The organism is Armatimonadia bacterium (assembly GCA_039679385.1).
Taxonomy (GTDB): Bacteria; Armatimonadota; Zipacnadia; order Zipacnadales; family JABUFB01; genus JAJFTQ01.
Window position 1 is genome coordinate 1 of sequence record JBDKVB010000045.1, and the last position, 49,188, is coordinate 49,188.

The window sequence follows — 49,188 nt, forward strand, 5'->3', positions numbered from 1 at the left end:
GCAGTTGGCCAAGACACTGTGTCATACCGGAGAGACCTCCCGAAAGGGCCTTCTGTTGGCGCAGAACCCCATTTCGACGTCTCTCCGGTTTCACTTCCTCAGTAACTCATGAATAATGCGGGCTAGCTCACCAGTCTCTGTGCCTCGCTCGGACGCGGCGGTGGGTCCCAGGGCCGCCGATCCCTAGGCCTAAGGACCTATTGCCGTGCCGTGAACCGGACCGTAGACTGTCAAGCGATTGTCCCGCCACTGGAAAACCCTTCCGGACGGCGAGAAGGCGGCGGGCTTCCTGGCCCCAGCCGCGGGCAGTACAGGCAGAATCCGGGAGAGCCGCATGGTCCAGAGGCGCGCATCTGTCCACACGGACACCACTGCACATCTCGCCAAAGGAGAGACCATGAAAACCCCACTGACACCCGTAGCGTTGCTCCTGATAGCGATGGGACTGCTCGTTTGCAGCGCGGCCACCGCCCAGAACGAGGACCAGTGGCGGTGGCAGGCCGGCTTCTACACCTGGATCGCGGAGATGAGTGGACACGCCACTATGGCTGGCAACGTGCTGCCTTTCGCGGTGGACTTGAACGACGTGCTGGACAATGGGACCGGGTACAACCTTCACGTGGAGGGCATGAAGGGGTCCCAGGGCTTCTACCTGGATGGCAGCTACCTCAAGTACAGCGACTCGGCCATGGTGACACCGGGAAGCGAGAGCGCCGCGGTTAGGGTCAGTGGCGAGCTCAAGGAACAGATCGTCGAGATCGGCTACATCCACGACCTGTGGCGCAAGCAACTCAAACCCGACAACCCGGCTGCGGCGCTGGACGTCAAGGGCTACATCGGGGCACGGTACACGGACATGACCGTCAGCGCGGCAGTACCGTCGATGAGCCTCGTCGACGAACGCAGCGATAGCTGGATCGATCCCCTCATCGGCTTCACGGCGAGCATGCCTGTCGCCATGAAGGTCGGTATCCGCCTCAGGGGTGAGTACGGGGGCTTTGGGATCGGCAACGCCTGCGACAGCACCTACAAGATCCGGGTCAGCGCCCTGTATCTCTTCAACCCGAAGATCATGGCAGAGCTAGGCTGGCAGTGGATGGGCGTCGACAACGACGAGCTCGGTACGACAGGCACCACCGAGCTTGACATCACCTCCAGTGGCCCGCTCTTCTCCCTGACCCACAACTTCTAGAAGTCCGTGTGGTCCTCAGGCCATACGCAGACACCAAGGGGTGCCGTCTGTTCCCGGGCGGCACCCCAGACCGACCCGTGTGTGACGAGTTCTGAAGTGCTTGTAGGAGACGCTCCGGTCTACGTCGAAGAAGTGATTGGGGGCCCAGACAGTTGTTGGTGCCGGGTGGTGGGGGTGATCAGGCGTGGAGCAGGCAGAGAGCACGGTGTTCGTCGTCGATGACGACGAGGCGGTCTGCCGTTCACTGAAGAGATTGCTGCGTGCCCTTGGCTGGAAGGTGGAGGCTTTCGCCTCGGCCGAGCAGTTCCTCACGGCACCGCGTCCCAGGTCTCCCGCATGTCTGGTCCTCGATCTTGAGTTGCCTGGCCGTACCGGTCTGGAGTTGCAGGAGGCCCTGCGCAGCAGCGCCATCGACCTTCCCGTCGTCTTCATCACCGGCCACGGTGACATCCCGATCGCGGTCAGGGCGATGCGGGCCGGCGCGATTAGCTTCCTCCTCAAGCCGCTCATTGAGCGGGATCTGCTGGATGCCATCGAGGAGGCCCTGGCGTCCAGTTCCGAGCGCGCCAATCGGGCCCAGGAGAGGGCGGAGGTCTGCCGGCGGATCGAGTGCCTCACCCCGCGGCAGCTCCAGGTCATGCGCCTCGTCATCCGTGGCATGCTCAACAAGCAGATTGCCGCAGCACTCCACATTGCCGAGAAGACGGTCAAGGTGCACCGCTCGCGTATGATGCAGGTGATGCAGGTCGACTCCGTGGCTGAGCTGGTCCGTCTGGCAGCCAAGGCCGAACCCGGTCTGGAGTCGTCTGTGGCCGTAGGCGCTGCGTGTCATAGCTGACCTTCTCCGGCGCCTCTTCCCACGCGAAAGAACTAGTCCCCTGCGGCTGCGCAGGGGACTGACTGGTTCTTGCGATAGAGAAGGAAGCCGGCCGATGCTACTGTCGTGCCAGGAGCATGTGAACGACCTGCTCGGGGTCGATCATGTGGGTGTAGCTATCGTCCCCAGCCTCAATCAGCACGCCCCTCAAGTCACCGTTGAAGGCATTGCCCCGTGAGCCACAGTCCTCGGAGATGGGCGAGCCGGCATCAACGCCTACGTCGCAGGTGTCGTCAGCGGAAAAGAGGACAGACTCGGTCACCGGCACAGCCCCTTCGCCGTCCTTCTTGTCATCTAGGTAGAGAGAGATCTTACCACCCTTGGCGGGACCGCCGCCCTCATAGGCGAACTCCATGCGCACCTTGTGTTCGCCCGGCGTCAGAACGGTGGCGCCCTCGGTGTAGAAGCGCTGGATGCCCAGCAGGTTGTAGCAGTACTTCAGCTTCCCGCCCTTGGCGTAGAAGGACCATCCGCCGCAGATGCCGCCCTGGGCGACGATCACGCCCTCAGCGCCGCCTTCGGGCACGACGATCTCAGCGGAGACATTGTGAGACTTGCACTTGATGTTGACGACGCAGCTCTCGCCGAGGCGTCCCATCCCGCGGAACAGAACCTGTGCGTTGCCCTTGATGAGCGTCGGGCGTCCTGCCCTGTCTGGGTCGGCGCGTTCCTCACCGCGGTCATCCAGCGGTAGCGCATTGTGGCGGGCCGCCTGGATCAGCCAGAGGCGCTGCAGCTCATGCAGCTTCTCCGGCATCTGCGCTGCGAGGTTCTTGGCCTGTGTCCAGTCCTTCGTGGTGTCGTACAGCTCCCATTGGGGGTCTGACACGGCCCACCGAAGGCGCTGGAGCACCCGAATCCCGCATCATCGATCAGGATGATCAGGATGTTCGGCGCGCCCTCGGGCGGGCGCAAAGGATCGATGGCCGGGTACCTGCTGTCCGGGTTGCTCGCGTCGAAGTGAACCACTTCGGTGTGAGGCCGATCGGGGATTGGCAAGACGACGCGACTCGCGTCCAGATGTGGCACCTCGCTCACCTCTCTCCACCGGATGTCTGAGCAGCGGCAGATCGCCGTCCCATCGCACGCCTCACTTCCCGGCCTCCTCCTGACCGCGGGCATGGTCGATGCGCAGGAAGGCCTTCTCGGCTTCCTCGACCGTCCCGAACACGTAGTCCTTGCCCAGTCGGTCGACGAAACCCGTGCGCACCAGCATCTCGAGGAACTTGCCCCTGGCCCGCGCGAGGGCCATTGTCTTCCCGGCGGCAACAAGGCTGCGCCGGACCTCCTCGAGGGCATCGCTCCCCGTCGTGTCAATCAGGGCCATGGCTTCGGCGTCCAGCACGAACCACTCCAGGTCATGGCTGCTGCTGATCACCTGGCGCACCCGCGAACTGAAGTAGGGCGCGTTGAAGTAGACCACCGAGGCATCGAATCGGTAGGCCAAGACCCCGGGGATGGTCACTGCCTGCGGGAACTCCGCAACATCGACATGACCGCGCAGGCCGGGGAGGGTACCTAGGATCGCGTCCGACGGCCGCGAAGCTCGGGCCAGCAACCCGATCAGTGAGAGGATGGCCGCCACCAGCACGCCGGGCGCCATCCCGACGGTGATGACCCCCAGTGTCGTGATCACCGTGAGCCGGAACTCGGGTCGCGAGACACGCCGGAACCAGGTGATGGTCTCCCACTCGAACAGGTGGATGACGGCCGTAATGACGATGGCGGCCAGGGCCGCAGTCGGCAGGTATGCCAGAGGGCCGGTCACGAAGAGCAGCACAAGGGCCACGCCGACGGCTCCGACCAGTTGGGCCACCTGAGTCTTGCCGCCGTTCGCATCGACCACTGCCGTGCGCGAATCCGCGCCACTAATGGCGAAGCCCTGAGACAGTCCGGCACCAAGGTTGGCCGCGCCGATGCTGATGAACTCCCGGTTCGCGTTGAGGGTGTAGCCGCCCCGGTTGGCGAAGCTGCGGGCTGTCAGGATGCCGCTGCTGAAGCTCATCAGGGCGACACCCAGGGCTCCTGCGGCGAGGACTGCCATCTGTTCGGGCGGCACCACAGGGAAGCCGAAGGGTGGAAGACCGGTGGGCACGGTGCCGGTTACGGCGACTCCAGCGGCCTGCAGATTCAGCAGACGGGACGCCACTATGCCCAACACCACCACGAGCAAGGGCATGGGGAAGCGGGGAATCAGCCGCCTGCCGGCCGCCAGTAGAAGAAGGGCTGCGACGCCCACGGCGAGGGTTGGCCAGTGTGTCTGGTCGAGCTTGCGGAGGAGGTCGTAGGCCAATCGGAAAAAGCCGCCGCCGGAGGCGGTATAGCCGAGAACCTTGCCCAACTGCCCGGTGACGATGGTGATAGCGACACCGTTGAGGTAGCCGACGAGTACGGGTTTGGCGAGGAAGTCGGCGACGAAGCCGACGCGGGCGACACCGGCGGCGATGCTGATGGCCCCGACCATGAGCGACAACATAGCCACCAGCGGGATCCGCTGTTGAGGGTCACTCGCCAGGGGAGCGACGACGGCCCCAACCAGCGCAGCCGTTGCGGAGTCGGGTCCTACGACGAGCTGGCGCGACGACCCCAGGAAGGCGTACACCACCATCGGCAGGATCGTCGCCCAGAGGCCGACGACGGGCGGGACACCGGCGAGCTGGGAGTACGCCAGACCAATCGGCACCGCGACGGTCACAAGTGCCAACCCGGCTCCGATGTCGCCGCGCAGCCAGGACTTCTCGTAGCGGCGCAGCACCGCCAGTAAGGGCATCCACGACTCCAGCCGGCCAAGAGGTCTGCGCTGCTCCCCGACCTCCTTCACTGGTGATGCCATCGCAGGGCCTCCCATGCCAGGCCGACTCTCGCCGCCGCAGAACGCTCCTGGGCAGTTTCAGCGCCCTGGGGTCTGTCCGTCACTACCCAGGTCCCGCCTCCAGCCACGCCGCCCACAGAATCAGCGCGCCATAGCTGAGAGCGCCGAGAGCGAAGTAGGTGAACCGGCCCTCGCCCTCCCGGGGGAACTCGTCTTTGATGCTGTTGATCACCACGCCACCTGCTACCAGACCGACAATGGTCGTCAGACAACTGATTGAGACCGGCGCGAGCCAGGCCACCAGCGCCCCTGCGAGGATAGAGCCGGCCATCAGCCACCGGCCGAACCGCTCAAAGCGCACGCCATAGTCGCTACGCATGCCCTCATCCGTGATCAGGATGTGCAGCGCCAGGGCCCCACAGTAGAGCGCCAGGGCAGCCAGACCCTTGGACCACTCCACGAGCAGATAGCCCATCATGAGGTTGTAGATGGCGAAGCCGCCCTCATGCACTGGGACCATCTGCCCCGCAGCGTCCTCGCCTTCGGCCTCTGCTGGGACCGTGCCCGGGCTCTTGCGGTGCCCCATGAGCTGCTCGAGGCCGTAGAAGATCGTGAAACCGAGCAGGGCTGCGACATAGACTCGGAACTGAGGAAAGGGCAGTCCCTTCCCCTCCATGGCCTCTACGAAGGCACGCTGCTTGTCACCCATCAGAGGCAGCAGATCCAGGAACACGTAGGCCACGGATACGCCCGCAGCCAGTGACAGCCACCTGCGACGGTGAGCGATGCCGCTCAGGTTCAGGTTACCACTCAGCACGTGCACGAGGGCCAGGGCCAGAGCCCCGACCAGGTAGGCGATACCCACTCCGTGCTCCTTCGCCGGAACAGAAGGGTCCGTCTGAGCCTGTGCCTACGTCAGAAGGGGCCGGTCTGCATCGCGATCCCCAGGAACACAAGGAGCCCCAGCAGGACGATGAAGAAGGCGACGATAAGGCTGGCTGAGATCGGGCGCTGGAGCGGGTGCAACCCCAACTCGTGGTAGGCCCTGACGTGCTGATAGATAGCCAGCACCATGCCCAGCGTGCCCATGATCGCCAGTGCCAGCCCAATGTTGCGTCCCGCGTGAGGCCTCTCGACCGGCCCGGGCAGCTTCTCCTGCATCTGCTGCAGGAACTTGGCGATCGTGAAGCCGAAACTGATCATGGACAGCGCGGTCCGCACCCAGGCATCCAGGGTCCTCTCGAGCGCCAGCCGGGTACGCATCACTGCCAGGTCGGTTCGCTCCTGGGCCAGTTGCGTGCCCACATCCTTCTGCGCCTCAGGCTGATCCGTCACTGCCATCATCTCCTGATGGAGCCAGAGGAGGCCCTTGTCGAGTGGCACGGATTGAGGGCAGCCGCGAGGCGATCCGGTTGGTGATGCCCCGGGCCAGCGAATACGGGATGGCCATGCAGACCACACCTACGATGATCGCAGCGCCGGGGTAGACCATGGCCAGGATCATGTACTGGATCACCGCGTCGAACACGGTGGCGAAGATCACTGCCTTCCCGATCCCGGCCCAGCCGCTGGCGGCCTGACGCTTCCGGTCTGTGGGCACCATGACGATGTCGAAGATGTACGGGGGCTGGCCCATCTTGGCGTCGTTCACGCCGTCCCTGACACCGTAGAGGACTGCGAGAATCGGCTGAAGGATGAACCGAAACGCTGCCGGGCCGGTCAGACGTAGTCCCATGTCGGCCCAGAACTGCGGTGAGAAGGGGTACACCGGCCTCACTCCTCTGCCCGGGTCTTCCCCGGGAGATGTCCTAGAACAGCAGCCCGACCAACCCCTGGAATATCTCCTGCGCAGGTACGAGCAGGAAAGCCACAGGCACAAAGGGCACCGCCGCGCCACCAAGCAGGACGAGCAAGTGCCTTCCCCGGAACACGGTCAGCCGCATCTCGTACACGAGCTGGGCGACCGAGTTGAGATCGGTGCGCGCGGAGAAGTCCGGTTCGGCCAGCGACTGGGCATCTCCCGCTCCCGGTACCAGCCAACGCGTCTCGAAGGCTTGGCCCTGCTGGCACACCAAAGCCCCATACCCGGCAATCCCCGCGACCTTCGCTCGCACCAGTGTCCGCGTGAAAAGAACCAGGGGGCCGGCGAAGATGATAAGGATACCGAGCACGCCGCCGAGGAACTGGAGCTGAAGGTCACTGATCCCGGCACCGGCTGCGAGAATGCGGGTCGCGAAGTGCCCGGACACGCTCGCCAGCATTCCCGCCGCCGCCACCGCGAATACCATCAGCGACAGGTTGAGAAAGCCCAGTCCGCCGGCGCCATCCGGATGTGACGGCACGATACGCAGACGCAGACGGCTGACCTTCCAGCAGAACCTCCACCACAAGACCATCCGCCAGAGCCAGCGCATCGACACCAGCGTTGACAGGGGCATCGCGATGCACACGGCCCACCAGCCCGGTCGAGAGAGCAGTCGGGTGCCTCCGTCGACGAAGGCCCACTGCATCGCGCCATGGGCGGCCGCCTCGTAGATCAGGAAGCTGGATTGGACAAGGGCCACCATCAGGATGGCGATCTCCGCGATGGTCGAACTCGCCAGCCGCGTCGTCGAGAGGACCAGTTGATCCAGACGCGGGTGCTCCTCGGCAGATACCAGACCCGTCGAGCAGAAGCAGTCGTCGACCCACGCCAGCAGGCGATCGAAGCGCGTCTGGGCGGCCAGAAGCAGCGGCATCCCAACCAGAAGACGGCCGGTGAGGCCCCAATCGGACAGCACCGTCGTCCCCGCCGCTGTCCCGTAGGCCTTGCCTTCCGCGAGCGACAGGAGCACGAGTGGAAGCCAGGCGACCGCCGTCACAACCAGCCAGAGCCTCGGGTGACCGGGGTTGTCAGGACCTGCGAGCCCAGCCCGGTGGGTTAGGTCAAACAGCGGCCCGCGATTGAACAGCGAGAAACGGTGGACCGGCGAACCGCGCACCACGCTCACCCTGGGTACTCAGCAATCGGGCCTTCCGCCGGGCCCTGCGTTGAGACTCTCTCTCAGACTGTCCGGCTCATTTGCCGGGCAGTGCGGCTCCGAGAGCGTAGACCTCATAGGCGGTCCCCATCGCGGCGCTGCCAAGCATCGGGACCGTGAACTTGGGCGTCTCACCGGGCGCCACCCTGTTGATCACTACCCGCCCAAAGGAAGCAATCCCCTCTGCCTCGGGGACTATCACGACCACCTCGACCCGCGCCGGCCAGCTCTGGTTGTTGCGGATCATCCCGGTCACCGTGGTCGCATCCTGCCACTGTGAGTAGAGCACCGGGAGATCAGCCACACCGGGCTGTCCCCAGGGCTCCCAGGGCTGCGCGACATACGCGGTGCACTTGGCGAAGCTACCCTTCAGCGGCACGCGCTTGATGAAGGTCCGCATCTCACCCGGTCGCAGGGCCACGATTCGGTGCGCCAGACCTAACGGGTCGCCGTCGAGATTGGTGCCCACGGGTTTCCCGTCCGGGCTCATTGCGTTCAGCACCACGGTCGCGTTCAGCAGGCCGGAGGCGGGATTGGGGTTGGCAAGCGTGACCGCTGTAAGGACGCCACCCTTACCGTCCGGCAGTGACTTCGTGCCCTTGATGATCAGGGGCCGGGGTATCTCGGGTCCCACCTGCGGCTCGACCTTCTGGTCGGTGTCGACGTAGGCCACAAACTCGGCGCCCTTGGGCAGGGAGATGTCCGTGCCGTCGATATCGAGGAGCGGGATCAGTGAGGGCGAGGCCGTCAACGAGGAGCGCTTGCTGCCCTCGAACTCCATAGCGGGCAGGATGCGCGCCAGCAGGCGCGTGCCATCGGCCGCGGACACGAAGCTCATCTTGAGCCCGAGGGAGGCCTTCCTGCGGATAAGACGTGGTGCCTCGGAGGCAGTGACGACCGCCTGGGCCGCGGATCCCGGTCCGATGAGCAGTCCACCGTCTGGCGTGAACTTGGCGTCTCGGACGATGAGCTTGACGGTCGTCCCGACAGGGGTGCTCCCCGCCGTAACGGGAGTGACGACCTGCAGGACCACGGGCGTACCGTCGAGCATGACCACCGGCTCTGCCCACACCCGGGCCCCACTCAGAACTGCGAACAGCATCGCCAGCACTACCGGGTAAGCTCTCATCTCGACCCCTCCCGCCCCAGCCGCGCAACTGCACGCTGATCTTCTGAAGGCAAAGCAAGATGCCCCGACTCACGCTGTAACAAGAGGCCAGGGACACTAGAGTCTACGGCTCTGCGAGTTGAGCCGCTATTGGACCTTGGGGCACTCCCGACCATCGGCCCAGCAACCGCGACCTTGCCCTAACGTCCCATAGACACCGCGACGGTCGGGGCCTACCCTCTTGCTGTCGGGCAGCGCCGTGCATTCCGACCGGCGCTGCGGTGCCAGGTCGTCATCCCCTCGCCAGGCCGGAATCGACCGGCAGACTTCCGAGGCAGACCCATGAGATCGCTGACACGCTGGTTGCTCCTCTTGCTCACTGCCTTCGTGCCGCTTGCCGGGCAGGCCGCACCCTCCGTCATCGCCGACGGGACCCCGATCGTCGTGATGCTCCCGAAAGCAATGACCTCAGGCGGGCCCAAGGTCGGATCGACCGTGCCCCTGATCGTCCGCGACACGATCTATGACGCCGATGGCCAGACCCTCGTCCAGAGCGGTGCCGAGGCTCAGGCGACGATCACCGCCTCCAGGGAGGCGAAGCGTCTCCTGCGACCCGGCTCACTGGACTTCGTCGTCGACTACGTGACTGCCGTCGACGGTACGAAGGTCATCGTTCGGGGAATGCACCGGAAAGCGGGGAAGAAAGTGGGGATCGCGGCCCGGATTGGCATCTCGCTGCTCTTCAGGCCGCTGATGCTGAGGAAGGGCAAGGACGTCTCCTATCCCGCGGGCATGCAGTTCGCCGTCTATGCCGATGGCGACCAGAAGGTCGCCGGGGTCTCTACGCCGGAGGCTCCTCGCCCGGTGGTAGTCAGCAGCCTCATGGCCCTCTGCGCGGACGCCGACACCGTGCTGTATACCTTCGCCCTGACCAATCCCAACCACCAGCACGGGCTGATGAAGGCTGCGGTCATTGCCACCGTCCAGAACGCCGAGGGCGATCCCATCGGCAGCAACACCGGCCCGAACCCCGGTGATCCGCAGCAACTGGTCGCTGCGCTTGGCCCCGGTCAGACTCGGACCTACATCAAGCAGGTCAACTTCGGCGGCGGCTATGCGAAGACCGACGTCTATGTGGCTCAGCCCTGGGAGATCTGGGACGAGGAGAGAAACCCCGAGAGAGAGCTGCGGATGCTCTACTCCGAGTGGAAGGACGAACGCACAGTCACCGGCATGGTTCGCAACGAGCAGACAACCCCGCTCAGGAGCATCGAGGTCCTCGTCACGGTACGTAAGGAGGGTGCGGTGAGCGCCTTTGGTGTGACGAGGTTCGAGAGCCTTGCCGCGAACGCCAACCAGCGTTTCGAGGTGCGGTTGACCGGTCCCACGACTCCCGGCACAGCCTATGACGTCTCGGCCTATGGCCGAGTCCCGCCGCCAGCGAAGTAGCCCGGAGTGGTGCTGAAGCGCAGTCGGCCTTCGGCCTTCCCTACTTCCCGACCAGTCGCACCCAGTCCAGCTCGATCTTGTCCCCGGCGCCTCCCATGTCCAGGCGGAGGATCTTCAGCGTCCCGGTCCACTTGCCCTCAGGATCCTGCGTGATCTGGTAAGTGTGCCATGCGCCGTCCGGTGCCAGCGGGAAGGTCATGCACTTGTCGGCCGTCATGTTCGGGTCGGCGGTGGTCGTGTAGAAGAGCTGACAGGTTGATACACCCTCGGGTACGCGCACCCGCATCGCCACACACGCCAGTTGCGCCACTCCGACTCCCACGTTGTCCACGATAAGCTGCGGGTCGTCTCCTGTCGCCTCGGTTGTCAGGACACCGTCGACGACGGCAAAGGGCTTGACCTGGTAGGCGATCCAGCCCTCGCTCCCACGATCGGCGAACTCCCAGGCCTTCAGCGTCGGCCCGGTGGGAAGGGACTGGTCGACCTGCCAGTTGACCTTCCGCGTGGACAAGGGCGGATCGGGGTAGGGCTGCTTCTCCATCTCGGCTGCCTTCGCCAGCTCCTCGCCGTGCAGCACACTGAAGGAAGCGATCTTGTCAGGGCTCGGCACGTAGTCGGTATGCGGTTCGGGAGCCTTGGTGTAGACGCCGCGGAGCGCATCGAGGAAGCCGAAGCCCCACTGCTTGTCGGGCTCCAGGAAGCTGCCCTCGCCCCACTCATTCCAGGCCTCGATGATCGCCATGTTGAGGCGCTTGTCGATGTAGTTGAGGCTGGCGCGGCACATCCGGGCAAACTTCTCCGGGCTCTTGTCGCGGATGACGGCCGCCCTCTCACTGTGCCGTGGGCGGCTGTCCCAGTTGGTGCCAATCGGAAGCAGGTAGGGCAAGCCGGGCCTGGCGGTGATTCCCTTCCAGGTGGTCTCGTAGTGCTTGACCGTGTCGTCGTAGGGGATGCTGTAGCCGCCGCGCCACTCGTACTGGGAGTCGTAGTCCGTTCCGTAGTAGCCGTAGCCGGTCATGCCGCTGAACCCGGCGGTCTCATTCTGTCTCGCGGTGCCCATGGCGATGAGGTAGAGGTCTTTCATCCCCTTCGCCCGCAGAGCCTGGTTCATGGCGTCGATGGCCCTGGCAAAGCCCTCGGGACCGCCGTTGGCCTGGAGGACGGCCGCCGTGTCCCAGATCACCAGGACCGGGCGTCCATCAACAGTGAGGTAGTTCGGACGGCTGAAGTACTTGTCCGCCATGTAGTTGATCATCTCGACCAGGGCGGGAGGCTGGAAGTCTGCGTCAGCCGGTCTGCCTCCCGGACGGCCCTGCCAGTCCAGCCCGTGGTTGCACCAGTGGATGCAGAACTTCATCAGGTTGCAGTAGCGGGACTTCAGGAAGCCCTCTTCCAGAGAACGCAGAAGCCGGTGCTCACCGGCGTTCCAGTACCAGTCGAAGCAGAAGAAGGACACACCGTGCTCAAGCGCCCACTTGATGTGCCAGTCGTTGACCTCGGGGAGGGAGTCATCGTAGAAGCCCAGGAGCGGGCGAGGTGCAGGCTTCCGGGCGACCGCACGCCACTCGCTGTCCTCGTCATGGGTGCGATACGGGTAGTCGCCTCTGCCGGTGTCGCGGTACCAGCCGGGGAAGATGTAGACGCCGAGGGTCACGTCGGTCTGCACCGACTTGGGCTCAGGGACACCGTCGCCTTGCCAGACGACAGGCTCGGAACACGGGGCCACGGTGCCGAGGGCGACCAGGGCCGGTATCCAGGCGACTCTCAGGTTGGCCGCAAACGGGCTGAGACGCAGCGACATGGGTGGCAGCTCCCTTGTGGGTGAGTTCCGTCCTCTCGCGATCAGGAGGACACCGAAGGCCCCTTCCGACAGCCCGCAAAGCGTGCCCTCGCGTCGACAGTCCGGGAGCGACGCCTGCCGGTGCCGCTGGTCCATGGGTACAGCGTGCAGTTCCTCTTTGAGCCACTCGATCCTCCCCACCTGCCACGGGAAGGTTGCTGCACGAAGGGCGCGGAAGAGGATGTCGCCTACCCAAGACTCCCACAAGGACCTGCTCTCCCCCATGAAGATCACCTGCGACTGGCACATCCACTCCCGCAACTCCTGCGACCAGGCCTCACTGCCGATAGCCGACCTGATCACCGGCGCGGCAGGCGCGGGCATCAAGGACTACGGTGTCACCGACCATATCCATACGCCCTACAACCTGGGGGACCTGGACGCCTCACGGGCGGAGTACCTGAGCTGCGAACCCTCCGGGCGTTTCCACTTCGGGGTCGAGGTGAGTAGCGTCTCGCGTTGGGAGCTCGAACGGGTCGCTGCGGGTGCCGAAGGAAACCTGACCTACGGACTGCGCAGCGGCGGCCCTTGTGGGGCCGAACCGGCGCTGGCCCTCACCGAAGAGGACATGGCTCGGCTCGGGATCGAGTACGTCGTCGGCGGCACCCACTGGCCGCTGTATGTCCCCTTCGAGCGCGACGCCATCATCGCCGACTACCACCGCCAGAACCTGTTCCTCGTGACGCATCCACTGGTCGATATCGTCGCCCACCCCTGGTGGTGGATGGGGCACTGGAAGGACGCCGACGGCCGGTACACCAGCGACCCGTGGCTCGACGACTTCCGCAAGATCCCGCAGTCGATGCACGAGGAGTTCGGCGCAGCAGCGGTCGAGTGCGGCACTGCGGTCGAGATCAACCTTGGCGCAACGATACTCAACCGGGGCTACCCAGACAGCTTCGCACCGCAGTATGTGGAGTACCTCGCCGGGCTCAAGGCGCAGGACGTGCAGTTCAGCGTAGGGTCGGACTGCCACTCAGCGACCTACGATCCGGATTTCGCGGCTGCGGCGGAGATCCTCAAACCCCTCGGACTGCGCGATGAGGACTTCTGGCGGCTGAGTCCACTTCCCGAGGGCCCCAGAGCCTAGGCCAGAACAACGATGGAGCCCCACCGTCAGACCGATGGGGCTCCAAGGGGTTGCTGCCCTGGCGATGGCGATCAGCCCTGCGTTCCGACGGGTGTGAAGCAGGGACGCGCAGAGCCTGAGCCACCGTCGTTGGTGGGGTCGTCGCCGAACCGCCTCGCGGAGCGGCACTCGTCGGCGTCACCCCAGCAGTAGCCACCTCGCTCCACGCGCTCAGTACCCTTCTCCGGTCCCGTGGGGTCTGCGCTGGGGGAGCTTGCGTAGTACGTCTCCGAGTACCAGTCTGCGCACCAGGTCGACAGATTCCCTGCCATGTCCAGCGCGCCGCACCAGCTGACCCCCTTCGGGTAGCTGCCAGCCGGGCAGGTGTAGCCGTCGGGCCCCACGTTGTCATCGTTGCAGCAGAGGTTCTTGTCCCACCAGTTGCCCCAGGGGTAGGTCCGACCTTCCGACCCTCGAGCCGCATACTCCCACTGTGCCTCGGTCGGCATGGCCAGCCCGTAGAACCGGCAGTACTTGCGCACGTCAACCCAGCTCAGGCCGTCCATCGGGTAGTCGTCGGTGGGTGACAGGATCTCCTCTTTGAGAGGCACGCCCGATTCGCGGCAGTACCGCTTCCATTGCCCGAGGGTCACCGCGGTCTTGCCAAGCCAGAAGCCCTTGCTGATTCGTACGCGGTGCGCTGGCTTCTCGTCTGCAGGGCCGTCGACGGAGCCCATGGTGAACTCCCGTGCCGGCACCCACACCATCTTGGCCCCGTTCGGCCCGACGATCTCCTCCCCGGCTCGCGTTCCCGGCGTCTGCCAGGGCTTGGTCGTCTGCGCTAGACCTTGTGTCACAGGGAGGAGAAGGGCAAGGACGGCGGCACACACTACCAGGCGGTTCATCACGTTCGGTCTCCAATCTTCGGTTGCGGCAGGCTATCGGCATGCTACTGGAGCGGCGACCCATGCGGTGCGGCCAGGAAGGGTTGCACTCTCTTGGCCGAACCGGGTATGCACTCGATGACCTCGCCCGTGCGGAGGTCCACGGTGTATGCCTTCATGTCGCCCTCCCCGCCACCCCAGAGGAGCGCAAAGCGCCCCAGCATCCGCGCCATCCCCTTGTACTCGAAGTTGCCGATCTTGGCAACGGGATCCTCCTGCCCTGTGAACCACAGCTCGACGATCTCCGTGACGGGCTTGTCCCCGTCCCTGGTCACCTCCGCACTGAGACTCTGGCTCTTGCTGAGGACCAGGGAGAAGGGATCAGGCGGCCAGTATGACCCGAGGTGCTCCCAGCCCGCGGCAGCGTTCCTGGGGTCGAACCGGTACCAGGCGTGCTTGTCGCCGATGTACAGATCGGAGTAGAAGCGCCCGTCCTCGACGATCAGGCGGCCGGGGCGAGCCAGTTCGGGCAGCTCATAGACCTGCGGCGTGGCCTTGGGGTCTGTCAGGCTCGTGGCCTGCAGAGTCCAGATGGCGCCGAGGCCCTGCCGGATGAACCCGTACCAGAGCTTGCTCTCGGGGCTGACGACCGCCGCGCCGAAGGCGAAGGCACTGGTGAGCTTCCGCTCCTTGCTCACCTGCCCCGGCGCGAGGTAGAGCAGATCGAAGCCCGAGCGCGAGGTGCGACGGTCAGCGATGATCGATCCGTCGGCCTGCGGGTAGAAGGAGCTGACATACGGGAGGAGCAGCGTAGGATTGGTGCCCGCCAGGGAGATCTGGTAAAGGTCCTGGTTCAGGTCCCCATCCGGCTGCGCCGGCTCCGCCAGGTACAGGGCTGATCCCTGCCAGGTGCTCACCGGCCCGCCATAGCTGATCTTGCGGCTGCTCGTGCAGTACAGGTACTTGCCGGACTTGGCCTCAACGATGACGCGCCAACCAGGCGTGAGTGCCTGAGCGTACATCTCGCCCGGACGCGGCAGACCGAGAGAAGCATCCCGCCAGACGGTGGGCTTGGCCTCGGCGACACTGATCCCCTCGACCGGCACCTTGAGGCGCTTGGCGAGGTCGCGGCAGCACTGCTTCGCAATGAGCGGCGTCTGGTCGGCTTTCTCGGCACTCGCCATGCAGGCGACGGCCAGGAGCAGGAGGCAGACTGTACCCGTGACCAGATTGGCGCGTAGTGTTCGCATCCTTCGTCACTTCCTAGAGCGTTGTTGGTGCGCGGTCCCGTCCTTCGGACGGCGTTCTGCCCAAGAGGGTTCCCTCCGAGAGCCGTGAGTCGCCAGCTTTCCCCGCAGGCACTCGAAAGGGCACCATCCTCAAGATACGCGGCAGCGGCAAGGCTTTGGCCTTGGTCTCTGGGGCCAAGGCCGAGTCCGCGACATGAGGGAGTGAGTCGAGGCGGGTCTGCTCTGTGGGCCGACACCTGCCTGGGCATCTCGGTTGGTGGGATGACCGGAAGGCCTAGTCGACGCTGCGGCGCCGTCGCCAGGCAAGAAGGGCGACGAGGCCCATTGCGCAGAAGGCAAGAGTCCCCGGCTCCGGCACCACGTTCACGTTGAAAGACGGGCCGGAAGTGACGTTGCCGTAGGGCGTACCTGCGCCGTTCGCAGCCTCAGAGCCCGAGAGCCCGATCTGGTATATGCCCAGAGCCGTGGTATCCGGAAACGCGAGCCTGAAGGCCACGATGGTCACGGTCCCCGTCACCTCTGCCCCGACCGGGTTGTAGGCAGTGCTGATGTGGAAATCCGGCGGCGAACCGGAGCCCCCATAGGTGCTGTTGACGATGCTTACCGGTGTCGTGGGGTCGGCCGGCACGCTGGTGTCCCATAGGGTGTCGTTCTCGTACCAGCCGTAGTTGCTGAGCTCATGCCACTGGAGCGTCCAGCCCTCCTGCGGCAGAACCACATCGAAGGCGATGCCGCCGACGTTGTCGGTGGTCAGCATCTGTACGAGGAAGTCCAGGCTGCCGCCCGGCTTCACTGTCGCACTCGTCTGGTGAGGCGTGCTCAGTGTGTAGAGGTTGAAGACCGTCGACGCGCAGCCTGTTGACGCGAGCCCGAGCACACCAATCATCGCCAGAACACACACCCACCGCCCGGTCGCAGCGTGGATGTGGGGATGCCGCCCGGGCATGTGGCGCCCGCTGGCCTGTACTCCGGTCTTATCTGACCCGAAGGGATACCGATGGGCTCTCATCAGCAACCTCCAGTCATCTGCCAACGCTGACGGTGATGACGCGACGCACCTGCTGGCCGTCTTCCTGCCTGGCAGTCAGGCACACCAGGTACCTGCCGGAGGGGACCCGGGTGCCGGAAGTGCTTCGACCATCCCAGCTCAGACGGCTCACACCCGCCGGACACGCTTGGTCGGTCACGAGCCTTCGCACCGGCCGTCCAGCGATGTTGACCACTTCGGCCGCAACCTCGGCCTCCGCACTCAGCGCGAACACGATCTCAGCGCCGCCGCCGCGAGTCGCAGTCGCCGCAAGACTCGTAACCGCCACCCCAGCCACGCGAGGCTTCACCTCTACCCGCAACTGGCGAGACGGTCCGGCGAAGGCGTAGGACATGGTCGTTCGCATGGACACGCGCGTCCCGGTGACCGGGTCAAGCAGCCAGGCCCCAAGATCTGTCGGCAACTCCGACAGGTCGGGCCAGGAGACCGTCACCGGAGCGTCGGCCTGAGCGCTCTGAACCATCACATCCCAGGTGAACTCATCCCCTGCGGGCCGCAAGTCAAGAGCCCTCCCGGGCGAGGCGCCGGCAGCATCCTCGGCGCAGACCCACAGGTCGACACCTGGGCCAACAGGTGGGTGCGGAGCCACTACTGCCTGGGGCCCGCTCTGCCGTCCAATCGTCGTGCAGGCATCGACGAAACCGCTCACCGAGGCCACGAGCCTGATGCGCCAGTCCTCCGCCGAGGGATGGCGTGGCTCCGCCCGAGCAAGGCTGCCCTGATCTGTCGCGGGACTGATCAGCAACCTCCCGGCGGCCGGCGCATAGACAAGGTATCCGCTCCAGGGCTCCAGGAGTGCATCCGCAGCATCAGCCTCCACCGGGACATAGTGATCGGCTGCATACCCATAGAGGGTTCCGCAGAGCCGGCCCTGGGTCACTGCCTCAGCCAGCGGCAACACGGTGCCGTCCCGCTCAACCTGCACGGTGGCGCTGTTCCACGGGACCGCCCGGCCGAAGGGACAGCCGATCGCACTCCAACCCTCAGGCAGGTCGAGCGCAAAGGACTCGCTGTTCGCCTGCGAGCCGACGCCCATGGCAAGGGCTCCTCCCCTGACGGCACGGACCCAGTAACCACGTCCGGCCTCCGGCTCGGCCAGGGAAGTGAGTAGCGAGGCCGTGAGCTTCCCCTTCACGAGATCGTACAGCGACCAGTCAGTGCCCGGTTCACCCAGAGCCAGCCATACATCGGCGGTTGCCCCTGTGGTTGGAACCGACAGCAGATGCCACCCGGGACCGACGCTGCGAGTGCTCACGGTCTGCGCAAGCGTGCTCGATCCGCCACTGCTCGGAGAAGGTGGCGCTGGAGCGCTGTTGCCCGAGTAGGCTCGCGCTGCCAGCAGGTCCAGCGTGTTCAGCGTGCCGCTGTTGTTGACATCGTAGCGTGCGTTGGCGGCCGTCACCGTCTCGTTCACATGGGTCCGGACCTGCATCAGGTCCAATGTGTTGACCGTACGCGTGCTGTTGACGTCGCCTTTGAGGCCGGTCAGCACGATGTCGCGGTCGCCGCCGAGGGCATTCCCCGCAAGGTCCTTGACCGTGTCGGCCACCGTCACCGTGTAGGTATCCTGGTCGGCCAACACCGGCGAGAGAGTGACGGATAGAACCGTGTTGCCGCTTTGCAGCGCCGCCGCACTCACACGACCTGACACGTTCCCACTCACCACGCCCTGGATGCCGACAGAGGAGGTGCTGACCGTGGCCGGGTCAAGGGCCTCCGAGAACGAGACCAGCAGCGATGCGAGCCCGCTGTTACGAGGTTCCACGTAGCCATCGGCAACAGTGCTGGTGATCGTCCCCGCGGTCCCATGGTCGGCGGCCACCGACCACGTGGCGATCTCTGGTGGCGTGGTGTCGCCGGACTGGACCGTGAACCCGCTCGATAGCTTCCCTGACTGACCGTCCGGATTGGTGACCACAATGTCCCACTGCCCGGCGCTGACGCCTGTCAGGTCCACCCGACAGGCTATCTGCGTGAAGCCCAAGACGTTGATACTGGTGGCGAGGATGTCCGGGGCCCCACTCTTGGACAGCTTCACCGTAGCACCGGATACGAACCCAAGGCCCTCCAGGTCAGTGATGTTGACTGCCCCGGTGTTCAGCGCTGTGTTCGGCGTGCTCGAGGTGACCCTGGGGCTGTCGACGTTGAGCATCGTCCGCGGGGTATCGCAGCTCGTGCGAACCTCCACGTTGCCCAGGACCTTCGTCTGGCCGAAGTAGGTCGCGGTGACGTTGTACAGGCCCGGCGCGATATTGGCGATCCGGTAGGTCCCATCCGAGCGCGAGGTCGCACCCGGCGACTTCCCGCCTCCTACCGGGGTGGCCTTGACGACCGCGTTCTGGACCGCGGTACCGTAGTACATGACCTGCCCGGTGATAGCCCCGACTGTGGAGGCACGGTTATCGGCCTCAAGCAGCGTCTGGTAGCAGTTGATGCGACCCCAGCCCCAGTAGGGATGCCAGCCCGGGACGCCTCCGGCATCGTCGCAACCTCTCTGAATGGCCTGGTAGATCTGCACAAGCCCGCCGGGAGTGCTCTGGGTGATGCCCTTCGAGGCGGCGTAGAGGCTGGCCAGGGCGGAGACGAAGGGGCAGGCCAGTGAGGTCCCCGTCTGGTACTGATACCGGAGAATGCCGTCGGGAATCCCCGCACTGTGCATGGGGACCGACTCGGTAGGCATCGTGGTCCAGCAGAGCCAGTATGCGAGCGTGTCCAGATCCACGTCGCCACCGGGGGCCGCGACGGAGACGTAGTCGCCGTAGTTCGAGTACGAGGCCGGAGCATCGAAGGGGTAGGTACTCGACGCCACACCGATGACCCCGGCACAGGAAGCCGGGTATGAGGGCCGGTTCATCGAGTCCCCCTCATTGCCTGCCGCTGCGATCACCAGGGACCCATGCTCCCAGGCGTAGGTGACCGCATCCTGCTCAAGCTGAGAGTAGTACACGTCACCCGCACTGATGTTGATGATCAGCGCGCCGTGGTCGACTGCCCAGATGATGGCGGCGGCCAGGTCGGCCTCCGTGCCGTAGCCGGTGTTGTCGAAAGTCTTGATGGGGAGTATCTGGCAGTGATAGGCGAGTCCTGCGATGCCTTCTCCACCGGCGCCACCACCATTGTTGGTCGCTGCGCCGATCACGCCGCTCACGGCGGTGCCGTGCCCGTAGTCGTCTGTGACGTCGTTCGGCGAGTACCCGGCGAGGACGTTGGTGGCATCTGCAAGGTCCACCTGCCCGCCCTGGGCAGCATCCGGACTGGACCCACCCACGTTGATGAAGTCCGGATGGGCAATGCCGTCCGTCCCGCCGATGTCGATCCCCGTGTCAACCACAGCCACCTTCGGCGGGTTCGTCGGCTTGCTGGCAGCGGTGTAGTACGTGTTGGGGTAGATGTTCCAGGCCTCGAGCGCGCAGACCTGATGCATGCCCCACTGGAACCAGATGGCATCGGCCGGGTCCCAGACGGCGTAGAGCGTATCCATGTTGTTGTAGGCGGGATCGTTCGGTGCGGCGAGGAGAACGCGGCGGGTGTAGTTGGGCTCGGCGAAGCGCACCTCGGGGTGCTTGCGAAGGTTGGCCAGCACGGAGGTCATTTGGTCGCGCGAGCGCAAACGCATGGCTCGGGCGCCAAGCTTGCGCAGGTGCTTGACCTCCTGCATCTGGTACCGGGCTCCCAGGCGTGCCACTGCGGAGTTGGGGACCCCGTCTCGCAGGCCCACGACGATCTGGTCCGGGACGAAGGGAGGACCGGGCACTCTCACCAGCCGGCGGCGCTGCGCATCTGCGGCGCCGCAAGACACGAGGAGAAGAACCACAGCTACAAGCGCGCCGGTGACGAAGCGAGACAGTCGCACCTGACCTCACCTCACCCTTATGGACAACGCTTCCCCAGTCTGGACCCACACAGCCTTTCTGGCGGAGACCACCCACAACCGAGCCTTGCTGCCCCAGGCACGAACGGAACCCGTGCGGTACAAAACCGGCGACCTGACAATGAACGCTCAACTCAGCAGACCTTGACTGCAGCCCTTGTGCGCAAATCCCTCCCAGGGAGCCGATCCTCAACGTGGACCCCACGGACCTCCTCTGCCCAGGCACGCCACGAAGGAATCCGAATCCCGATGAACCACGCGACTACTTGCTTTCCCTCTTCGTCATCCCCTATGCCTCCTCCTCCTCACAGCGCCTCTTTCCGCACATGTTGTTACTCTTGGTGTCTTGGTCTGCCGCTCTCGTTACTGCATCGCCCGTGCAAGAAGGAGAACCGCCCCGATGTGCTGAATGTTGCCTCCGGGGTCTCTGGGGAGCGGCGGAAGCCGGTTCGACCGGTCGCGAGGGTTTGCAGGGCCCGCGTCACGCCTGCCGGGGCACCTATTGTAGTCGGACGGTCGGCACCTATTCTGGGAGGGATCGGACACCTATGAAACTGGCCCTGAGTGTCGCGCTGATGGTTGTGGTACTGAGCACACTGGCCGTGGCCGAGGACCTGGAGCCCTACTCCGACTTCCGCTACATGTCCGGACTGCCCGGCGGCGGCTATGGGGTCACTAGCGGCGGGCATGTGGGGTTCGATGGCGCCTTGCAGATGAACATCCCGGTCGGCTACACGCCAGGTGCCGGGCAGTACTCCATCGCAGGTAGCACCAGCGCAACCAACGGCGGTATCCCAACCAGCATCAACGATGAGGATGCCAACAGTACCCTGACCCTCGGCTTCGGTATGACCATCGAGGACTACAGGCTCTGGGTCGCCGACATGGTTATCGGCGAGGGCTGGCAGGATGCGATCAACCTCCAGCTCCAGGTGGTGCCGGAGCACGAGTCCTGGCCGGCGATATCAGTCGGCGTGACCGACGTCATGAACGACTTCTATTCGCTTTACATCCACCGCGATCACCACGACTCACGCTCCTTCTTCGTCGCGGCCACCAAGCAGTTCGGCGACGCGGTGCACCCCTGGTGGGGAACTCTTGGCTTCGGCAACCGACGCTTCAACAGCAACCCCTTCCTCGGTGTGAGCTACCTGGTCATACCGCAGGTCAAGCTCACGGCTGAGTACGACGGCTGGAACCTCAACGCCGGCGCTGCCTATGATATCGCCGGCGGCTGGGGCGATGGTCAGTGGCACGCGGTGTTCTTGGCCGGTGTGACCGACATGGACCACGTCACCCTCAGCCTGGGCGTCACCTTCAGTGAGTAGGCCGGATCGCCCGGGCCCAACTGACTGCGAGGGAAGGCAGCGGGGCTCCACCTGACGGGCACGTCCCTCGAGCAGGAGTTTGCGGTCTGGTGTGGTATTACTGTGCTTGTCCGTCGTCGCAACGGTCGGCCTGGTGCTCCATCCGTCGGCATGCTGTGGGAGGGTGCGACGATGGTCCTTCTGCGTTACCTGGGCGCTCTGTTCCCGGTCGCTTGTCTCCTGCTCGCCTCCTGTTCAGTCGCGAGCACCCTCTGGACGGGCGTGGTGGAGAACATCTCCAACACCCTGGGCTATGACGACCTCCAGCCCCAGATCAACGCCTCAGGCACGGTAACCTGGTGGGGCAGCTCCTCCGGGACTAGCGGCTACGACATCTGGCAGTCCAACGGCACCACCAAGACCAACCTCTCCAACACCAACGGGTATGACGAGTACCACCCCACGATGAATGACTACGGCCAGGTGGCCTGGTACTCCTACTCGGCGGGAGCGGTCGGATACGACGTCTGGCGCTGGGATGGAGCAACGACAACCTGCATCTCACCGGGTACCGATGGCTACGACGACATGTTCCCCGTGATCGACAACGCGGGACGGGTGGCCTGGCAAGAGAAGAAGCAGGGCGTCAGCATCACCCATGCGTGGCTGTGGGATGGGGCAGCAAAGACGCAGATCTCCCTGCCCAACGGGCAGAATGACTCCGGTCTGCAGATCAATGGCGGGCGTGTGGTCTGGGCGGGCGAGACCAGTGGAGTCAGCGGAAGCGAGACCTGGCTGTGGCAGGGCGGCTCCAAGACCAACCTCTCCAACTCCAGCGGCGGCGCTGACTACAGTCCCCAGACCAACGACGCCGGGAAGGTCGTCTGGTACGGAAGCGTCACGACGATCTCCGAGTATGAGATCTGGTTGTGGGATGGCGCCACCAAGACGAACCTCTCCAACAGCCCTGGCTACCGCGACTGGGACCCCCAGATCAACAACTCCGGGCAGGTAGCCTGGCATGCAGAGGGGCCCAGCAACATCGATGTCTGGCTGTGGGACGGTACTACCAAGACCAACCTCTCCTACGCCAACTCCTACAATGACACTGCGGCGCAGATCAACGACCGCGGGCAGGTTGTGTGGCAGGGCAGTGACGGGCATGACCTGGAGATCTTCTTCTGGGACGGCCGCCAGGTGTACCAGGTGACCGACAATGACTACACGGATCAGTACCCCCAGATCGCGGGTGACTGGATTGCCTGGCAGGGCGCTACCGCCGACGGAACGACGGAAGTCCATCGGATGCGAACCCCCGAGCCCGGAACCCTGATGCTGATGGCTCTGGGCCTGGGCGCACTCCTGCTGAGACGACGAAAGCGACAGTAGCATCGTCGGTCGCACCCTAAGTGCTCTCACTGGTTTGGCCCCCCAGCCCGGTTTCTCTCTGCCGGGCTGGTTCTCGCTGTGCGCGTCGCTGTTCTCTGCAGGAGGTCCTCAGGAGCCCTTAGCGAAGGCCATGCCTTCACGACGGGAAGTAGCGAAACGTGGATTCCGGCCGCGAGGAGACACCGCCATGCGCACTGTGCTGACGATCGGGCTCATCTCTGGACTGCTGACGGCGGGGCTTGCGGCATGGTCTCAGGACAGCGTACCGGAAAAGAAGCTGATCGCGGTAGGCTGGGATATGCCCAATGCCGAGCGTCTGCGAGCGAACCTCGAGCTGATGGAGGCGACGCCGCTGCAGGGCTGTTCGGTGCGCTTCGCGGGACCTGGAAACAAGCCTGCGATGTGGTATGCCTTCGGCCGCGACCTCTGGGATCAGCAGGCGGTTGCCCAGATCCTGGAGGACCTCAAGGCCCTTCAGCCTCGGCAACTTCGCGACCGCTTCCTGCTCCTCAACGCCAACCCCGGCGATGTGGACTGGTTCGATGACGCCGGATGGGCGATCATCGTGGAGCACTGGCGCACGGCCGCCCGCGTGGCCCGTGATGGTGGACTCAAGGGCCTCATGTTCGATCCCGAGGCCTACCGGGACCCCTTCCGCCAGTTCGATTGGTCGGCGCAGGCGCAGACCGATCAGCACAGCTTCGCTGCGTACTGCGAGAAGGCCCGGCAGCGTGGTCGTGAGGTAATGGCGGCAGTCGCTGGCGAGTACCCCGAGGCCACAATTCTGGCGCTGTTCCTGCTCTCGGTCAACCGCGAGGCCGCCGAGCGTTCCGATCCGATGGAGGCGCTGTCCGGGCGGCCCTACGGGCTTCTCCCCTCTTTCGTTGACGGTTGGCTGGACGCGGCGCCGCCGACCCTGACTTTCGTCGACGGCTGCGAGACCGCCTATCGCTTCAACAGCCACCTGGAGTACCTATCGGCCGCGAACCTGATTCGCAACAAGTGCCGGCGACTGGTCTCGCCGGAGAACCGCTACAAGTACCGAGCGCAGGTGCAGGTGGGTTTCGGTGTCTACCTCGATGCCTACGTGAACCCACCGACGAGTCCGTGGTACATCGACCCGGGAGCGCAGACACCGGCCCGGCGGCTGGCGGAGAACGTGGCCAGTGCCCTTGAGGTCGCGGACGAGTATGTGTGGGTCTACGGCGAGCAGGCCAGTTGGTGGCCGAGTCCCCATCCCATCTCCGACAAGATTCGCTGGCCGCAGAAGCTGCCGGGAATCGAGGAGGTGCTGCGCCTGGCGGCTGACCCGAGGGGCTATGCTCTGCGCCTGCTGAAGGAGCCGGGGGAGCGCACGAACGCGGTGGTGAATGGCGACTTCACCTCGGAGAAGGTCGCGGCAGCAGGCGGTCCGCAACCGGCTGACTGGAAGCAGGGGACTGCACCGCCGGGCTGGAGCTTCTGGCAGACGAAGGTCTCGACGGGCCATCCGACCTGGGACCGCGAGGTTGGCCGCACCTCACCGGGAACGGGTGCGCTGGTCGGCGTGAAGAGCGGCTGTCTGATCCAGAGCTTCGCGGTGACGCCCGGCGAGAGGTACGTGGTGGGAGCCTGGTGCCGTCTCCAGGGCGAGGGCACTGCCTCTGTACGCCTGCGCTGGCAGACCGCGGAGGGCAAGTGGCACGCGGAGTCTCTGGACACCTTCCTGAGCGCAGCGAAGACGGGTGACGCCCCGCAGCCGGAGGGAGTCCAGGCGTCCGCTGGTGCCCGCGAATCCGGTGCCGCCCAGCAGCCCGCCGGCAATCGGGAGTCTGGTGGCAATCGGGATTCTGGCGGCGAGTGGAAGCTGCTGGCCGGTGTGGGCGTGGTACCGGAGGGTGCGGGGAAGCTGGTGCTGCTCCTCTCCGCCGACGGCCAACGCACGGACAAGGACGTGATGTGGTGGGACGACCTCACGGCCTACCGGGTGGACTAACGCCGGACGCAGCGATGCCCGTTCGCGACGCCCGATGCGCCACACCCTTACAATCAGCGTACACCAACGAGCCCCGGTACCCATCCGGGGCTCAGTCGTTCTTGGCGCGAGACAGCAGTTCGCGGAACCATGCGCTCGTACGCACGCTATCCAGGTCGGTGTCGTTCTCCATGTGAGAGCGGGACGGCAGCGTGCCCCCCGTCTCAGCTTTGAGGAGCAGATCGCGGCAGGCGTCCTCATCGCCAGACAGCGCGGCCAGACAGGCGCGATTGTACAGGGACGAGCCGGGTGCAAGCTCCTCGGCCTGCTCAAAGCGGCGAGTAGCCTCCGCGGACAGACTTTCGGCCTTGTCAGGCTCCATGGCGGCCATCATTGCGAGGCGGAAGCCAGCATTCGCATGGGCCCTGGCTACAAGCGTGCGCAGGGCGGGACTCGGGTCCCGCCCATACCTCTCCTCAACCTCGCCATAGGCCGTCATCGCCTCCTCGCTACGGCCCAGCCGTTCCATCGCGACGCCCTTGTTCACGAGTGCTCTGGCAACCCGCTCACGCAGGGCAGGGCTCGTGTCCCGTCCGTACCTCTCGTCGACCTCGTTATAGACCGCGATCTCATCCTCGCTCCGACCGAGCTGGCCTAGTGTGATGCCCTTGCTGAACAGCGCTGCGGCAACCTTCTCACGCAGGGCCGGGGCTCGGTCGTCCCCGTAACGCCTCACGCCCTGATCGAACGCCCGGATCGCGTCCTCGCTCCGGCCGAGCTGGCCTAGTGTGACGCCCTTGCTGAACAGCGCTCCGGCAACCCGCTCGCGCAGGGCCGGGGCTCGGTCGTCCCCGTAACGAATCACGACCTGGTCGAACGCCTGGATCGCCTCGTCGCTCCGATCGAGCTTCTCCAGCGCGACGCCCCTGTTGGACAGTGCTCCGGCCGCCACCTCACGAAGGGCGGGACTTGGATCGTCCCCATAGTGCGCGATGGCCTCGTCGTACGCTGCGATAGCCTCCTCGCGGCGGCCCATCTGCCCCAGCTGGACACCCTTGTTGAACAGTGCCCGAGCTACCACTTCGCGCAAGGCAGGGCTCGGGTCGTCCCCGTAGCGTGTGACGATGTCGTCGTACGCCGCCAGTGCCCCCTCACCACGTCCCATATCCCTGAGGGCATAGCCCTTCCCCAGTAACGCCCTGGCCACCACCTCACGCAGAAACGGTCTGCCGTCATCGCGGTAGCGGGAGAGAACCCTCTCCAGGGCCCCAAGTGCGCCCCCAGGACGGCCCAGCCGCCCCATCATGGCGCCCTTGTTCAGTAGTGCCCGAGCCACCACTCCACGCAGAACGGGACTTGCATCGTCCGTGTACCGTGCGACGACGCCGTCGTAGGCCGCCATGGCCGCTTCTCCCCGGCCCATTCGCTCCGACGCGATACCTTTGTTCAGAAGTGCCGCGGCCACGAGTTCGCGCAGAGCGGAACTTGGGTCGTCGCCGTAACGTGTGACGACCTCGTCATAGGAAGTGACCTCTTCGTTGCTGGAACCCGGATGCCCCAGTATGATGCCCTTGTTCAGTCGCACCCTGGCCATCGTTTCGCGCAAGGGGAGGCTCGAGTCTTCCCCGTAGCGCGCAATGACGGCGTCCAGAACCGCCATTGCCTCCTCGCCTTCCCCAGCCTTGTATAGACGCCATGCACGGTTGTTGAGGACCCCTGCGATCTGGGCGTGCTCGCTTGGCTGCAGTGTGGTAGCTGGTGTCCCCGGGTCCAGGAGCCGGTTGGCAACCTGCGCAAGGAGGTCGTCTGTCGCCAGCCTCTCCTCCACCCAGGGGGCAGGACAGGTCTCCGCCAGGAGGCCAAATAACTCGCGGAGTTGGTCCCAGCTGTAGTCTGCCAGGTCGACGGCACTAGCGGCATGGACTGCGCCACGGTAGTTCGCCTGGCGCACCCACGTGCGCACGTGTGTGAGAGCCTGCTGGGTCGGCGACGGCGATTCAGTCCTCCTGCTGCACAGGAGGAGACCTTCTGCACGTCTGAGGTCCGTTAGCACCCCCGCGACGTTATAGATCCCACTGGAACCGTCCTTCGTGAGGGCATCCACGAGTTGCCTACGGAAGGCGCGGAGGGGCCGAACGAACAACCGCGGATCGGGCAGCTCCAACACCGAGACCAGTGCACCAAGAACGGTCTCTGCGCTGAGAACAGCCTTCCCCTGGGCCATATCAATGACCGTGGTCCGGCGGTCTGGGCGCTCATCCGCGGGGCCCGGCGGCGCCACGACGCGAACGTCAGGGTGGTCACGGAGCCAGGGTGGCAAGGCAGCGGCTTCCTCGTGTTGGTAGGCGAACCAGTACAGATTGCTCCGCAGCCCCCCGTCCCGCATGAGGCGCCTTTCCAGCGCCTTCATCACCACATCGCTCTTCCACCCCGCGTAGCCAACCACGATGGGGGAGCGGCTAGTAAGCACGCGGTCAAGGTACTCGCTCATGGTGCTGTACGGCTGCTCGGGCAAGCTCTCGGCCCGCTTCTCGATCTCACCCTCACGGTTACAGCAGTCGTAGAACCAGTAACTGCCGTGGACGTGCACCACCCCCGGAGCGGTTCCAGAAGGGTCGACACGGTCGGCCGTCAGGGGATGGTCGCTGACTGCCGGCTCCGCTCCCAGCAGACGCAGGGCTCGCTCTATCGTGTCGTCGAAGTTGATAGTGACAACGAGGTTGGTCAGTCCACGCGCCGGATCCTGGAGGAGGTGCGCCAACCGCAGAACGGCCTGGGATGCCGGCCTGTTGGCAGCTATCCTCTCGATATAGCGCCGCCTGTCTCCGCGACCTGGGTACGCGGCCTCGAAGAGCTTGCCGTAATCAGTGGCGGGATTACCCGTTTCCTTCGGCAGCGGACGGCCCAAACGCTGGCATTCGGTCCGGCAGTGCTCCATGATCCCACTCGCGAGCGGGACCGATGGGGCCGATACTCCAGCTCCGGCGATGACGAAGAACGGCGACTGCTCCTTGGCTTCCTGCGCCAGGTGTACGCTGACCTCGATCTCATTGATGGCCTGCCGGAACTCCATCTTCTCCACCTGGCGTCCCTTACGGTTAATGACGTGACGATATGTTGCCGTGGTAGCCTCGCCGACCTTGCCCAAGATATATATCTATCACTTTCCCTGACATTACGCAATACGATCACAGAGGGCGGCGGTCTGGGTGGGTAGTGCGGGAGACTCTCCCGAGGCGAGTGACGGAGCCCCGGCAGTTGTGCTTGGCACCTCCTCACCCCAGGCAGGACACTGTGCTACATCACGCGAAGGAGTCTGCGGGGGAAGTCGGGACTCTGCAGCAGTCACTGCTGCGCCCAAGCGGAGGGACTCACATGGATTGCGGACGGCTGCTCCTCCTGTCGATTGCCTGCGGACTTGCCCTGCTCGTCGCCGGATGTAGTGGGCCTCAACCCACTCCGCCGTCTCCCTACGTCCAGCCCGTCTACCCAAGCGGGACCGTGACCCTCTCGCCCAGGCCCGTCAACGCCGCCGACCTGCGCTGGCGTGACGTCCTCGGCGGGCTCTACACCTCGGACTTCCGCGCCACCTTCTCCTACGCGAGCCAGGTCAGCGTCACCTGGAGCGAGAGCGCCTCGACCCTGAGCGGCCTGCTGTCGGCCCGGGGCCTCAAGCCCAACTTCGCCTACCAGATGAAGCTGGTCGGCAAGAAGAGCATCACCAACGCCCGGACCGCGCCGAGCGCCAACAAGGACCCCGAGGGCTGGTCGAGCTGGCAACTGGGGCACTATGGCCGCTGGTGGTGCAACACCTGCGGCTGGAACCTCTCCGACGCCGAACTCAACTCGCACGTCAAACGCCGCCACAGCGTCATCGGCTACCTGCTGTATGACTTCTTCGTCACCGACACCGGCGGCAACGCGGACAAGTCCTTCGCCCTCAGCAGCACCTACCACGTGCTGTTCCGCACCGACCAGCAGACCCGCACCTCGGCAGACTCGGCGGTGCTGCCCTGGGAGGTTATGCGCGGCCAGTGGGGCTATGGACTGAGCGTGCCCGTGTCGGCGGGAACGACGGGTATCTTCGCGCAGGGGGAGCCGAATCGGCCGGCACCGGGACAGGTTCGCCTCCCGGCCGGTCCCTACTCGGTGTGGTTCAACCTCACGGAGGAGAGCTTCCACGACAACCTGGGCAACACCGTCCTCTACGGCGGGTTCTGGGCCCAGGTGCTCGAGACGTCGATCAAGTTCACCGACACCGGCGGTTAGCTTCCGCCGGACCTGTGCTGTGTGCAAGGACCTAGACCAGGGGAAGGCCCAGGACCTTGCAGTACCGTGCGTAGGCCTGCCGGTAGCTGCACACCTCGCGTGAAGGCGGCCACTGGGTGCAGTTCGCCGCCTCGGTCTCAAGGTGTATCAGGCGCGGACAGTCTCCCAGCGCCTCCACGACAGGCTCCCATTGGATCGTCCCCTGCCCGGGCAGCAGGTGCTGATCAGAGGTCCCGTCGTTGTCATGCAGATGCACCGTGACGACGTAGGGGCTCAGCGCCCGCAGCACAGCGGCTGCATCGTCGACCAGATGCGCATGCCCGGAGTCGTAGCAGATCCCCACGCTCGGGCAGTCATACTCGGCCACGAAGGACAGCAACTGCTGGTTCGTCGCCACGTAGCCGCTGAAGCCGTTCTCCAGCGCCAGGAGGATCCCGAGTTCCTCCGCACGAGGCGCCAGCTTGTCCACGGCATCGCGAATCCGGTCCCAGGCGGCCCGGTCTGAGCCATCCTTCGGCTTCGGCCCCAGATGCAGCACGAAGGTCCGGCAGCCAAGCTCCGCCACCTTCGCCATCAGGCCGGTGTGCATCTGGACCATCGTCGGCCGCAGGTCCTCGTCGGGCTCAGTCAGGTTGGAGGGACCCCAATCCTGGCAGTGACAAGCCGGAGCCGCAAGCCCCAGGCCCTTCAGTATCCGCCCGGCCTCAACGAGGTCGGCACGCTCACGTAGGTCGAGGTTGCCACGCTGGGCAGTGAGGACGATGCTGCGGATTCCGGCCTCGGCGACCTGCCGGTACGCAGTCTCGAAGTCCTCGAAGCTACCGGACCACACATGGTAAGCGAGATCAAGGTCTGCGAGCATCACGGCTCATCTCCTGTCGGTCTCGGGCCATCGCCGGGGTCAAGTGAACAGGAGCCCAATTCCGCCCGCGTCGCCTGATTCCTCTTTCTTCGGGCAGACCCGAGCGACCGGGCCATGCAGGCACACCCCGGTACAGTCGCAAGCCGGTTACCGACAGTCTACTGCTTCTCGCCGACTCGGTACCAACGGGAGAAGTCTTGCGAACCGCGCTGTCCTGCCGACCTGACCGGCGACGCGGCAGGCGCCTCGGTTCTCCGCAGCGCACGCGGCGACACAGACGGCGCTGAAGCCGGCTTTTGCCCGTTCACGCGTTGCTCCACCGGAGCATCGAACAGCAGAGGGCCTTCATACCGACCGCTCTCGTCGAGGATGTGCGGGGCGATGAAGATGAGGACCTCGCGCTGCGCCGCCTCAGTGTCGTGTGAGCGGAACAGCGACCCCACGACCGGCAGATCTCCCAGGAGCGGTATCTTGGTGTTGGTCTGCCGAACGATCTCCTGCAGCAGTCCACCGATGACGATGGCCTGTCCGTCGTGTACGCGGACCGTGGTGTCGGCCGTCCGCTTGGTGATGATTGGCAGGTTGTTCGTGCCGCGCCCGGAGACGTCGCCGACCTCGGGCTTCAGTTTGATCGTCACTACCCGATCCGCCAGGGCCACCCGTGGGGTTAGGACCAGCCCAACACCGGACTCGATGGCCTCCAGGGTCGAGTACTCGTAGCCTGCCCGGCCGGTGAGCATCTGGAAGTACTGCTCGGTCGAGACGCGGAAGGTCGTCTCCTGGCCCTCCTGGGCGACGACTCGGGGGTTTGCCTTGATGGACGCCTTGTCGTGCTGCTTGAGCCACGTCAGTGTGCCGATGATGTCCTGCGCCTCGCCGAGGTAAGTCACCAGGCCGCCAAGGGTGCTGAGCCCCAGGTGCGTCGCCTGGCCGGCGATCTTGAACCCGTCGAGCGCGCCCTTATCCACGTCCATGACGAGGGCCTCGATCATCACCTGCACCGGAGGCGTGTCGAGCTGCTTGATCTGCGTCAGAACCTCCTCCATCTGCTCTCTGGGGGCAGTGACGGTGACGCGGTTGCCCTTCCGATCAAACTTGACGAAGGGGGCGACAGTGTCGGGAAGCAGGGCCTTGAGGTCGTCGCTGTCCGCATAGTCGAGCTCCACGACCTGCGTCTGGGCAATGCGCCGGAAGCTCGGGGACTTGGGGTCGGGAGAGGTGACAAGGTAGATGCCCGGCTCGACTTCGGTGTAGACATAGCCGCCGGGCAGGAGCAGGAGCTTGAGAGCCTGCTGGAGGGTGGCGTCCTTGAGCTCAAGCGTGACGGTGCCCATGACCGATTCGTCGGGCAGAATGCTGACCCCTGCGGCCATCGCGACGTCGGCGAGAGCCTGAACCAGGTCGGTCTGCATGAACACATTCGAGATAAGGCCCGGTGCCGCGTGGCCGGAAGGCTCGCCGCCGGCGTCGGTGTCCCCAACCTGGCAGTGTCCGACGCCGGCCACGAGCAGCACAAGCAACGCCCCGGCCGCCAGCAGTGGCCCGACAGGCGTGTAGGTCCTGGGATGCAGCATCGTCACCCTCCGTAGTGCAGACACTTGCGATTCGCACTTCATGGCACAGGCCACGCACGTGGCGCAGCAGGTCCTAACGAACCGGCTGGCCCTATCAGCCGCCGGCAGGAGAGAGCTGATCCGCGGGCACGGCAGGACGGGCCTTCCGGCCGGATCACGGCGCAGGGGCTGCCGGCAGCGGTGTCTGTGGGGCGGCCGTGCTCTCCCACGCAGGGGCGTCGAAGACGACTTCGCGTTGGCTCGCCTTGCCATCCGCACGCGCCAGCGTGGTGACGGTTGCTCGGGCTTTCCCAGGCCGGAGTATCGTGTCAAGCGGCGCTGTGAAACGTCGTTGCTGGCCCGGGAGCACCATCACGTCCCCGGCTGCGAGCGACGCAGAGGCCACGGCGACACCTCCGCCTGCATCGCTAACACGGAGCGATACGAGCGGCCAGGCAATGCAGGGGCCAACATTGCGGACCACCACTGTGACCGCCGCAGAAGGCCTGTTTGGATTGCTAACGGACAGGTCGACGATCTCACACGAGGGCTGTGCGTTGCGGCCTACGGTGATGCGCACGACGGCGTAGGACGGGTAGAACAGGCCCTGTGGGGAGTTCGCGTCACGGACGCGCAGACCGGCAACGTAGTCCCCGTCGGGTGTGTTCCGCGGAACCGTCAGGCCGACGCGTATGGTTGCGCGACCGCCCGGGGCCACAGTTGTCTCCTGTGGCTGGAGTGACAGCCAGGTTCTCGCGCTCTGCTGGTGTTGCGGTACCTCGGCCGGGAACTCGGCCTCCCCCACATCACTAAGCTGGAAGTCCGAGCACGAGAGAGCAAGGCTGAGCGCCTGCTTCCCCACGTTCGTCACCGTCAGCGGCCTCGAGGTGCTGCCACCAGGAGGCAGTGCGATGGACAGCTCCTGGGGTGACATCTCCGCGGCAGGGCGCAGGCTGTCCAGGAGGGCGATCACCTCCGGGGTAGGCTCAGTGTCCTTCACATGCCCGTCCCTGACGACGAAGGCTTTCGTGCCTGCTGCGCGAATTCTCGTGCCGGGCACCTCGAACTGCGCGGTCAGCAGGTACACCCCATCCGCGATATGTTGCATACCATCTGCTGCAAATACCCGCACCGCTGAAGCCAGGACTGTCGCCGATCCGGAATCCAGCGGGCCGCGCGAAATGCCGCCGCCTGTTGAGGAGCGGAGCTGGTAGGCACCCACTACTTTGGCGTGGATGGTGCCCTCATTCCGCACCGCTGCCTCGACCCGCCACCCGCCGCGGTCATTAGCTGACGGAGGCCGAACACCCACTCGGAGGCCGTCGACCTTCAGGCTGGGGGCCACCCGTGGCCCGGGTACGGCCAGCAGCACAGCCGAAGCGAAGGCCTGGGTCATCGTGATCCCTACTGCCGGACCGCTCTCTGGCGAGGGAGACGAAACCGTGATGAGTGCGTAGTAGCCACCTCTGGCGTCGCGCGGGACCCGCACCCGGCAAGTCACCCTTTGGCTCCCCGCAGGCGGCACTTTGAAGCTCTGTGGCGAGAGGCTTAGCCACTTCGCGCATCCACGCGGGTCATCGTCGGGTGCGCTCCTTGCGAACCCCTGCGGCGCCGCCGTCATGTTGGTCAGGGCGACCGTGAAGGCCCGTTCGACCGGATCGCCGTTGGCGACGGTCAAGTCGAACTCGGTGCCCTGGCCCGGCTTGACGACGGGACGAACCACCATGGGCGTAACCTGGATGCTCGCGAGTACTGCTCCCGTTGACACACAGAGCAGAAGCGGCGCCAGAACCGCCCAAGTGTATGCGGTGCGCCTTACCAAACGTCGCGGGGGCAGTGCGCCTCCGGATTGGCGGGACGTGCTGTAGCGACCAAGCGCCACGGCGATCACCTCACTGACGGGAGACTGCAAGGGGGCGGGCGCCTGTGGGGCGCCCGCCCCCGGACGATCGCGACTGACTGTGGCCTAGAGGTCCGGCACGAGGATGACTGCCGGGTCCAGGGTGTACTTGCCATCGGCCTGGTACTGGCTCGGTGTAGCTGTCACCTGGAACTCGTAGTCAACGGCGCCCACGGGGACTCGTCCGGGGCTGTACCATCCCCAGTTGGCCGAACCCACGCCGCCCGACCATTCCATCGCCGCAAGGGTGTTCCCGACCTTCATCTTCCACACGAGGGGGATCGCGCTCACGTCGTCGCCGAGAGCCCCGCCGAAGCCGTCGTTCGTGTTCGCTGCGGTTCCGCCGAGCCCATCCTTCTCGAAGACAAGTTGGGACGCCTGAGATTGGTCGGCCTGCACCCACCCATCCTTACGGATACCAACCCAGCAGGGATGGTTCTGCACGATGTGGCCCGTCAGAACCGCCGTCTGAGCCGCAAAGGGCGGAGCACCCCAGTGGAAGACGGCCTTGGTCTGCTGCGTCTGGCTGGCGTACAACTCCACGTAGGCTTCGACCACGAGGCCGTCGTCGCCGCCGGTGCCGGTAGCGGGGACCCAGCGGCTGTCGTCGTTGTCCCACCAGCCTGTCCAGGAGTTGCTCCCGCTCGTCTGCGTCCAGTTGGTCCAGTAGGCGCCGTAGATCCCACCCGAGCCTGGCGAGCCCGCCCAACCGTCCTCGGCCCCTCCGGCCGCCATGGCGGCGGTTCCGACCAACATCACCAACGCAACAGCTACGATCAGGTTACGCATTGTCCTGTCTCCCCTTTTCCCCTATACTGGGGATGGTCTGCGCGGAGAGCCGAAGATGGTGGCTAGGCCACCTGGGGACGGCTTCTTTGCGCAGATCTTCTTTTTGGCGCCTGGCCTTCACCCTGACCAGTTCGGGCAGCTAGCGCCGCCCGGTCTTGACAGCCCTCTCAGGCTGCACGGCCCTCGGAGGGGCTCTACGGCCGCTCTTGATGATGCTGTGTCCCGCAGAAGCCCGTGCGTCTCGACCCTTCCCCTTTGCGGTCCGTGATCCCAGACCGGAGACGAACTCCGCGTCGGGCACCTGTACCGCGCCAACCCCTTCAGTTTTCCCAGCCCCGTGTCGTGCCTGTGGTCAGGTGATCCGGTCCTGCCGCAGCTACACCTCCAATCACTTCACTACTTCACGCGGGCCCCTGGATCGCAACACCCCCTTAGGTTCAGGACGCGAGCAGATAGCAGGCGTATAATCAGTGCTTGCGGTGTCGCACCCCTTGAGCTGCTTTCCCCTCCGCCACCAGCGATAGCGGGCACTGGGGTGCGTACCTCCCCGGCGCCAGGAAGCGTGCGGGTACTGCGCGGCAGCGAAGCTCGAACCCGAACACTCGCGGCTCCCCCTGCCCGACCAACCACCACAGGGCGCGCTCCGGCGAGGTTCCGACCGGGCCAAGATCAGGCTTGACCCAGGGACCGAAGCCACCAGGGCCCTTCCAGCGCAGTTCCCATTTGAGCGGCAGCGTGTTGTCTGTCGAGGCAGGGCCGCTTACTTCGCGGCCCTTGTAGTCGGCCACCCGCTGCAGGCTGAGGCGGTCCATCCCCTGCGGCAAGAGAAGGCCCAGGCGGACCTGCCCGCCGCAGGAGACGACGACGCCGGTCACCGCGTTGGAGACGACTTCCTCTTCGTTGATGGGCAGAATGTTACCAAGGTCGAGGGAGGAGCTCAGAAGGGTGACTTCAGGGGGCGCCCAGCCGTTGCCGCCACACGGGGCAGGCACCTGGGTATCGGCTGCCACGCAGATCGTCGTCCCCAGACCCAGAGCCAGCAGGCACCAGAGGAGCACGCACAGGTGGCTTTTCGGGCTTTGGGCAGCTCCTGGACCGACGCGGACCGCTCTCACTTGCCTGCCTCCCTTCGTACGCGCCTGATCAGCAGATACGGACGCAAAGACTCGGCCGGAAGTGGTCAAGAGCACTGCTCAGTGGACTCCACCGTGGCCCCCCTTGGGCGGATGGAGGCCGGCAAGGACAGGCATGCTGCCAGGTGAGCCCAAGCTGGCATACGACGTGTCTGCCCATGATGTACTGTCCTGTAACGAAATAACAGATCGTCTTGGGAAGTGTCCTTCTCGCGGGGATAGTTCGGATCTGACAAATATGTGTAACGAGGTATAAGGCCTGCGCAAAAACGTGGCAATCGAGCTTTTGTGCTTGCCTGGCGTCAGGGAGTCGCCACTCTCTGGCGCCCTTCTCGTTACCCGGTCCGTAGACCGCCCCCCGCTGACGAGTAAGCTAGCTGCGCCTCAGTGGTCAGAGGCTCCCTGGTCCAGACCTGGCAGGTCATCCGACCGCCTTGCGTCGCATCCGCGGCGGGATGTTCAGTGTGGGACACGACTTCCGACAAGGGTAGAATGGACTCTGACGAAGGGGGCCGCCCGGCCAAGGACATCGCTGCCGATCGTTGACTGCACGTGCTCTGCGTACGGGGTGGTGTAGTGTGGGTGCGAGTCTCCGGAGAGCTGCAGTCGTACCCGCCCTGTTCCTACAGCTTGCCACGCTGCACTGCTTCCTATGAGATTGTCCCGGAACCGAGGTCGCTACGCCCTCAAGTTCGCAGTAGACATCCCGATAATATCTATTTGCCAGCATCATGTCAATGCCGGCGGAAAATCTTGAGCGTTTATTGACTTTGTCATACAAGACCCCAATCAGACTTTTCTGAGGTCTGGGTTGGGTCGTCTCGCCTTCCGCTGTGCGTCAGTCCCGTTCGACTGATCCCAGGCCCGCGTCTCTCCCCTCCCCGGCGCAAAGGTCCGTGAAGGTTAGCCCGGACGCACTCGGGGAATAGTGGCTTTGCGATGGTGCAGAGCCTTGGCCAGGGAGGACCTGCCTTGTCGGATACCCCCACGGCGAGCCCCAGACGGACCGGCGATGCCAACCTCGTCCGCAGGAGCTTAGTCCTGGTGGCGATCGCACTCCTGGCCGGCCTGCTCCTCACCTACCTCGGTCAGATCGACCTGCTGCGCCGCTTCGAGCTGATGACCTACGACCTGCGCATGAGAGAAGCGCCCGTCACAGCCCCGCCGGAGATCCTCGTCGTAGCCATCGACGAGCGCTCGATTCAGCAGTTCCAGGCTTGGCCCTGGCCCCGCAGCACCCATGCACGACTCATCGATCGCCTCCGGGCTGCCGGGGCGAAGCTGATTGCCTTTGACGTGGTCTTCGCCGGGCCCTCCGGTGGCGGTGCCGCCTTTGACAAGGAAGTGCCGCTGGAGCAGTGGGGCGAGAGCACCTCTCCGGAGGACAAGACCCTGACCCGCGCCATCAGGAAGGCCGGCAACGTGATTCTGGCCGCTACGCTACCCGAAGGTGAGGGACAGAGCGAGGATAGCGCGCAGGGCTCCCTGCAGGCCCCGGAGATGCCCTATGAGGATTTCCAGGAGGCGGCTTTGGCCGTCGCCCCGGCGAATGTGGTGCGTGACCCGGACAACGTGGTCCGGCACTACTGGCTGACGCTGAAGCACCTGGACGAGACCTATCCCTCGCTGGCGGTGTCCATCGCGTCACACGTCCAGGGGGTATCAGACGCAGAGGTGATCAAGGGAGCCTCCGCGCAAGCGAGCAGCGACGTACCGGCGAATCAGATGCTGCTGTGGTTCAGCCCACTGGAGACCGCAGCCGGCGGCTTCGAGGTGGTCTCCTACTACGATGTCTACAAGGGGCTGGTGCCCGCCGACCGAATCAAGGGTCGGATCGTGGTGGTCGGCGGAACGGCCCCGGTGCTGCAGGACCTCTGGCAGACGCCGATGCTCAGTGGCGCCCGAACCGAGGGCGGTGCCCAGAAGGTCGGACTGGTCCCCGGGGTCGTGGTGCAGGCGACGGCAGTCGCCAATCTGCTGCAGCAGCGTCACCCCGGGCCGGTGACCTGGCCGACGAAGCTGATCGTGGCCCTGGTGGCCTGCCTGCTAGTGGCGCTTGCCCTGGTGTTTCTGCGCCCGCTCACGGTGCTGGTTCTGGTGATGATCCCGGTCAGCGCGCTCCTGCTGATCTTCGGCACCTGGGCTCTCAACGTGCATCACCTGTGGATGCCGGTGGCGGTGCCTGTGTTGGCGGCCTGGACGACCTGCCTGGGAGGCACCACCTACCGCTATATGGCTGAGGAGGCCGGGAAGCGCCGCCTGCGCCGCGCCTGGCAGAGGAGGGTATCGCCCGAGGTGCTCCAGCTTATCCTGCGCGACCCCACCATGACCCAGGTAGAGGCACGGGAGGTCACGGCGACCGTCCTGTTCTCCGACCTGCGAGGGTTCACCACCTTGAGCGCGCTGCACTCGCCACAGGAGCTGGTGCAGGTGCTGAACCACTACCTCACCCGCATGACCGCAGTGATCCTCCGCCACGGCGGCACCATCAACAAGTTTCTCGGTGACGGCATCATGGCAGTCTTCGGAGACCCCGTGCCGCGACCGGACCACGCCTTGCGGGCTGCGACCGCCGCCCTGGAGATGCAGGAGGATCTGGCGAAGCTCCGCGAGGAGACCGAAGGCGGCAGTGACGTGTACAAGTCGCTGTTCATGCGCGTAGGCCTGCACACCGGAACCATGCTGGCCGGGGACGTCGGTTCGGAGGACATGCTGGAGTACACCGTGATCGGTGACACCGTCAACACCGCGTCACGGCTGGAGTCGCTTGGCAAGGAGTATGGCACACAGATCCTGATGAGCGCCGATACCTGGCAGCAGGTGCAAGGCCAGGTGCAGGCACGGTTCCTGGGCGAGGTGACGCTTCGGAACCGTCCGCAGCCCATTGACGTGTATGAGCTCGTGGGCCTGACGGGCCAGGGTGAGGCGCCAGAGCAGGAAGCTGCCAGGGAGGCGCAGGAGGACAGCTAGACAGACAGTTCAGAATCAGTCCCATCGCAGGAGGTCGCAAAATGATCAGGGCTTTTTGCGCCATGGTTGGCGCCCTGGGCATGCTGGCAATCTCACAGACCACCTGGGCGGCCGCGCCCTGTGCGACGGTCACCGGGGTGGTGCTCCAGGTGAGCTATCAGCAGCCGCCGGCCAAGGGCTGGTCCACGGCGAAGGTCGGGACCAGGCTCTACGCCGGGGCCAGGGTGCGCACGGCGAAACGGTCGAAGTGCGAGATTGCCTTCCCGGACAAGAGCCGCATCAGGATGAACGAACTCAGTGAGCTGGCCATCGCCAACGCCACCAGCAAGGACGTGAAGCTGGCACGCGGCAACCTGTATGCGCGGATCGTCGCCGGTACCGGGGCACGCATCGCGGGAGCGGGCGGCGTTGCGTCGATCAAGGGGACGCAGCTAACCTACGACGGGCAGACCCTCGCGGTCTATGAGGGTGCTGCCGACCACGAACTGGCACGCGGCGTCGACCATGTTCCGGCAGGCAGCGCCTCCAGCACCTGGCGACCCGACATCTACGAGGTACCCGCCCTGCAGTGGGAGGGTGGCAAGCTCCGGCCGTGGTTCCAGGACGTCGGTCCGGGCGTGTCTCTGGGGACAATCGGCGGCTCACGGCCGGGCACCTCGCTCAAATACGGGCGAGCCGGGATGATCACCGGCATCGCGAGGATGCTGACCGGCGGCATCGTGCCCTGGGGTGACGTCGGTGTGATCGTCGAGCAAGCTCCACCCGGCGGAAAGGTCAACCCCAGGGGCAGCTACCGTGGCTCGGGAGCAGCCCTTGGTGCTCTGGGCGCGAGCTTCCTTTTGGAGGACTGGAACAAGGATCCGCATCCCCTGGGTGGAGGCGCCTTCGGGCCCTTCTTTGACGGCTCAGCCTTCGCCATCGAGGGAGAGAATCGCAATGACATGACTGGTGGCGAGCTGCGGGCGTGCGCGATGAAGGACAACCTGTTCCTGGGCCTCGGCTGGGTGGGCTATTCCGACTACCCCGCCGACCCCTACATCGCCCTCAGTGAAGCCTTTCTTGCCTACCGCGACGAGAGTATCGGCGACATCGCCGTCGGCAAGCAGTGGTTCCTGGAAGGGCCGGTCAACAACACCCGCCTTGGCTCACTAATGAGCTTCGACCGGGCGACGGCACTTCGCTGGCAGGGCCGTGCCGGGAAGGCCGAACTGGATCTCGCCTATCTGTATGACGTGCTGCCAACGTCTTCTGCGCGCCGTGAGGGGTGGGCGGGACGTGCCCAGTTCGGACTCTGGAACGGCACCGTCGGCCTCAACGCGCTGTACGACAACGATCTCTCCGACACCGGGGTATCCTGCGACTTCTGCTTCCCAGTCCTACCGGGAACTCTCGACCTGTACGGCGAACTGGGTGATGACGCCGCCGGCAACCACCTGCAGACCTGGGGCGCCTACTTCCCCGGGCTGTATCAATCCCTGGGCGTCGATCTGTACCTTGAGTATGCGAAGCGCGGCAGCCTCAACTCGCTGACGTCCGCCTCGGTCTACAAGGAGATCAGCGACGGGTGGTCGGGACTGCTGCTGTTCAAGGACGTCGAGGGTAAGTCTGCAGTGTTTGGCCTGGGGATCGCCCGGGAGTTCGGGCACCAGAAGTAAGAGGTGCTCGCCCGAGCCGTTGCTGTACCTGACCGTCAGTGCAGTCGTCCGATTAGCGTGGAGGGCACAAGAGGAGTGTCGAGCGATGCGCAAAGCGATCATGGTTGTGTTGATGTTTATGATAGCCGCAGTCCTTCTGGTCTTGTCCGGCTGTGGCGGGGGCAGTTCGGCCGTTCCCGGCAAGGGTGACCTCAAGATCACAGTCACCTTCCCGCCGCAACCCGAAGGGGTCTCACCGGAAGCGATCCCGGTGGCGACCAACAGCTTCCGGATCCGCATTAGCGACCCCGTTACGGGTGACCCGCTGGCTGCCGATGTGGTCATCTCACGTGCCGGCGGCGTGACGCAGACGGTGGTCATCCCCGGGATTCGCGCCGGGAACACCAGGCTGCAGGCCTGGGCGTACACGTCACTCGATGGAACCGGAGAGGCCATTGCCCAGGCTCAGACGACCGTGGTGGTGGTGCAGGGCGAGGAGGTAACGGCGCACCTCGTGCTTGCAGCGCTGCCCTTCCGGGTCGAGGTGACGCCATCACCGCTGAGCCTGGAGAAGTCCAAGACGGGCAAGCTCACGGCGACCGTCTATGACGTGGATGGCAACATCATCCTGGGCACCTTCACCTTCAACTGGAGCAGCGACAACGAGGGCGTGGCCAAGGTGGACGACTCGGGCGCGGTGCTTGCCGTCGACAAGGGGAGCTGCAAGGTCAGTGCCCAGGAGTCCGTCAGCGGCAAGACGGGTTCCGCCGACGTCAACGTGTGGGTGGCTACGGCAGCGACGGCTACCATCGAACCGGCCAGGGTGATACTGCCGATGGGCAGGACCGCCGACCTGACCGCAACCGCCTATGACAACCTGGGGGCAGTCATCCCCTATGCGATGGTCCAGACCTGGTCGGTAGACGACCCCAGCATCGCCGGCATCACGGGTACCGGAAACCAGGTGAAGGTCACGCTCGGGCCGACCGCCGGAACCACCACCGTCAGGGCCGACTTCGGAGGCGGCCTCGTTGCCACCTGCAAGGTCACCTGTGACAAGTCGGGAACGATCAGAGTCATCCTGGAGTAGCGCCGCAAGGAACAGCTCGGAGCCAGGGCACAAGTCCGGCCTTCGCCGGAGGCTGCAAGGCATATGCTCCTCGACAGCGAAAGGCGCAGGCAGAGGGCCTTGGTGGCGCCTCACTAGGGTTGGATGGGTCAGGGGGAAACACTATGGATTTGTTCGAGGCTATCGCTGAGCGTCGATCGGTGCGCAAGTTTGCCGACAAGCCGGTCCCACGGGAGGTCATCGAGCAGTTGCTGTCTGCCGCTGTGCAGGCGCCGAGCGCAATGAACAAGCAGACCTGGGCCTTCGGCGTGGTCCAGGGCGGCGACAAGGTAAAGGAACTGGGCGAACGTGCCCGCCTCGCCCTTCTGAAGGAGTTGGAGCAGAAGGGAGGCCCGGCTGACTTCCGCGCTCGCCTGGAGAACCCGGAGTTGGCTGTCTTGCACGGCGCACAAGCCTTGATCGTGGTCTACGCCACTTCGGAGGATCGCTTCGCCACGATCAACTGCTGCCTTGCAGCCGAGAACCTCATGCTGGCAGCAACAGGGATGGGCCTCGGGACTTGCTGGATTGGCATGGCCGAAGCCCTGCTGAGAAGCCCCGAGGTGAAGGCGGAGATGGGGGTGCCACAGGAGGCGCAGCCCATCGCGACGCTCATTCTCGGGTACCCCGACGATGACAGCCCACGGAAGGCCAAGAACCCGCCGACGGTCCTGTACTGGCTATAGCCTGACGGACCAGCGCACCCAACAAGCAAGCCACAAAAGAACCCGCGAGTGCTCTTGCGCTCGCGGGTTCCTGTTGTGCGTTCCCGTCACGTCTCAGGAGCCTGGGCTACACCGGCTCGCCGCTGTCCTCTTCCCGAATCGTCGCACGGCGGATCTTGCCGCTGATAGTCTTGGGCAGCTCGTCGACGAACTCGATGATGCGCGGGTATTTGTAGGGCGCGGTCACGCGCTTCACATGCTGCTGCAGCTCGCGGACCAGCTCCTCGCCCGGCGTGTAGTTCGGGACCAGCACGACCGTGGCCTTGACCACCTGTCCACGGTCGGGGTCGGGCACACCGGTCACGGCACACTCCAGCACCGCCGGGTGCTCGATGAGCGCACTCTCGACCTCAAAGGGCCCGATGCGGTAGCCCGAGCTCTTGATCAGGTCGTCGGCGCGGCCGACAAACCAGTAGTACCCGTCCTCGTCGCGCCAGGCCATGTCGCCGGTGTGGTAGACCCCATCATGCCACACGCTCTTCGTTAGCGCCTCGTCGCGGTAGTAGCCCGTGAACATCCCAGCCGGCGGATTGTCGCCGGTGCGTATGACGATCTCCCCTTCATCGCCGGCGTCACAGGACTCACCTTTGCCATTCACCACGTCGACATTGAAGCCTGGTGAAGGCTTGCCCATCGACCCCGGACGGGGCGGGACCCACGGGAAGGCGGCCAGCAGCACTATGGCCTCGGTCTGCCCGAAGCCTTCCCTGATCTTGAGACCGGTGGCGCGGTAGAAGCGCTCGAAGACCTCCGGGTTCAGCGGCTCGCCTGCGACTGTGCAGTACTCGAGGTGCTCAAAGTTGTACTTCGACAGGTCTTCCTTGATGATGAACCGGTACACCGTCGGCGGAGCGCAGAAGCTCGTAACCTTGTACTTCTCGACGATACGCATCAACATGCCGGCGTCGAAGCGGTCGAAGTCGCACACGAAGACGGCCGCCCCGACGATCCACTGGCCGTAGATCTTGCCCCAGGCGCACTTCGCCCACCCGGTGTCGGCGACGGTGCAGTGGAGACTGTTCTCGTGCAGGTTGTGCCAATACTTCGCGGTGATGATGTGACCCAGGGGATAAGTGTGGTCGTGGCACACCATCTTGGGCATGCCGGTAGTGCCGGAGGTGAAGTACAGCAGCAGCGTGTCGTGGACGTCGGTTGCCTCATCACCCTGAGGTCGCTCGAAGTGGTCCGAGGCCCCCTCCAGCGCGCGGTCGAAGTCAAGCCAGCCGTCACGCGGGCCGCCGACCGAGGCCTTGACGCGGAGAGAGGGAGAGTCAGGATGGGCCTCGTCAACGTGTCCGGCAACCCGGTCATCGTGCACAGCGACGATCATCTTGATGTCGGCGGCGTTGTTGCGGTACGACACATCGTGCGGTGACAGCAAGTGGGTAGCGGGGATCGCAACGGCTCCCAGTTTGTGCAGGGCCAACAAGCAGAACCAGAACTGGTAGCGCCGGCGCAGGATCAGCATCACCTTATCGCCACGCCTGATTCCCGCATCTCGGAACACGTTCGCAGCCTTGTCGCTGTACAGCTTCATCTCGCGGAAAGTGAAGGTCGCCTCTCGGCCGGAGTCATCGCACCACACTAGCGCGACCTTCTCCGGGTCACTTGCCGCGTACTCATCCACGACGTCATAGGCGAAGTTGAAGTTGTCCGGGATGTTGAGGTGGTAGTTCTCGCGCAGGTCCTCGTAGGAAGAGAACTGTGTTTTCGACAGGAATCGCTCGAGCATTGTCTTGACTCCTCCAGCCCCCGGGGGGTGCGTTGTTCAGCAGATGATCGCCAGGAAGCGCGCCGTCTGATCCCCAAGGGCCTTCATACCATGCTTGAGGTTGGAGTCGAAGAACAGCGAGTCGCCTTCCTCCAGCAGGATCTCGTGGCCGTCGACAACCACGCAGAGCCTGCCCTCCAACAGGTAGTTGAACTCCTGGCCGGGGTGCGAATTCAGATGGATCTCCTCGTCCTCCGGCTCGACGGAGACCAGGAAGGGCTCCATCTTCTTGCTGCCGAAGTTGTACGCCAGGCTCTGGTAGTCGTATTCCTGACGGCGCTGCACAGCTACTCCCTTGCCCCTTCGGACCAGGCAGTGGTTGTGCAGGCGAGGCTCCTCGCCGGTCAGAATCGCCCCGAGCTCCACGCCGAACCGCGCAGCGATCTGGTACAGAACGCTGACCGGGATGTCCTCCCGCCCGCTCTCATAGCCCGCATACAGCTCCAGGCTGACCCCGAACTCACGAGCTGCTGTCTCCTGCGACAGCCCGGCGATCTCCCGCAGTTCTCGGATACGCATGGCAATCTGCGCCAATTGGTCTGACATGGCCCTGACCTCCTGGTCTCACGGTGGGAGGGTGCAACACGACACGCCGGTCCACAACTCCTGGTCAGTCGGCGTGCAAGGAGGGTGTCGCCCTCTGGGCACGGCGCCTATGATACCATGCGCGGGCCAGGATGTGAAACTGCCCTCGTGACGAATTCCGCGCCTACCGACTCAGGACAAGTCTGTTCCCGGCCGGGCTCGTGATCTGCAAGCCCGGGAAGGTCACCAGCCCCTGGGCATCGGCCGTGAGGGTCCTCTGCTGCACCTGCTGTCCCGAGGCCACGTCCAGGTTGACGGCCTTGACCTGCTCACCGGCCGCGATCTTGAAGGCCTGCAGACGCCTCGGAGTCACGTCGACCGTCACTGGTAGCGCCTCCGCCTCCAGCGCCCACTTCACCACCACTTCATACCTCTGTGCCGTGTCCCTGGGCTCTTCCCAGGTCAGCCCGCGGTTGAGGAAGCCCACGATGTCACCGTCGGTCTTGTCACCGTTGCCGGGGTTGTTGTCCCGCGAGCAGTTGCTGAAGGCCGGGTAGCTCTTGTTGAGCGCGATCAGCGCATGGAAGGAGTTCAGGTTGCTCCATGCCTTGACGTCCGCGGGCATGTTCGCCGCGCAGTCGCTGTGCGTGCCGTTGTCCCAGGCGGCGAGGATACCGTGGTGACCGTCTCGCATCGCCCGGTAGAAGTCGGGGTTCTTCCACCACGGAATCGACGCGTCCTGGCGGCCGTTCGTGATGACCAGGTAGGGCAGATCGCCCGGCGTGTTCCTCACAAACCGCGTCCCGTCAAGCCGCTGCCGAACCGTCACACCCTCGTCGGTCGGCATGTCCAGGCCGCCGGTCTCCGCGACGATACGATGCTCGCTGTCGCCGCCGGTGCCCCGGTCGTAGGCCACGATCGGAACGTGAGCCCGGATACCCGCGAAGATCTCCGGGTGACGCAGGCAGAAGGAGATGCTTCCGCAGCCACCCATCGAGCTGCCGGTGGCGTAGACACGGTTCCGGTCTGTCTGGTAAGTCCGTTGGACCCAGTCCAGGATCCAGAGCAGCCGTCGCTCGCTGTAGTTGACCACGGTGCCCTGCGGCATCTTCTCGGGCTCGCGGATGTTGCTGTTGTAGCCATACCAGAAGCTGTGGATTGCCGGTGTGAGCTTCTGGCAATTGTCGCGACCCTCCGGGAACATGCGGTCAATCCAGGTGCGATCCGTCGGTGCAACGATGACCGCATCGGCGGTCACCGTGACGCCGAACTTGAAGGGAAGGCCCTCTCGCCAACCGAGGGACTTGTCGCCGAGGACCAGGAAGTCAAAGCCACCGCGACCCGTCTTCGCATGCAGGCTCAGATGCAGTGGCTTGTCCTTGCCCGCTGCGACGTCAGGCTGCGCCTCGGGCCTCTGCCAGATCGGTTCGAGGGCGGCAGCCTGCACCTGGACCGGCGTCTGCAGCGAGTTGGCGCCCGCCGTCACTTCCCAGTTCTCCACGCCGTCGGCACCGGTGCTGACCACCGCATAGTACCGTGGGCCCTTCTCCTCAGGGGCCACGGTGTGCACATGCAGCCCCGAGTCCGGATTCAGACGCCTCCCGCCGGCCACGATCAGGAAGCCCTCGTGAGGGATCGGCGGCTTCTCGCCCGTCTTGGGGTCCTTGGCCAGTGGGTTCCCGTAGGTCTCGGGATTGAGCCACCAGTCGTTGGCGAGCCCTGGGCTGAGGTGGTCGGCCAGGACAGTGGCCTGCCCGGCGTTCTGCGTCGTGATGGGCTGGTCAGAACCCAGGACAGTCAACTGGCCCTGCCAGCCGGCAGGCTCGTCCCAGGTGAGGGAAACCTGGCCCTGGCGATAGACGGCCTGCAGGTTCGTCGCTACCGGCGCAGCGCAGGCTACCATAGCGAGAGCCATGAGAAGGGTAACGAGAGGGAGTGTCATATTGGCGAACATGGGATCCTCCGGCGAGAGCTTCAGTCTGAGAGCAAAAGCAACACGGGAGGTTTCCGCGTCCGTCGGCCGACTCCTTGCCCGGGAATACAGTAGCGCCTTTCTGCCCTCTGAGCTGAGCTGGAGCAGGGAAGGTCCTGCTCCCAGAAGCTTGGAATAGGCGCGGACCTGCACGACGTCGTTCCCACACCGGAGGCTATCATGCTCATCGGCTGGTCATCTGCAGACATCACCCCAGACAAGCCCTCTGTGCTCCGCGGACAGTTCCATGCACGCATCTCCAAGTTCGTCAACGATCCACTCACTGTCACAGCGCTGGCCCTTGAGGGAGCTGACGAGAGCGGTGCCAGGCACCAGGCCATCATCATGTCCTGCGACCGCGTCAACGTGCCAAGCATCGTCGAGAACCGGGTGCGCGAACTCGTCTCCCAGAAGGTCCAGGGCTTTGACCCCGCCATGCTGTTCATCTCGGCCACTCACACCCATACCGCAGCCGAGGTCGACGAGAGCCTCTACGGGCCGCAGGCGCCCGAAGTGGGCTCCCCGGCGGAGTACTGCGACTTCCTCGTCGAGAGAATGGCGCAGGCCGCTGCGGAGGCCTGGGAGCGTCGTGCACCTGGTCAGGTGAGCTGGGCCTTCGGGCAGGCAGTGGTTGGCCACAATCGGCGCGTCACCTATCTGGACGGCCAGTCGAAGATGTACGGACACACGGATCAGGCCGACTTCTCCCACATCGAGGGCTACGAGGACCACAGCGTCGACATGCTCTTCACCTGGGACCCCGAGGGCAACCTCACCGGTATGCTCCTCAACCTCGCCTGCCCCTCGCAGGTGACCGAAGGCGAGTACTACGTCTCCGCCGACTTCTGGCATGAGGTGCGAGTGGAGATCCGCCGCCGTCACGGAGAGGGCCTGTTCATCCTGCCCCAGTGCAGTGCAGCCGGTGACCAGTCACCACACCTGCTCATCCACAACCGTGCCGAGGAACTCATGCGTCAACGGCGCGGCTTGACAGAGCGTCAGGAGATCGGCCGTCGGGTCGCCAACGCCGTCGATGACGTCCTCGACCTCGCCAAGGCCGATCAGCACTCTGAGCCGACCTTCGCCCATGTGACGGCAACCGTCCGTCTGCCGGTCCGGACTGTCCTCCGAGGCGAGTATGAAGCCGCACGTGCCCAGCGTGAGCACTGGGAGGCTGAGCAAGTCGATCCCGCAGACGTCTTCGCCACCTCGCGACGGCACGTGATGATCAGCCGCTACGGCAAGGTCATGACCCGTTACGAAACGCAGGCCGACAATCCCCAGTACGAGACAGAGGTCCATGCTGTGCGCCTTGGCGACATAGCGATGGTCACCAATCCCTTCGAGCTGTTCCTCGACTTCGGCCTGCGCATCAAGGCTCGCAGCAAGGCGGTGCAGACCTTCGTCGTCCAGCTCGCGGGCACGGGTCGCAACACCATGTCCGGCTACCTGCCGACCGCCAGAGCGGTGGCAGCGAAGAGCTACGGCGCAGAAGCCGCAGACAATGCCGTCGGCCCGGAGGCCGGACAGGTTCTGGTCGACCGCTCGCTGGAGCTGCTCGACGGGCTGTGGGGAGAGTAGTGGACGTGGTGGCGCGGCAAGAGAGGTAACCCAGAAGACCAAGGGGAGGCGAGGCCAGGCACTTGACTTCGCCTCCCTTTTCGCGCTCTTCCTCCGAACTTGGCCCGAAGGACAGGGCAAGGCCCCCGGCGAATCTGCCGCTCACTATGAGGAACCCATCGCTCTGGCTCAGCGCTCTGCTTCTGGTCGTCGGGCTTGTACAGTCGGGAACCGCTGCCACGGTGCAGGACTTCGAGGACTCCGCCACGGCCGGATGGCAGGCCGGCGAAGGAAGCACGCTGGCCGTCACTACCGAGAGGTACAAGTCCGGCTCGCACAGCCTCCGCTGGACCTGGGAACGCCCCCAGGCAACCATCACCTATCGGTCTGCGGCGGACTTCACAGGGCTCAAGGCGGCGCCGAAGGACAAGCCCGCCAGTCTCTTCGGATTGTGGGTGCATAGCAGCGCCCCGGTCACAGCGCGGATGAACCTGGAACTCCTGCAGGGGGGCAACGTCGTCGGCGCCTGTTGGTTCTGGATGGACTTCCGGGGATGGCGGCCGCTCGGCGCTCGCTACACGGACCTCGGCTGGCGCGCGCGACAGGCTGTCGACGGCCTGCGCCTTCGCGCTCCCGAGGGCGTACCTGCGGGTTCCCTCGACCTGGACTTCGTCTGCACCAACCGGGAGGGCGGCACGCCACCGGCCACCTACCAGCAGCCCTGGGCAGGGAACCCACAACGGCTTGCCACGGCGGAGGTCTACTCCGACCGCGACGTTTCCCAGAGCCGACCTTGGCTGCCTCCTCTGACGCCCGCCGACAAGATCACACCGCAGCAGCGCACCGACATGGCAGCTCTCGCACAGCGCATGCTCCCAGCCCTGCGTAGACCCCGCAGCGGACTCAAGCCCGAGCAACTCGCCGAGGCCCAGCGTCAGTTCGCCGCCCTGGGAATCCAGCGTCACGGCGGCATCATCACCGGTCGCCCGGTCGATGGCGGCAGCTTCCTATCACCACCCGGGGCAGTGACCATGGCCGACTTCGTCAAGGTCTGCGGCCAGGTCCAGAGCGCCTACGAGGTGGCCCAGAAGCCGGAGGACATCGCACTCCTCCGCGGGATGTTCGCCGACCTGTGCAGGCATCTCCTCGATCAGGGCTGGGACGAAGGCGCCAACGTCGGCGGTGCAGGCAATCCCTATGACCTGCGCTACTGGCCACCGATCTTCATGGCAATGCGGGATGTCCTCGCCGAGGAGGGACTGCTGCGCGACGTGGCACTGGGTGTCTGCTGGTCAATGGCGGCGCTGCACGGCGACGTCTTCGTCCAGAACCCTTCGTCCAACATGG

35 protein-coding genes are annotated in these 49,188 nt (G+C 65.0%); 14 read left to right on the forward strand and 21 right to left on the reverse strand.

Going from position 1 to position 49,188, the window contains the following annotated elements; translation table 11 throughout:
- Nucleotides 1–397 precede the first annotated feature (397 nt).
- Nucleotides 398–1,192: a hypothetical protein gene (locus ABFE16_04070; protein MEN6344455.1), complete on the forward strand. Its 795-nt coding sequence runs from the start codon at nt 398–400 to the stop codon at nt 1,190–1,192.
- Between the two features lie 184 nt (nt 1,193–1,376).
- The gene (locus ABFE16_04075) at nt 1,377–2,030 is read left to right on the forward strand and encodes a response regulator (protein MEN6344456.1); all 654 of its coding nucleotides are present in this window, start codon (nt 1,377–1,379) and stop codon (nt 2,028–2,030) included.
- Between the two features lie 97 nt (nt 2,031–2,127).
- On the opposite strand, the gene ABFE16_04080 is transcribed toward ABFE16_04075, so the two are convergent.
- The 7 genes from ABFE16_04080 to ABFE16_04110 form a co-directional block, all read right to left on the reverse strand.
- Nucleotides 2,128–2,898 (reverse strand): hypothetical protein, encoded by a 771-nt coding sequence (locus ABFE16_04080; protein MEN6344457.1) that lies wholly within the window; start codon nt 2,896–2,898, stop codon nt 2,128–2,130.
- Nucleotides 2,899–3,159: 261 nt separating this feature from the next.
- Nucleotides 3,160–4,902, reverse strand: coding sequence for a SulP family inorganic anion transporter (locus ABFE16_04085; GenBank protein MEN6344458.1), 1,743 nt, complete (start codon nt 4,900–4,902; stop codon nt 3,160–3,162).
- An 82-nt stretch (nt 4,903–4,984) separates the two neighbouring features.
- Complete coding sequence (locus ABFE16_04090; GenBank protein MEN6344459.1) at nt 4,985–5,746, reverse strand: hypothetical protein; 762 nt, start codon at nt 5,744–5,746, stop codon at nt 4,985–4,987.
- 50 nt (nt 5,747–5,796) lie between these two features.
- A complete protein-coding gene (locus ABFE16_04095) occupies nt 5,797–6,216 on the reverse strand; it encodes a DUF202 domain-containing protein (GenBank protein MEN6344460.1) in 420 nt (139 codons plus the stop codon).
- Nucleotides 6,200–6,649: a hypothetical protein gene (locus tag ABFE16_04100; GenBank protein ID MEN6344461.1), complete on the reverse strand. Its 450-nt coding sequence runs from the start codon at nt 6,647–6,649 to the stop codon at nt 6,200–6,202. The genes ABFE16_04095 and ABFE16_04100 overlap by 17 nt, the downstream gene beginning before the upstream one ends.
- Nucleotides 6,650–6,689: 40 nt before the next feature.
- Nucleotides 6,690–7,871 (reverse strand): hypothetical protein, encoded by a 1,182-nt coding sequence (locus tag ABFE16_04105; protein MEN6344462.1) that lies wholly within the window; start codon nt 7,869–7,871, stop codon nt 6,690–6,692.
- 67 nt (nt 7,872–7,938) lie between these two features.
- Nucleotides 7,939–9,030, reverse strand: coding sequence for a hypothetical protein (locus ABFE16_04110; GenBank protein MEN6344463.1), 1,092 nt, complete (start codon nt 9,028–9,030; stop codon nt 7,939–7,941).
- Between the two features lie 321 nt (nt 9,031–9,351).
- On the opposite strand from ABFE16_04110, the gene ABFE16_04115 reads away from it, so the two are divergent.
- Nucleotides 9,352–10,458 carry a hypothetical protein gene (locus tag ABFE16_04115; GenBank protein ID MEN6344464.1) on the forward strand — a complete coding sequence of 369 codons (1,107 nt, stop codon included), beginning with the start codon at nt 9,352–9,354 and terminating at the stop codon, nt 10,456–10,458.
- 40 nt (nt 10,459–10,498) lie between these two features.
- Here the strand turns inward: ABFE16_04115 and ABFE16_04120 are convergent, their stop codons facing one another.
- Entirely contained in the window at nt 10,499–12,259 is a 1,761-nt protein-coding gene (locus tag ABFE16_04120) for a glycoside hydrolase family 99-like domain-containing protein (protein MEN6344465.1), read from the reverse strand.
- Between the two features lie 220 nt (nt 12,260–12,479).
- Here ABFE16_04120 and ABFE16_04125 point away from each other — a divergent pair, with 220 nt between their 5' ends.
- Complete coding sequence (locus tag ABFE16_04125) at nt 12,480–13,388, forward strand: hypothetical protein (protein MEN6344466.1); 909 nt, start codon at nt 12,480–12,482, stop codon at nt 13,386–13,388.
- Between the two features lie 71 nt (nt 13,389–13,459).
- Here ABFE16_04125 and ABFE16_04130 read toward each other — a convergent pair whose 3' ends face one another.
- From ABFE16_04130 to ABFE16_04145, 4 genes are all read right to left on the reverse strand, one after another.
- Complete coding sequence (locus ABFE16_04130) at nt 13,460–14,272, reverse strand: SUMF1/EgtB/PvdO family nonheme iron enzyme (GenBank protein MEN6344467.1); 813 nt, start codon at nt 14,270–14,272, stop codon at nt 13,460–13,462.
- A 44-nt stretch (nt 14,273–14,316) separates the two neighbouring features.
- Nucleotides 14,317–15,501, reverse strand: coding sequence for a hypothetical protein (locus ABFE16_04135; protein MEN6344468.1), 1,185 nt, complete (start codon nt 15,499–15,501; stop codon nt 14,317–14,319).
- 274 nt (nt 15,502–15,775) lie between these two features.
- The gene (locus tag ABFE16_04140) at nt 15,776–16,510 is read right to left on the reverse strand and encodes a PEP-CTERM sorting domain-containing protein (protein MEN6344469.1); all 735 of its coding nucleotides are present in this window, start codon (nt 16,508–16,510) and stop codon (nt 15,776–15,778) included.
- Nucleotides 16,511–16,523: 13 nt separating this feature from the next.
- Complete coding sequence (locus ABFE16_04145; protein MEN6344470.1) at nt 16,524–20,402, reverse strand: S8 family serine peptidase; 3,879 nt, start codon at nt 20,400–20,402, stop codon at nt 16,524–16,526.
- Between the two features lie 566 nt (nt 20,403–20,968).
- Between ABFE16_04145 and ABFE16_04150 the strand changes: the two genes are divergently transcribed.
- From ABFE16_04150 to ABFE16_04160, 3 genes are all read left to right on the forward strand, one after another.
- Complete coding sequence (locus ABFE16_04150) at nt 20,969–21,748, forward strand: hypothetical protein (GenBank protein ID MEN6344471.1); 780 nt, start codon at nt 20,969–20,971, stop codon at nt 21,746–21,748.
- 171 nt (nt 21,749–21,919) lie between these two features.
- Entirely contained in the window at nt 21,920–23,116 is a 1,197-nt protein-coding gene (locus ABFE16_04155; GenBank protein MEN6344472.1) for a PEP-CTERM sorting domain-containing protein, read from the forward strand.
- 187 nt (nt 23,117–23,303) lie between these two features.
- Nucleotides 23,304–25,091: a hypothetical protein gene (locus tag ABFE16_04160; GenBank protein MEN6344473.1), complete on the forward strand. Its 1,788-nt coding sequence runs from the start codon at nt 23,304–23,306 to the stop codon at nt 25,089–25,091.
- 91 nt (nt 25,092–25,182) lie between these two features.
- Here ABFE16_04160 and ABFE16_04165 read toward each other — a convergent pair whose 3' ends face one another.
- On the reverse strand, nt 25,183–28,143 hold the full coding sequence (locus ABFE16_04165; protein ID MEN6344474.1) for a tetratricopeptide repeat protein: 2,961 nt from the start codon (nt 28,141–28,143) through the stop codon (nt 25,183–25,185).
- A 302-nt stretch (nt 28,144–28,445) separates the two neighbouring features.
- Between ABFE16_04165 and ABFE16_04170 the strand changes: the two genes are divergently transcribed.
- The gene (locus ABFE16_04170; protein MEN6344475.1) at nt 28,446–29,339 is read left to right on the forward strand and encodes a hypothetical protein; all 894 of its coding nucleotides are present in this window, start codon (nt 28,446–28,448) and stop codon (nt 29,337–29,339) included.
- A gap of 31 nt (nt 29,340–29,370) precedes the next feature.
- On the opposite strand, the gene ABFE16_04175 is transcribed toward ABFE16_04170, so the two are convergent.
- The 5 genes from ABFE16_04175 to ABFE16_04195 all read right to left on the reverse strand — a co-directional run bounded on the left by ABFE16_04175 (nt 29,371) and on the right by ABFE16_04195 (nt 35,558).
- On the reverse strand, nt 29,371–30,201 hold the full coding sequence (locus ABFE16_04175; protein ID MEN6344476.1) for a sugar phosphate isomerase/epimerase: 831 nt from the start codon (nt 30,199–30,201) through the stop codon (nt 29,371–29,373).
- Nucleotides 30,202–30,359: 158 nt separating this feature from the next.
- Nucleotides 30,360–31,775 (reverse strand): secretin N-terminal domain-containing protein, encoded by a 1,416-nt coding sequence (locus ABFE16_04180; protein ID MEN6344477.1) that lies wholly within the window; start codon nt 31,773–31,775, stop codon nt 30,360–30,362.
- 154 nt (nt 31,776–31,929) lie between these two features.
- Entirely contained in the window at nt 31,930–33,480 is a 1,551-nt protein-coding gene (locus tag ABFE16_04185; protein MEN6344478.1) for a hypothetical protein, read from the reverse strand.
- A 240-nt stretch (nt 33,481–33,720) separates the two neighbouring features.
- Complete coding sequence (locus tag ABFE16_04190) at nt 33,721–34,443, reverse strand: hypothetical protein (GenBank protein MEN6344479.1); 723 nt, start codon at nt 34,441–34,443, stop codon at nt 33,721–33,723.
- Between the two features lie 467 nt (nt 34,444–34,910).
- Nucleotides 34,911–35,558, reverse strand: a complete 648-nt coding sequence (locus ABFE16_04195) for a hypothetical protein (protein MEN6344480.1) — start codon at nt 35,556–35,558, stop codon at nt 34,911–34,913.
- A 1,062-nt stretch (nt 35,559–36,620) separates the two neighbouring features.
- On the opposite strand from ABFE16_04195, the gene ABFE16_04200 reads away from it, so the two are divergent.
- From ABFE16_04200 to ABFE16_04215, 4 genes are all read left to right on the forward strand, one after another.
- Entirely contained in the window at nt 36,621–38,546 is a 1,926-nt protein-coding gene (locus tag ABFE16_04200) for an adenylate/guanylate cyclase domain-containing protein (GenBank protein MEN6344481.1), read from the forward strand.
- Between the two features lie 41 nt (nt 38,547–38,587).
- The gene (locus ABFE16_04205) at nt 38,588–40,201 is read left to right on the forward strand and encodes a FecR family protein (GenBank protein MEN6344482.1); all 1,614 of its coding nucleotides are present in this window, start codon (nt 38,588–38,590) and stop codon (nt 40,199–40,201) included.
- A gap of 85 nt (nt 40,202–40,286) precedes the next feature.
- Complete coding sequence (locus ABFE16_04210) at nt 40,287–41,270, forward strand: Ig-like domain-containing protein (GenBank protein ID MEN6344483.1); 984 nt, start codon at nt 40,287–40,289, stop codon at nt 41,268–41,270.
- A gap of 143 nt (nt 41,271–41,413) precedes the next feature.
- Nucleotides 41,414–41,974, forward strand: a complete 561-nt coding sequence (locus ABFE16_04215) for a nitroreductase family protein (GenBank protein ID MEN6344484.1) — start codon at nt 41,414–41,416, stop codon at nt 41,972–41,974.
- 106 nt (nt 41,975–42,080) lie between these two features.
- Here the strand turns inward: ABFE16_04215 and ABFE16_04220 are convergent, their stop codons facing one another.
- The 3 genes from ABFE16_04220 to ABFE16_04230 all read right to left on the reverse strand — a co-directional run bounded on the left by ABFE16_04220 (nt 42,081) and on the right by ABFE16_04230 (nt 46,263).
- Nucleotides 42,081–43,745: an AMP-binding protein gene (locus tag ABFE16_04220; protein ID MEN6344485.1), complete on the reverse strand. Its 1,665-nt coding sequence runs from the start codon at nt 43,743–43,745 to the stop codon at nt 42,081–42,083.
- A gap of 36 nt (nt 43,746–43,781) precedes the next feature.
- Complete coding sequence (locus tag ABFE16_04225) at nt 43,782–44,330, reverse strand: cupin domain-containing protein (protein MEN6344486.1); 549 nt, start codon at nt 44,328–44,330, stop codon at nt 43,782–43,784.
- A gap of 163 nt (nt 44,331–44,493) precedes the next feature.
- Nucleotides 44,494–46,263: a prolyl oligopeptidase family serine peptidase gene (locus ABFE16_04230; GenBank protein MEN6344487.1), complete on the reverse strand. Its 1,770-nt coding sequence runs from the start codon at nt 46,261–46,263 to the stop codon at nt 44,494–44,496.
- 198 nt (nt 46,264–46,461) lie between these two features.
- On the opposite strand from ABFE16_04230, the gene ABFE16_04235 reads away from it, so the two are divergent.
- Nucleotides 46,462–47,862 (forward strand): hypothetical protein, encoded by a 1,401-nt coding sequence (locus ABFE16_04235; protein ID MEN6344488.1) that lies wholly within the window; start codon nt 46,462–46,464, stop codon nt 47,860–47,862.
- Nucleotides 47,863–48,008: 146 nt separating this feature from the next.
- On the forward strand, nt 48,009–49,188 hold a 1,180-nt coding region (locus ABFE16_04240), incomplete at its 3' end, for a chondroitinase family protein (GenBank protein ID MEN6344489.1).

Bases quoted from the DNA above. Each gene is read 5' to 3' on its own strand.
- ABFE16_04070 (MEN6344455.1), top strand. From the start codon at position 398: ATGAAAACCCCACTGACACCCGTAGCGTTGCTCCTGATAGCGATGGGA.
- ABFE16_04085 (MEN6344458.1), bottom strand. From the start codon at position 4,902: ATGGCATCACCAGTGAAGGAGGTCGGGGAGCAGCGCAGACCTCTTGGC.
- ABFE16_04110 (MEN6344463.1), bottom strand. From the start codon at position 9,030: ATGAGAGCTTACCCGGTAGTGCTGGCGATGCTGTTCGCAGTTCTGAGT.
- ABFE16_04115 (MEN6344464.1), top strand. From the start codon at position 9,352: ATGAGATCGCTGACACGCTGGTTGCTCCTCTTGCTCACTGCCTTCGTG.
- ABFE16_04120 (MEN6344465.1), bottom strand. From the start codon at position 12,259: ATGTCGCTGCGTCTCAGCCCGTTTGCGGCCAACCTGAGAGTCGCCTGG.
- ABFE16_04125 (MEN6344466.1), top strand. From the start codon at position 12,480: ATGTCGCCTACCCAAGACTCCCACAAGGACCTGCTCTCCCCCATGAAG.
- ABFE16_04130 (MEN6344467.1), bottom strand. From the start codon at position 14,272: ATGAACCGCCTGGTAGTGTGTGCCGCCGTCCTTGCCCTTCTCCTCCCT.
- ABFE16_04135 (MEN6344468.1), bottom strand. From the start codon at position 15,501: ATGCGAACACTACGCGCCAATCTGGTCACGGGTACAGTCTGCCTCCTG.
- ABFE16_04140 (MEN6344469.1), bottom strand. From the start codon at position 16,510: ATGAGAGCCCATCGGTATCCCTTCGGGTCAGATAAGACCGGAGTACAG.
- ABFE16_04150 (MEN6344471.1), top strand. From the start codon at position 20,969: ATGAAACTGGCCCTGAGTGTCGCGCTGATGGTTGTGGTACTGAGCACA.
- ABFE16_04155 (MEN6344472.1), top strand. From the start codon at position 21,920: ATGGTCCTTCTGCGTTACCTGGGCGCTCTGTTCCCGGTCGCTTGTCTC.
- ABFE16_04160 (MEN6344473.1), top strand. From the start codon at position 23,304: ATGCGCACTGTGCTGACGATCGGGCTCATCTCTGGACTGCTGACGGCG.
- ABFE16_04165 (MEN6344474.1), bottom strand. From the start codon at position 28,143: ATGGAGTTCCGGCAGGCCATCAATGAGATCGAGGTCAGCGTACACCTG.
- ABFE16_04170 (MEN6344475.1), top strand. From the start codon at position 28,446: ATGGATTGCGGACGGCTGCTCCTCCTGTCGATTGCCTGCGGACTTGCC.
- ABFE16_04175 (MEN6344476.1), bottom strand. From the start codon at position 30,201: ATGCTCGCAGACCTTGATCTCGCTTACCATGTGTGGTCCGGTAGCTTC.
- ABFE16_04180 (MEN6344477.1), bottom strand. From the start codon at position 31,775: ATGCTGCATCCCAGGACCTACACGCCTGTCGGGCCACTGCTGGCGGCC.
- ABFE16_04185 (MEN6344478.1), bottom strand. From the start codon at position 33,480: ATGGTGGTTCGTCCCGTCGTCAAGCCGGGCCAGGGCACCGAGTTCGAC.
- ABFE16_04190 (MEN6344479.1), bottom strand. From the start codon at position 34,443: ATGCGTAACCTGATCGTAGCTGTTGCGTTGGTGATGTTGGTCGGAACC.
- ABFE16_04205 (MEN6344482.1), top strand. From the start codon at position 38,588: ATGATCAGGGCTTTTTGCGCCATGGTTGGCGCCCTGGGCATGCTGGCA.
- ABFE16_04210 (MEN6344483.1), top strand. From the start codon at position 40,287: ATGCGCAAAGCGATCATGGTTGTGTTGATGTTTATGATAGCCGCAGTC.
- ABFE16_04215 (MEN6344484.1), top strand. From the start codon at position 41,414: ATGGATTTGTTCGAGGCTATCGCTGAGCGTCGATCGGTGCGCAAGTTT.
- ABFE16_04220 (MEN6344485.1), bottom strand. From the start codon at position 43,745: ATGCTCGAGCGATTCCTGTCGAAAACACAGTTCTCTTCCTACGAGGAC.
- ABFE16_04225 (MEN6344486.1), bottom strand. From the start codon at position 44,330: ATGTCAGACCAATTGGCGCAGATTGCCATGCGTATCCGAGAACTGCGG.
- ABFE16_04230 (MEN6344487.1), bottom strand. From the start codon at position 46,263: ATGTTCGCCAATATGACACTCCCTCTCGTTACCCTTCTCATGGCTCTC.
- ABFE16_04235 (MEN6344488.1), top strand. From the start codon at position 46,462: ATGCTCATCGGCTGGTCATCTGCAGACATCACCCCAGACAAGCCCTCT.